Raw genomic sequence first — 51,270 nt, forward strand, 5'->3', positions numbered from 1 at the left:
ACGCACATAAGGAAATCGCCATGCGTCCACATCACTTAAAAACCAAGGCCCTGTCGGTGTTCGCGGCGCTCGCGCTCGCCACCACTGCGCATGCAGCCGACGTCCGCGTCGTCAGCTCCGGCGGCTTTGCCCAGGCCTACAAGGACCTCTCCGGCCCATACGAACACGCCAGCGGCGACCGCCTGCTCTCGGCATGGGGACCATCGATGGGCACGACGAAGAATGCCATCCCCGCGCGCCTCGCGCGTGGGGAAGCTATCGACGTGGTCATCATGGTGGGCGACGCGCTCGACAAACTGATGGCCGAAGGAAAACTCGAACCGGGCAGCAAGGTCGTTCTGGCCAATTCCCCGATCGCATGCGCCGTCAGGCATGGCGCGCCGAAACCGGACATCAGCACAATCGATGGATTGCGCCAGGCCTTCCTGCATGCGTCCCACGTGGCCTACTCCGACAGCGCGAGCGGTGAGTATATCAAGCGGCAACTTCTAGACAAGCTCGGCATCAAGCCGGCGATGGAAGGCAAGGCCGCGCAGATTCCCGCCACCCCGGTGGGGGAGATTATCGCGCAGGGCGAGGCGGATTTCGGATGCCAGCAGCGCAGCGAGCTGAAACCGGTGCACGGCATTGACATCGTCGGCCTGATCCCCGAGGAAGTTCAACTCAGAACGGAATTTTCCGGCGCCGTTGTGCGCGGCTCCAGCCACCCGGAGGCCGCCCGCGCGCTATTGCGTTTCCTGGCGTCGCCCGCCAACGCGGCGGCCATCGAGGCTACGGGCCTGGAACCGGTGGCCACGCGGCACTGAATCCCATTTTCAAGCCGGCGCGGCGCGCCGGTGCTTTTTTCCTGAGAGGTCGTTATGACAAGCTACTCCACCATCGACGCGGGCGTTGCGGCTCCCGCCGCAACCGTACCGGTGCGCCGCGCGTCCAGGCTAGGCACGGTCATCCGTGTCACCAGCGGCAACTTCATCGAAATGTATGATTTCTTCCTGTTCGGCTTTTATGCGCAGCAGATCGCTGCCGCATTCTTTCCCGCCACCAGCGAATATGCGGCGCTGATGATGACGTTCGCCACTTTCGGCGCCGGCTTCTTCATGCGTCCGCTGGGCGCTATCTTCCTGGGCAGCTACATCGACCGCATTGGCAGGCGCAAGGGTTTGGTGCTTACCCTCGGCATCATGGCCTCAGGGACCGCGCTGATCGCCTTCGTCCCTGGCTATGCCAGTATCGGCCTGCTGGCGCCGCTGCTGGTGCTGATAGGCCGCCTGCTGCAGGGTTTCTCGGCCGGTGTGGAGTTGGGCGGCGTTTCGGTCTACTTGTCGGAAATGGCAACGACGGGCAACAAGGGTTTCTACGTCAGCTGGCAGTCGGCCAGCCAGCAGGTGGCCATCATCTTTTCCGCCGCGCTGGGCTATGCGCTCAACCAAGCGTTCGCGAAGGAGATGATCGCCGACTGGGGCTGGCGCATCCCGTTCTTCATTGGCTGTTCGATCATTCCTGTGGTGTTCTACATCCGCCGCTCCTTGCAGGAAACCGAAGCCTACCTGGCGCAGAAGACGCATCCGACCTTCCGCCAGATGATGGGGACCATCGCCCGGAACTGGCCCCTGGTCACGGTCGGCGCCATGCTGGTCGTGCTGACAACCGTCGCGTTCTACATGATTACGGTGTACACGCCGACGTTCGGCAAAAACGTCCTCAAGTTGAGCACGGAGGACAGCTTGCTCGTGACCTTGTGCGTCGGACTGTCGAATTTTATCTGGCTGCCCATCATGGGCGCCCTCTCGGACCGGATTGGACGCTGGCCCATCATGGCCGCCTGTTCGGCGATGGTGGCATTGACGGCCTACCCTGTGCTGTCGTGGCTGATCGCCAATCCGAGCTTTGCCAATATGGTACTGGTTGAATTATGGCTGTCGTTCCTGTACGGCAGCTATAACGGCGCCACCATCGTCGCGCTGACGGAGATCATCCCGGTGCAGGTACGGACCACCGGCTTCTCACTGGCCTACAGCCTGGCAACTGCGATGTTCGGAGGATTGACGCCGCTGCTGTGCACCTGGCTGATCAATGTCAGCGGCGATAAGGCGGCCCCTGGCTATTGGCTGGCAGGCGCAGGCGCCATCAGCCTGGTGGCGACCTACCTCGTGTACCGCGGCATCGTCAGGGAACGCCACGCCTGAACTAGTTGCGGTCTGGCTCAGTTGATGCCGGTGGCGGCAACACGTAACCATACTGCAGTAAGTTCGGGGTGTAACTGCCGCCATGACGATACCGGATCCGGACGCCGCCACCATCATCGCGCGCTGCATAGTATAGAGATGGGGCGAACGCGGATAGCCTACCCGGCGCGCCATGTAGCGCAATAGATCGCACACCATGCCGCCGGTTCCGGCGGTATCCCCCCCGCCAGCCGGTGCGGCACAAGTGGCGTCCAGCAGCCCACAGGCAGCCGTTGCGATCACGGCTCGCCGCCATCCTTTCGGCAGTGCGCCGCAACCCGCTAGGGCACGATGTGCCACTCCTTGAGTATCGCCTTCAAAGTACCGTCTCGCCTCATGTCGCTCAGTGCCCGATCAAAGTCGCGCACGATGGCCTCGGCGTCGGGCAGGTCTTTGCGTATGCCCAGACGAATCGGCAATACCAGCACGTCGCTGTTTGACAGAATGACCGTGCGCAACTGCGGATGCTCGGCGCTATGGCGCACTATATTGTATTGAATGATCAACCGGTCCTCGATGGCCGCGTCGATGCGCCCCAGCGTCAGTTTTAGCAGGTTCTGCAGCGCATGGTCCACCGGCTGAGTAACAATACCCGTCTCGCTCAAAAACTCTTCGCTGTAATCGTAATCGCGCCCAATGCCGACTTTCAGGCCGCGCAGTTCGCCGAGCCTTTGGACACGAACGAAGCGCTGCGCCGTCCCGACAACCGCGATCCTGTTTTCAAGGTACTTTTCGCTGAACAGCAGGCGCTCCGAGCGCAACGATGTGCTCCACACCGCCACCAAGCCATCGACGCCACCTTGGTAGGTCGAGTGCAGCGCGCGCGGCCAGTTGGAAAAGCGGACTGTCACGGCGTAGCCGGCTCTTTGCAAAGCAGTGCGCACAATTTGGGTGGCCACGCCCTGCTTTGGCACGTCGCTGCCAGTGTAGGGCTGCCATTCATTCGCGGCCAGCTCGATCGGCCGCCCCGCCTGCGCGCCGCCACAGCCGACAGCGGCCCATACCGTCAACCATACGGCCAGCTGGCGGCCAGTCCCGCCCCTGCTGCGCTGCCGTTCGCTCCATTTGAACACAGCCCTCCCCTTTCCCATGTGATCTCTAAAAAATCAGTGCCTTGCACGGAGCGTGATGTTAGCACCACGCAATGTAACGTGCGGCAGCAAATGGGGGAATGGAGCAACCTTCCGCGATAACAAATCTTTATTGGCGGCATAACATTTTCTAATTGGATGACTGGATGGAGTTGCCATAGAATCCGCCGCGGGCAACCTGGCCCAACCAAGCACAATCGACACCCTCTGGCTCTTCGTGACAGTGATTCATATTCTCGGCATTCTTCTTTCAGTCGCGCTGCTTCCCCTGCGCGGCCTTACATGGCAACCTTGGCGCCAATGGCAGGCCACTATGCGCCAGCAAGAACGCCTGCGCGAGCGGCAGCGCATCGCACGCATTCTTCACGACAATTTTCTACAACAATGCCAGTGCGTCCAGCTGGCGCTGGAGCGACAGGTCGAGCAGTGCGACTTCGCGTCGCAAGACAAGGCCGCACTGCTGCGGCTGGCGAACCAGGCGAACGAGGCAATGGCGGAGGGTCGCGCGCTGATTCTGCAACTGCGACAGGACGGGCACACGGCGTGCCTGGGCCAGCGCGTTGACGCGCTCGGCGCAATGCTGCTGCGCCTGCGGCCCGCCAAGTTTTCATGCAGGCTGCGGCCCGCACTGTACTGCCTGCGGGATGCCTATTCCGACGAACTCTACATGCTACTTGCAGAAGCCATCCGCAACGCGTTCATGCATTCCGCCGCCACACACATTTGGGTCGCAGATTTTGGTTGCCAAGCGGACCTCTCGGTTGCCGTTGGCGACGATGGCGTCGGATTGGGCGGTGCGAGCATGGACAACGCCGATTCGGCGCGCCACTACGGCCTGCTTGGCATGCAAGAGCGGGCACGACTGCTTGGCGCCAGCCTGTCGCTCGACAGCCCGACGAGCGGCGGCACCACCGTGTCCCTGCACCTGAAACGAGCGGGATGGGCGTAGTGCGCGGCGAGCTGGCATCTTGCAAGACCGCACACCGCTTTGCCCACTAGGAGTATTATGCCAGCAGTAGCCACAGTGAACGGGTGGAAGCGCATGAGAATTGCAGAATTGCGGGTCTATCACCACTTCCTTATCCTTGCCCAAGAGTTGCATTTTGGCCGGGCCGCCGACATCGCCCACATCACCCAGCCAGCGCTGAGCCAACAAATCGCGAGGCTCGAGGACGGGCTCGGCGTCAAGCTGTTCGCTCGCGAGCAGCGGCAGTTGAGCCTGACCCCAGCCGGTGCCGTGTTCAGGGACGGCATCGCGCAGTTGATGAGCGACCTGGACCGCCTGACCGAGCGCACCCTGGCCGCCGCAGGTGGCGAGGACTACAGCATGGCGATAGGCATCGTCGAATACGCCAATTTGCCGCTGGTCTCCGCGACCATGTCGCTGCTTCAGCAAGCGTACCCTGCCGCCCGGCTGACCCGGCACAACATCCATTGCGTGCATCATGGCAGTGCGCTGATGCGTGGAGTGATCGATGTGGGGATCGGCATTGTGCTAGCGGAGCGGCAGCCACCGATGCCACTCGCCGCCGGCATCGACAGCCAGCGGGTGGCAAGCTCCCAGTGGCGACTGCTCATGCCCCAGACCCATCGCCTGGCGGGCGCCGGCAGGCTGCCGCTGCACTGCCTTGGCCATGAAAACGTCATCTTGCCTGCGCGCGAGGTCAATCCCTCGGTGTACGACGGCATTATGCATGCGTGCAACGCTGCCGGCATCGTCCCCAACGTCGTGTATGAAACCTCGCAGGCGCTGTTTGGCATCCAGCTTGCTCGCGACGGCCTCGGCCTCATGCTGGGCAGCGCCTTCTCGCTGGACGTGGCACCGCCGGGCATGGTGACCGTGCCGTTGGACGGCTTGCCGGCGCTGGAAATTATCGCCAACTGGCGCGCCGACGAGTGCCGCGCCATCGTCAAGCAGTTTCTCGAGCTTCTAGGCCTAGAGGGGTGCCGCCATGCGGAACTGGGCTCGATGTCGCCCGCTCGCACCAGGAAAGCCGCGACAAAGCCAGCGCCGCGACCTTCATGATCCCACGAAACCGGATCGATGACCCCTCGTGCTCGGAATGCGGGTTTACAGAACCAATATCCTTGCGTCCGGTCGATCCGGGCATCGTAAAGGCTGTCACGCTCAGATCAGGTTTCTATGCCTTCGGCGAGCACTCGTGCGTCGAGCGCGGCGCACATCGCCACAATGCTATCGACGATAGCCTGTTCCGGCGTGCTGGTATCGATTCTCGAATGTGCTACGGACACAAGCCGCCGGTAGGCAGACTGCGTCCGGCAGAGAATTAATCGACAATAGCCCGGTCAAACCTAGTTCTGCCGCCCCTTCGATTGCCTGCCCCCTGCACTTCGGTGCGGTAGCACTGGTCGAAGCCGCCGCCGCCGCGCTTCATGATGCGGCTGTCCGGGTCGGAGAAGTTCTCCTGAGCCAAGTCCTCCGGCACGCCGAAGTCGGGCTTGTAGCGGTTGCCGTTCTTGTTCTTCGGCTTGCCATCCTTGTCTCGGGGCATGCGCTCGTCATCGTCACTGCGCCCCTTGGCAAGGTCGGCCTCGCGCTGGCGCGCTTCGAGCCGTTCCCGCGGCGCCAGGATCACTTTGAGCCGTTCTTCGCGCCGCTCGATTTCGGCCGGCAGATCCAGTTCTGCTTCATCCCGCTCGGCCACATCGGTCTGCCGGGCACGTTCCATCAACTGCGCAATCTGCTCCTTCAACTCTGCTTCGGTATCGACCATGCGTCGATAACTCATGGCCTTGTGTCGCGATGCCGACGCTTTGACCTTGGTGCCGTCGATCGCCACGGTCCCAAGCTTGACCAGGCCGCACTCGCACTCCAGCTTCACAACCTGGATAAACAGGGCCGACAGCTCATCCAAATGAAACGCGCGAAAATCGCAGATCGTCCTGTGCTTGGGGAAGTTACCAGCGCCGAGCACCCGGAACGCGACGTCCCCGTGCAGCTTGCGTGCGATCTTCCGGGATGAGAACACGCCACTCGCGTATGCATACAACAATACCTTGCCCCATCATCGAAGGATGAAACGGCTGATTCCGAGGGCCGCCGCCCGCGTAACGCGTATGGAATGCACTCAGATCGAGTACATCGACGGTATCGTTGATGAAATACGCAAGATGCCCTTCAGGTGGCCATTCTTGCAGCGCGGGTGGCAGCAAAAACTGCTGCTGCGGATCATAGGGAAGGTAACTGGTCGCCATCCCTTGATTGTAATCCGGGCAGCACGTCAGTTCCAGTCTCTGCCGCGCAGACTCCTAGGCGAATTGGCGCCAGTGTCATCTCTGGTGTGCAACGGCACCGAGGCCTTGCACTGAATCGCCACGACCATGGTAGACATTCTGGAGTGAACCCCTCGGGCTGGATCAAGGTAATGAAACGGATGGCCTATGGCTACCGCAACTCCGACTTCTTTTTCCTGAAGATCAAACCCGCGTTTCCCGGAAATCCGTGAAAAACCAAAAATTTAGGCTGTCAACGGCCACTGATGGAGGTGTGAGCACTGAAAATCCCAATGCCTAATAGGAGAATGGGCGTATTGAGGACGCTGCCGGACGCCGAAATGGTGCTCCGAGCCGGAATCGAACCGGCACGCCTTGCGGCGGGAGATTTTAAGTCTCCAGTGTCTACCAATTTCACCATCGGAGCGGGGAAGCCTGACATTATGCCATGAGTGAAACATTACTACCAGACTAAAGTGCTGGTCCCGCCAGCTTGCCCAAGCTCAAAATGCACTTTGCACGCACCTTCTATAATGGGAAATGACGCATGACGGGAGCAAGCAATCATGGCGGACGTGTCGCGCGAGGAAATGGATGCCAAACTGGGGACCCAGCAAGCATGGGCCAACGGGCTCATCGCCGAAATGCGCGCGTCGCTGGAGGGGCACGTCCGGCTGGCCCAGGAGCGGGAAAAGGCCAGCCAGCTCCGCATGAAGCGCTTTGAGATGGTGATGGAAGCAAGGATGTCGCGCAGCGAGCAGCGTAGCGAGCGGCAGATCGAACAATTTGCCAAGCTGGTGGCGAGCGTCCGGGCTACAGTGATCGTCACTGGCATCACGGCCACCATCGCATTCGCCTCCCTCGTTGCCGGCTTCCAGGCCAATACGCTGGCCGCTTTAAGCACCGGAAAAGAAGCGGCGCAGATCCTCGCCGAGGCGCAAAAGCAGAACCAGCAAGCGATGCAAGAAATGCACCGTCAAGTGGCTATAATTATCGAAATCGCCGAGGAATTGAAGGCCCAAAAAACGGAAAAAAACAGGCCTCGGCAACCCCGCCCGTAACGTCAAAAAACCAGCCCGTAAGCCGTTTTCCGGGAGGCAAACGTATCCGGATTTGTCCTGTTCAATTTTCACATCAAGTTCTTCCCGGAAACCACTTCCCGTAGAGAAACCCCCTTCTGTGGTTTTTCCGCACTGACGAAATTTTTTCTCCAAATATGAGGCTGGCTGGGCTTTTCGACGCCCTCTTCTTGTCTGGTTTCGTTACCACCAGCTGGGCTTGTTACATTTTGTGAGATTTGTCCTACAATGTACAGAGATTATCAAATAGAAAACTTGCGATGTAGAAATTATAACGAAATTTTGTTGCGCGAATGCACCAAAAATTGTTACAGGACCATGAAATTTTTCTATCGATGATCCAAGTTGCTAGCTGATGTGTTAGACTTTTTCTACACTGCAACGGGTAGAGTCAAAATGAAAACATTTACTATCTCAGCGATTGCGTTTTACTTCTTTTACGTACTGAACGGCCTTATGGCCCCAGGACATGTCCAACGAAATGTTGGTTCGTGTAACGACGTTATTGCCGGCATCGATGCCGGTGCAAAGACCAGTATGCCTAAGCACTGCAAGCGCGACGCGCTGGTAGCGCAGCAAGTCGCTACGGCCGTCCCAAGCAACTAAGGCGGCCGCCATCTGCGCCGGCGCAAGCCGGCGCGTTTCCCCTCTTGATTATTTGTGCTCCACGCCAGTCTTGGCGTGGCTGCGCCTTTGCGCGTGGTAGATGCCGGTATGGCCTGAGAACAGGTAGCTGACCACGCACGCGAGGGCTGCATAGGGCGCAATTTCCGACCCGAACAGCTCTATCGCCATCACCGTGGAAGCGATGGGTGTATTGGCTGCGCCCGCGAACACGGCGACGAAGCCCAGGCCCGCCAGCAGCCCGAAAGGCAGGTGCAGCAGCGGCGCCAGCGCGTTGCCCAGCGTGGCGCCGATGTAGAACAGCGGCGTCACTTCCCCGCCTTTGAAGCCGCTGCCCAGCGAGGCGACAGTGAACAGGAATTTGCCCACGCTGTCCCACGGCGCCAGCGGCTGGCGGAACGCGTCCGCAATGACGGGGATGCCGAGGCCGATGTAGCGGTCTGTGCCGATGGCCCACACGGCCAGCGCAATCACCACACCGCCCGCCAGCGGCCGCAATGGCGCGTAGGCGAGGTGGCGCTTCATGAAGGCCGACGCGCCGTGCGCAGCCCTGGCGAACGCCATGCCGGCCAGCCCGAAGACCATGCCGGCGGCCATCACCGCCAGCAGCGGCAGTGCGCCGACGGGTACGTGGGCGCCGACGGCGTAGTGCATATGGTGCACGCCCCAGGCCATGCCTGCCAGGTCGGCGACTATCGCCGCCAGCATGCAGGGGAAGATGGCGTCGTAGCGCATGCGGCCTATGGCCAGCACTTCCAGGCCGAAGATGGCGCCTGCCAGCGGGGTGCCGAACACGGAGGCGAAACCGGCGCTGATGCCCGCCATGAGCAGGATGCGGCGGTCTTCGTGGCGCAGCCGGAACAGGTGCGTGAGCTGGTCCGCCAGCGCGCCGCCCATTTGCACCGCCGTGCCTTCGCGCCCCACCGAGGCGCCGAACAGGTGCGACACGATGGTCCCGCCCAGCACCAGCGGCGCAAGGCGCAGCGGCACCACTTGCTTGGGGTCGTGTATCTCGTCGATCAGCAGGTTGTTGCCGGCCTCAACCGAGCGGCCAAAGTGCAGATAGATCCAGCCCACAGCGAAGCCGGCCAGCGGCAGCAGCCAGATCATGGCGGGATGGGCTTGCCGCCAGTTGGTAGCGGCGTCCAGCGCGTACAGGAACAGCGCGGACGCGGAACCGGCCAGCGCCGCAACAACGCTGGCGATGACGGTCCATTTCAGGAGATAGGCGAGAGGTTTTATCAAAGTCGGGCCATCGTAGCAAAGGAACGATGGCCCGGCAAGGCGGCAGTGGCTTAGTGCTGGTGCGAGCCGCCGCGTTTGACTTCCATTACGTGGTTGTGATGCGGATTATCCGGCGCCGGCGACGGTGACGGCGCAGCGGCAGGAGCGCCGGGAGCGCGCGGCGCGGCGGGCAGTTCGCCTGTCCATTCGCGCGCCAGGGTGCCCGGCGGGTGCTTGTACCAGCCTGGATCCTTGTAGTCGTTGCGCGCCAGGCCTTCGCGCACTTTCACCGTGGTGAACATGCCGCCCATTTCAATGCCGCCGAACGGCCCCTCACCCGTCATCATGGGCAGCGTGTTTTCCGGCAGCGGCATCTGCATACCGCCCATGGAGCCGCCTTTGTCCCCCATCACCATATAGTCCGGCACCAGGCGGTTGATCTTCTCCGCCACGCCGCTATGGTCCACGCCGATCAGGTTGGGCACGTTGTGGCCCATGGCGTTCATGGTGTGGTGCGATTTATGGCAGTGGAAGGCCCAGTCGCCCGGATTGTCGGCGATGAATTCGATGGCGCGCATCTGGCCCACCGCGATATCGGTCGTCACCTCCGGCCAGCGCGCGGACGGACGTACCCAGCCGCCGTCCGTTCCGGTCACTTCAAACGTGTGGCCATGCAGGTGGATGGGATGGTTGGTCATGGTCAGATTGCCGGCGCGGATGCGCACGCGGTCGCCCTTGCGCGCCACCATGGGGTCGATGCCGGGGAAGGCGCGGCTGTTGAAGGTCCACAGGTTAAAGTCCAGCATGGTGTTGGTCTTGGGCTTGTAGCTGCCGGGTTCAATGTCGTAGGCGTTCAGCAGGAAAACGAAGTCGCGGTCCACCGCGTGCTGCGCAGGATCCTTGGGATGCGTCACCCAGAAGCCCATCATGCCCATCGCCATTTGCGTCATTTCGTCGGCGTGCGGGTGGTACATAAAGGTGCCGGCATGCTTGGCCACGAACTCGTAGACAAAGGTTTTGCCCGGCTGGATGCCGGGCTGGGTCAGCCCGGTCACGCCGTCCATGCCGCATGGGAGGATCTGGCCGTGCCAATGCATGCTGGTGTGTTCGGGCAGCTTGTTGGTGACGAAGATGCGCACGCGGTCGCCCTCCACCACTTCGATGGTCGGCCCCGGACTCTGGCCATTGTAGCCCCATAGCCGGGCCGTCATGCCGGGCGCAAGCTCGCGCTCCACCGGCTCGGCCACCAGGTGGAACTCCTTTACGCCGTCCTTCATGCGCCAGGGCAGAGACCAGCCGTTCAGCGTTACCACCGGGTTGTAGGGACGGCCGTTCGGCGGCAGCAGCGGCGGCGCGGTTGCCGCGCCCGACTGCTGCGGCGCTTCCGGCAGCGATGCGGCGCCTGCCCTGGTTGCCATACCCGCGCCTATCAGCGCGGCGCCAGTCAGGAATGATCTGCGGTTGGTCATTTGTTTGCTCCCTTGCCGCCCATCGCAGCTTCCAGATTGGTTTGCGCGACCCAGAACTCCTTGAGCGCGTTGATGTAGGCGCTTACGGCGGCAGCCTGTTCGCGCGAGTCGGCCAGCAGCTCGAAGGTGCTGGCCAGCATGCCGTTGTAGCGCAGCAGCGTCTCCTGCGACACCTGGCGGCGCAGCGGGATCACATTGTCGCGATAGTGCTTCGCCAGCTCGTAGGAGGCGCGGTAGTCGTGATAGCTCTCGCGGGCTTCGCTTTGCGCGTTGGCTGCAGTTTCGGCCAGCTTGTTCACGGCTTGCATATACACCGCCTCGGCGCGCGCCACGCGTGCCGAGCCCCAGTCGAACAAGGGGATTTCCAGCGTGATCTCGTAGCCGCGCTCGCGCGGCTGGCCGGTGGCGCTCTCGCGCACCGCAGCAAGTTCCAGCACGTTGATGAAGCGCGTGCTGCGCGTCAGGCCCAGCGTGGATGCGGTGTGGCCGGTCTCCAGTTTGGCGGCCTGGATGTCCAGGCGGTTGCGCATGGCAGCCTGCTCAACGTCGGCCACCTCCTGTACTGCGGAGGGCAGCTCCGGCAGATGCGGGGGCAGCTTGAACGCGGATTCGGCCCCGCTCAAACCCAGCAAGCGGGTGAGCTTTTCCCGGCTGGCATTCACCTGTTTGCCCGAGCGTAGCGCTTCGGCCAACGCGTCGCCGTGGAAGGCCTGCTCGCGCGCGGCATCCAGCTTGCTCCAGTTGCCCGCTTTTTGCATGCGCTGGCCCAGCTCAGCGCCCGCTTCCGCCGCGTCGCGCACTTGCAGCGCGTATTCGTGGGCCTGGGCCGCAGCCACCGCCTCGTAATAGGCGCGGCGCGTTTCAGCGGCCACTTTCAGCGCCTGCTCGGCCACGGCCAGCTTGGCCTGTTCGAAGCGCCGCCCTTCTATGCGGCTGGCCAATGGTGCGGTGATCAGGCTGACCAGATTGAAGCCCAGCGTGCGCTCGATGGAGGTGTCGCCGCCGCCCTGGGTGTGCTTGTAGCCAAAGGCCGGGTTTTGCAGGCGCCCGGCCTGCACCAAGTCCGCCTCGGCGATGCCGAGCGACCAGTAGGTGGCTTGCAGGCCACGGTTGTTCAGCAGCGCTATCTGCACGGCGCCGTCGGCCGTAAGCGGCTGTTTCAGCTGTTCTTGCAGCAGTCCGGCGAGCGCCTTGTGGTCTTCATCGCTGCGCAGCAGCTTGCCCTGCTGGCCGATGCGCTCTTGCGTGGCCTGGGCCACGGCGCTGAAACCCTGGTCGCCGGAGAACGAGGCGCAACCGCTCAGGACGACGGCCATGGCCACCGCGAGTGCGGGCGCGAGCCTGGCCGCAGGCCGTCCCGGCATAGGTGTGTGTTTACTCATTGCTAAGTCTTCCTTGTCTTGCATGGATGTGGAGCCGCGCGCGCGGGTGCGGAGCACATGCGCAGGCGCGGCAGCAGGCTTTAGACGCGGGCTTCCCGGGGTGGACGCTCGGGCAGCGCCAGATCGACCGCAGGAAGGCGGCCGGAATGGAAGGAAATGCATTGGGAGGATGCTGCTGGCAGCTGCGGCAGTACGGGAAGCGCGGGCGCCAGGGCGGCGCCTACGCAGCAGGCGCCGGTGCTGCCGCACTTGGATGGGCCGTGGGAGCCGTGCATGCCACGCTCATCCTGGCCGCCGTCATGGCTGGCATGCGCTGCGGCGGCCAGCATGGCGGCGTGGTCGTGGTCCGCCGTCATGGCGGGCATGCCGGACGGCGCCTGGGAAGGCGCCGCAGCCGTGGCCGGCCCGCACAGCAGCATGCTGGCCGAGGCGACACCCTGGAAGGGAATCGCCAGCAGCATGAGCCACAGCAGCAGGGATCGGAACACGGCTTTCATGCCCGGCATCCTATCACAACATGGCTTACTTCTCGACCACCGGGGCGCGGCCTAGCGGCTGCTCCATGTTCGCCAGATACCAGGACAGCGTGGACATCACCGCCACGTGGCGGCGCAGGTTTTCCGGGTCCACTTTGTCCAGCGTGTCGGCCGGGGTGTGGTGGTAGTGGAAGTAGGTCGACGTGTCCACCTGCGGCTGGAACAGCGGCACGCCGTCTTTTTCCAGCAGCGCCAGGTCGGCCGCGCCCACGTGGTCGCGGCGCGTGAACACGCCGGCGCCGATAGGCTGCAACGCCGCCATCACGGGCGCAAAGTGCTTCTCCGCCTTGGCTTCCACGCTGGCCAGGATGCCGAACGGACGGCCGCCGCCGCTGTCGCTTTCCATGGCGGCGAACTGTTTCAGGATGCTGTCCTTGTTGGCCGCGTGGTAGGCGGCGCCGCCGCGCGTGCCGTTCTCCTCGTTCATCCACGCGATCATGCGGATGGTGCGGCGCGGCTTCAGATTGAGCGCCTTCAGCGTTTGCAGCACACCCATGGCGCCCGCCACGCCGGTGCCGTCGTCGTTCGCGCCGGTGGCCAGGTCCCAGGAGTCCAGGTGGCCGGAGACGACCACGATCTCGTCCGCCTTGTCGGTGCCAGGCAGGTCGGCGATGACGTTGAAGCTGTCGGCGTCGGGCAGGTTTTGCGGGGTCAGCGTCAAATGCATCTTGACCGGGCCGCGCTTGGACAGGCGTGCGATCAGCATCGAGTCCTCCGCCGTCACGGCCGCAGCGGGAATGCGGTCCGCTTCGGACAGCGCGGTGGCGCCGGTGTGGGCGATGCGGAAGTCCGCGCCGCCGACCGAGCGCACCAGGAAGCCCGCCGCGCCCATTTGCGAGGCGATCTTCGGCCCCAGGGTGCGGTAGCGCGAACCGTTGCCGTAGGCTGGGCCGGCCAGGCCGCGGTCGGCCATTTCCTGGTCAAACTTCACGTCGAACAGCACGATGGCGCCCTTCACTTCGGCGGCGCGCGCTTTCAGTTCGTCGAAGTCGCGCACCACGATCACCGGCGCGGTCAGGCCCGCAGCGGGCGTGGCGCCCGAGCCGCCCAGGGCGGTCAGCACCACGCGCTGGCTCAAGCCGGCCGGACGGCCCGCGTAGTCCACCAGTTCCGCCGTTTCGGCGCCGCGTACCCAGTGCGGCACTTTCACCGGCTGCAGGGTCACCGTTGCGCCCAGCTTGCGCATGGCGGCGGCCACCTGCTCCACCGCCGCCGCCGCGCCGGGGGAGCCGGACAGGCGCGGACCGATCAGGTCCGTCATGTCGGCCAGGCGTTCGTAGGCATAGTCACTCTTCATCGCTGCGTCGCGGATCTGTCCCAGGGTGGCGGGGTCGTTGGCTGGGGCGGCGATCGCGCCGGCGCTCAGCATGCAGCTCATCAAAACGGTCAAAACGGTTTTCATGCAGGTCCTGGTTGGGTAGAACTGTAGGGAGGGAAACGATAACGTATTTAATAATGTTGCGCACTAGTTTTTGGATTTACACTGAAGCTTTTCCAACGGATGGAAGCGGCCATGCTTAAAGGACAACTGTGCACCGTGCGCCATTTGCTCACCGCCGACCTGAATACCTTCATCGCGCTGGCCAATGACCTGCCCTCGCGCGGCGACTATTTTTCGCAGCAGTTCAAGTCGCCGGAAGCCATGCGCCGGGAGTTCATGCAGAACGGCTTCGTCACCGAAGACAGCGAGCTGTTTGTGGTGGAGGACCGCGCCCACCATATTGTCGGCGTCATTACGCATTTCAAAAGCCGCACGCCAACCTCGCGCGAGATCGGCTACCGCCTGCTGGAACCGGCACTGGCCGGGCGCGGCTACATCAGCGAGGCGCTGCGGATGCTGGTCGACCACTTGTTCAAAGTGCATGCCTGGCACCGCATCGAGCTGCTGACGGCGCCGGAGAACACCGGCTCGGTGCGCATCGCGCAGAAATGCGGCTTTACCGAGGAAGGCAGGCTGCGCGGGGCGTTCTTCATCAACGGACGTTATCAGGATGTCAGCATCTACGGCCTGCTGCGGCCGGAATGGGAGCGCCGGCGGGCAGCTTTGTAAGAATGTGTATATTCGTTCCGTGCGCCCGATTTGCCGAGCTATAGTAATACTCATACGACGGCAACATGACCATTCCGGTCCTGGCCGAGCAAAGGGGAACACCATGCTGAACAAAAAATTCCTGGGCGCGGTAGCACTGCTGGCCACCGCTGCCGTCTCGTCTACCGCCATGGCTGCAGGCGACCGTGACTTCAATACCGCAGCCGGTGCCGTCATCGGCGCGGCCATCGGCAGCCAGAATGGCTCCGGCGGTGCCGTCGTGGGCGGCCTGGTTGGCGCGGCAGTCGGCAACAGCCTGGGCGGCGGTCGCCATCACGGCGGCGGCTACGTGTCCACCCGCGTGTACACCCAGCCTGCGCCGGTGTATTACGCACCAGCACCGCAGCCGGTCTACTACGCGCCAGCGCCGCGCTACTACGAGCCCGCCGTAGTTTATGTTGAACCGGCCCGCCCATACTACTACCGCGAGTCGCGCCGCGACTATTACTATGACCGTGGCTACCACGGTCATGGCCGCGGCCACGGTCACGGCCATCGCTGATACCCGATCCCTGTAAGACCCCTTAACGGCCTCCGCCCTCGGCGCAGGCCGTTTTTTTGCGCTTTTCCCTACCCTCCGCTAGGGCTCCCCGACGGCATGCCGCCGTATGGGGAGCACCATGACAGCAAGCGACAGCATCATCACCCTGGAACTGGGCCATTACCGCCTGCGCGAGCGCATCGGCGGCTCGGCCTATGGCGTAATCTGGCGCGCCGAGGGGCCGCGCGGCACGCGCGACGTGGCGCTCAAGCTGATCAACGAAGCCCAGATGGCCCGCGCCCTGCCTGCGCAGCGGGAGCGCTGGATCGCCAGCGCGGAAAACGAGATCACCTTTCTGCAACTGCTGGAGCCCTGGGACGAGCGCCATATCGTGCGCCTGCTCGACAGCGGCTGGCACAACGGCCTGCCCGTGCTGGCGCTGGAGCTGCTGGACTGCGACCTTGGGCGCCACATGAAGACCCTGCGCGGTCGCGGCGAGGCGCTGCCGCAGGAACGGCTGCTGGGCTGGATGTCGCAGTTGAACCAGGCGCTGGCCAAGGTGCATCAATACGGCTGGCGCTACCTGGACCTGAAACCCGCCAATGTGCTGGTCGATACCCTGCTGGGCAATGTGAAGCTGGCCGACTTCGGCACCAACCGGAGGCTGGATGCGCGCAGCGAGCACTCCTACGCAGGAACTGCCAACTGGCAAGCGCCCGAGCAGTTTTTCCCTGCAGCCGGGGGCGGCTATGCCACCGGCCGCCAGAGCGACTATTTCGCGCTCGGCGCCCTGTTCTACTTCCTGGCAACCGGCGGCACCCAGTTGCGCTATTGCGGCGAATGCGGCCAGGCTTACCGCGACCATCCGACCGGGGGCGCGGACATGCTGCTGCGCCAGCATGGCGGCCTGCCCCCCACCTTGCATGCGGACGAGGAGACGCTGTTCATGCGCGCCTTCGGATCCACCGGCCCCGCAGCAGACGCAGCGCTGCGCCTGCTGCGGCAGATGCTGGCTCCCGAGCCGGGCGCGCGCCCGCGCCACGCGATCGACATCAGCCGCCAACTGGCCGGCATCGCCGGCCCGGTCGCATTGCCCGCGCCGGACGCCAGTACGCAGCATTGGTGGAGCGCCCAAGCCGGACTGGCCCACACCAACTGGCATAGCGGCGCGGAGGCGTGATGCGCAACCGCCTGCTCGCCGCCACCGCCGCCGCGCTGCTGGTGCTGACGGCTCTGCAAGCCTGGTCGCTGCTGCGCGCTCCCGCCGCCTGGTCTCCCACCGCCATCGAGATCCGGCTCGCTCCGGGCGTGCAAACCATCCTCGGCGCCCGGGAACTGGCCGCTCCGCAGGCCGAACGCGCCCATATCCAGTTGCGCAGGGACGCGCAAGGCGCCTGGCTGCTGCGCAATCTGAGCGCATCGCGGCCCGTCGTTCTGCACGGCCCGGACGGCGACAAACGCATGGGCAGCGCGGCGCTGGCTGGTTTGGGAAGCTTTCAGATCGGCGGCACGGTGTTCGCGCTGGAGCAGGCTGGCGCTGGCCGCGAGGCCGCATTCCATTTTGGCGGCAGCGCCTGGCGCTACGACGGCGCCACGCTATACCGCGACGGCAGCGCCCAGCCCGCATGCCCGGACGCCTCCGCAGCGGCGCGCATAACGGCGCTGTGGAACCGCGTGGCGCCCGGTGTGCTCACACTGGCCCGTCCACTCGCTTTCGGCGGCAATATCCACTGCGGCAACAGGCTGGGACTCGGCGGCATTGCGCCCGGCGCAGCCATACTGGCCCGCAGCGGCGGCCAGCTCGTGCTCAACGCGGGGCCGCAGGATGACGGCCACACCGCCCTGCGCACCATACGCAACGCTGCAGCGAACGCGCACGCGCCGATGCAGGCCAGCCTGCGCCAGGAAGAACGTCCGCTCGCAGGCGTGAATTCATTCAGTATCGGCCGCACCCGCTTTTTGCTTGGACCGCAACCCGGCGCGGTTGACGGCGATGCGCTCAATCTTGAGCCGTCCCGGCATCTGGCCCTGTTCGCGAGTCCGGAGTCTCGGCTGCCGCCAGGCGTAAGCTGGCAATGGCGCCAGCGGACGCTTCTGGGCATTGCCGACTCCCCTGCCATCCTGGCGCTGCTGGCCATGGCGATAGCCGCGCAGCTGCTCGCCCACGCGGGGGGAAGCCGGAGGACGCCGGCCGCACGAGCTGTTCCTGCGCCCGGAGCGGCGGGGGCAGCGCGCCTCGCATCGGCAGAGCCATTGGCACGTGCCGTCGCCGCCGCGGCGCTGCTGGCGGCGGGGATTGCAGCCATCGTGGCGCAGCGGGCCGGGCATCCTGCCAGCGCGGCCTGCTCCCTGCTGCTCGGCGCAAGCGCGCTGGCTTGCTGGCTGCTCACGCCCAGGCGACTGCCGCTGCCCCTGGCCGCTGCCCTGGTATTGCTGGCGGCGGGCCTGCTGGCGCAACTCGAACTTGGCCTGGGCGCCAGCGTATCGTCCTGGCTGCGCTACTACCAAAAGAGCACCGCGCTGCTCGCGGCAGGCAGCGGCGCCAGCGCGCTGTGGCATCTGTCCCGTACCTGGCGCCGCAGCGCACTTGCCGTCACGCCCCAGCGCACCATGGAATGGCTGCTGGCCGTCCTTGCCGCCGTAGCGCTGGCCGCGCTGGCCGCGCAGGTACTGTGGGGCGACGAAACCGGCGTGTTCGACCTGCAGCCGGTGGAACTCGCCAAACTCGCCCTCACCGCCCTCACCGCCCACTGCCTTGCCCTGCGCATGAGCTGGAATGATGGAGGCCACCGCCAGCCCGGCCACGCCGCGCGCTGGCTGCAGCTGGCCGCCCCCGCCCTGCTCTTCCTGGCGCTGCTCGCCTTCGCGTTGGTCCAGGTGGACGACTTCTCGCCGCTGATCCTGCTGCTGGTGTGGACCCTGTCCATGGCCTTCGCCTACGCCCTGGCGGCCCGCCGGCCCGCGCTCGCTGCGGTAATGGCCTGCGGCGCGCTGTCGGCCATCGCCGTCATCGCCGTGGTGCGCGGCGCGGGCGCGGAAGGCGTGGCGCAATGGCCGCTGGCCAGCAGCTTCTATGCCGACCGCTTCCAGGTCTGGCTCGCACCCGCCGCCCACCCCCACACCGGCCAGCAACTGCTGCTCGGCGCGCACGCCATCGCCGAAGGGGGCTGGCTGGGTGCGGACAATATGCTGGGCCTGCGCTCCCTTGGCCTGCCAGTCGGCGCCGCCGTCAATATCCCCGCCGTACAGGACGACTTCGCGCCCGCCTTCTTCCTGAACCGCCACGGCCTGATCGGCGCTGTGCTGCTGTGGGCCGCCCAGGCCGCGCTGGTGGCGGGCCTGCTGCACGTGGCCGCCCGAACTTATGCCGCCGCCACATTGGCGCGCGACTTCCGCCAGGCCTGGCTGGGCCGCTTCCGCTACTTCGCTTTGTGCGGCGGGGCGGCGTTTGTGCTGGGCCATCTGCTGCTGTCCTGGGGCACCAACCTGGCCATCTTCCCCATCATGGGCCAGCCCATGAGCTTCCTGTCCGCCGGAGGCAGCCATCTGCTGTTTTTCCTGTGCCCCCTGCTAGCCTGCTGTGCGGTCAGCGCGCAATCTTTAGAGGAGAACGAACATGCCGATCTACGTCCAACATGAAGTCCTGGGTCGGATTCCCGACGTCTTCAACGCCGAGGCAATCTGGCAAGCACCCGGCCTGGCGCTGTTCTCGCGCCGCCCTCTGCTGCGCGACCTGCTGGAACGCAGCCCGCGCGAACATCGCGGCCGCGCCGCCACGCGCTGCTTCTCGCACGTGACGCTGATGCTGCCGCAAGAAGAAGTCGATGACGACTACCACCTGACGCGCGGCGCCCGCGCCCGCGAACTGGCGCAAACCCTGGCTGCCCTGCACCAGAAAGACTTCGGCGACCTGCTCGGCAGCGACCAGGTGCGCTACGACGTGCTGGGCAAGGATGAGCTGGCGCCGGGCGAGGTTGAGGTCCGCTTCGGCCATGCAGTCTATCTGCCAGCGCCCGACGAGAAAGCGCTGTTCAACGTGAGCGTGTCGCGCGACAGTGCGGTTTGGAAGCCCGTATGCGCGGTCTACCCCAGCCAGCGCCTGGCGCTGATAGGCGGCAGCGAGGGTGCGGCCAGCTATGTGGCAAGCGGCTGGCCTTTCGGCGGCGACAGCGCCATCCTGCTGCTGAACGACGGCCCGGATGCGCAGCCGGTCGTGCAGATGCGGCCAAAGGACGCCTTCGATTGCAACTTCGACGCCAGCCAGGGCCACTACGTTATCAAGGCCAAAGGCAGCAGCGCCAGCGCGCGCCTGCTGCTGAAGATTACCCGCAGCAGCTCCGCGCCGCCAGCGGCCCGCCCGGCGCCACAGCGCAGCGCATCCACCGCAGCGGCCGTCGCCGGCACCGCCTCGCCGTCGCGCGCCGCAGTCTGGCAGGCCCGCCCTCAGGCGCAAGCGGACAGCAGCGACCTGACCGCCGTTCCACAGCCAACCCGGCGGCCCGCCCCGCGCAGCGGAGAGACCGACGCAACGTATGCACCGATGCTGCAACGCCAGCGCGTGAGCCTGGTGGCGCTGGCGTTGCCGCGCCTGAGCCGCTACCGCGACACCGGCGCCACCGCACTGGAAGTCCCGTTCAGCCACACCCTCGGCCTGAATGCAGATCCGGCCGCAGGCAGGGCAATCAGCTTCCTCGTCAACGACAGCGACGAACTTTATGCCTGCACGGACAGTGGCCGCCAGCGCATCACCGCGCCCGCCAGCTTCACGCCGGTGGACGCGCGCGCCATCCGTGTGCTGCCCGCACCACCGGCCATGGCGGAGCGCTACTGCGCTACCGTAAGCTTGGTGCAGCCGCTCAGTACCGGCGTCGCTCCTGGCGCGCGCCTCGCCTTCGGCCGTGGCTCTCCCGCGCTGGCCGCGCTGCGCGTACTCGATTCGCCGCGATTCCTGGGCAGCGGCAACAACGCCAGCGCGGACCGCATCGGCCTGTCGCGCAACGCCTTCAGCTTCGAGGCGGCGCCGCAGGGCTTCAAGATCGGCCGCCAGTCCGCCTCGCAGGCGCTCTATCACCTGGACGAGCGCATGGAATTTGTGGCCAGCATAGGCGAAGCCAGTGCCGACGCGCCATACCTGCTACCGGCAGGCCACCATCTTGTCGCGGGCCACTACGTGCTGCGTTTCGACGTGTGAGCGGCGCCATGCGGATTGATTCTTTTCACGGTCTTGCCGCCTGGCTGGCGGGACTGGCCATCACGCTGGTGCTGGCGTCATGGCTTACGCCGCGCGAGTGGTGGCGCCGTCCCACAGTGCGCAATCTGTGCATTGCGGTGCTGGGCACATGGGCTTTTGGCAGCCTGATACTGCATTTCGCCAGTGCCCCGCTGCCGCAGATGCAGCTGGCTGGCCTGCCCGGCTCCTTCGCTCCGGCCAGCGCAATGCAAGCGCAGACACTGCCGCAAGCCCGCAGCATGCCGCCGCCCGCATCCCATCCGTTCCGCGTGCATCGCGACCTGAACCTGCGCGCCTCGGCCAGCGTGGATGCGGAGCGCCTGGCACTGGTGCCGGCCGGCGCCAGCGTCACGCCCACCGGCGTCCGCTACGGCGACTGGTGGGAAGTGCGCGCCCATGCGGACGGCAAGACCAGCACCGGCTGGGTGAGCAGTTTGTGGCTGCGGCGCGCGGCGGAATGAGCATGCCGTCATTATTCGAGACACTTGATTTCGGCCCCGGCCTCGACGTGGCAGCACGCAGCGCCTCCAGCAACAGCAGCAGCAGCCACGCGCTGGAAAACCAGGACAACCTGGTGCTCATAGACGCCAACGGACGCGCCATCGTCCTGCATGGCCAGATCGAGCGCGCGGTCCAGCTTCCAAACTGGCCGCGCGGCCATATGCGCATGGCGGTGCTGGACGGCATGGGCGGCCACGGCTACGGGCGCCAGGCGGCGGAAGCGGTAGCCGCAGGCCTGCTGCGCATGCCCGCCTGCGCCACGCTGGCAGAACTGGCCTCGCGCCTGGACGCCCTGCATGCGCAGCTCCAGCAGCAATTCAGCACACCGGGAGACGCGGGCCAGGCGCGCCGCCCCGGCACCACGCTCACGCTGCTGGAACTGCGCCCGCAGCAGGCGCCGCTGCTCTACCATGTGGGCGACTCGCGCCTGTACGAGATCACGCCCGACCGCGCGAGCGCGCTCACCATCGACCACGTGCCCGCAACGGCTTTCGCCATGCAAGGCATGCTGAACGCCGAGGAATGGTGGCGCCAGGTGCATGGCGAGCACCGGCCGCACATCGCGCAGGCTTTCATACTAGGCAACGCCTTCGCCGATCCGCAGCAGCTTAACGATGCGCTCTGCGCCCTCGACGGCGCGCGCCTGCCCGGCTTCCTGCGGCCGCTGGCGGACCGCCGCGCCATCACGGTGCGTAGCGGCGCGGTCTACCTGCTGGCCACGGACGGCTTCTGGGCCTGCCGCCGTCCGCAGGAATGGATAGCGCAATGGCCGGAATTGCTGGGCAGTTCGGCCAGCGCCGCCGAGGCGGTCGACACGCTGTTCGGCAGCTACCGCAGCGCGCCGCCGTCCGGCCTGAAACTGGACAATCTGACAGCCATCGCCTTGCGTTTCAACGCCAAGCAAGATGTCAGCAATGTTGACGAAACGGCACTACCACTACCCGGCGCGATGCCGTTTTGATCAGGGCATTGTTGCGCCCTTGCCCCGCTCTTTGGCGCTGGCGCAAATCAAATGCAATAAGCGGCGGGAACGGTTGCCATGCACAGGCAAAACCCGTAAGCTCTCGTTTATGCCGCCGGTCCTGAAGCCATGAAAAAATGCAGCAACACTGACCACCCGCACTGCACGTTCTGGGTACTCCCCGGGGAAGATGCATGCGCGGGCGGACATCAGCAGCCTGCAGCCGCGCCCACCAGTTACGATCTACTGAGTGCCATGCGCAGCGCCCGTGCCGCCTCCCCGGCCACGGCGGTCAGTCACGCCCCTGCAAACGCACCTTCAAACGCCAGCGCGCCCGCCTACCAGACGGCGCGGCCCCGCCCCCAGTTCCACATCAGCGGTTTCGACCCGCGCGCCGCAGGCGGCCGCCAAACACTGAAAATGGAATTGCGCGGCATGCCGGACGACTGCGCGCCGCAACTGGCTATCCAATTGCAATCCGAGCTGATACCGAACGGCGCCTCTCGCCAGCAGTTCGTGCGCGCGGCGGACGGCAGCTGGCGGCCTGCGTTTGTCGAATTCACATCACGGAACAAGGAGCACGGCCAGTACCAGATCAGCGCCGAAGTGCTCAGCCAGCACGCCGGCCTTGCCACGCGCCGCTGGGAATGCGTGTTTGTCATCCTGGTGCCGCGCCTGGACGCCACGCTCACTGAAATCCACCGCATCTTCCTCAGCACGCACAAGAATGTGCGCGTGGTGGCGGAAGACGCTTCGATTGCCCGCGTCAGCGCGCAAGGCGGCGAAAGCCTGGATATCGACGTCACCGCCCGCAACGCCGGCATCGCTCACGTCAACCTGGACGCGCCGCAAGGCAAAGTGGACATGGGCTTCTCCACCATCGCCTGGGACGAAGACCTGATCGAAATCGCCGTGCCACGCAGCGCGCCGGTGCACCCGCATCCATCCACTGCGGCAAGCTTCGTCAACGCCGCGCCGGAAGCGGGCTCGCAACGCCAGCTGCGCCTGTTCGCGCTGGACGAATGCGTGCTGGGACGATTTGAACTGGTGGACCCGGAAGCGGACGTGCTGCTGCAGCACTTTGGCGAAGGCAGCCCGGAAGCGAACGGCCTCACGCGCCGCCTGTCCGGCCGCCACGCCGTGATACGCCGCGCCGCGCAAGGCAGCGGTTTTGAAATTGAAGACGTGTCGCGCTACGGCATCCTGCTGGACGGTGTCTGGCCCGGCAAGAACAAGCCGGTGCGCCTGCGCCAGGGCATGCGCATTGAGATGAGCGCCAGCATCAAGGGCATCGTGGTGCTGCACGTGTCGGCCATCATGCCGCACGGCGTGATCCTGCACCGTCTGGACCAGGGCGCGCACGCCGAATGCCTGTTCCTGCTGGCGCCGAACTGCCACCCCGGCTACCCCATGCCGTCCTTCCCCGCCACGCCGCAAGCGGCCGCGCTGCCGCTGATACTGCACCACGACGGCGGTTTCTGGCATCTGGACCAGCTCACCGGCAAGGAGACCGCACTGGCTCCGGCCACCTCGCTGGAAAAACTGAGCCGCATGCCGCGCCTGATGCGCTTTGCCAGCGAACCGTATCCGGAAAGCTGGATCATCCGCACCGGCGCGCACGACCTGCACAGCACCATCGCCGCGCAGGACATGCACACCGCCTGATCAAAACGCTTACAGCGGCGTGGGCTCCTTGTCCACGGGACGCTTGGGCAGCGGAATGCGCTCGGTTTCTCCAGGCACCTGATCGAAACGCATCGCTTCCCAGTCCTCACCCGCCTGCACCACGCGCTCCTTGCGCGACGAGACAAAATTCCAGAACATGTAGCGGCGCCCGTCCAGTGGCTCGCCGCCTATCACCATGAACTGCGCGGCCGAGCGGGCGAGCACGCGCTGGGCGGTACTCGTATCCAGCAGCGCCATGGTGTGCAGCGCCAGCGGCACGCCGTCGATTTCCAGTTCGCCGCTGATGGGGTAGATCGCCGCTTCGGCCGGCAAGCCAGCCAGGCCTATCTCCTGCTCCGCCTTCAGCGCCACGTCCAGGTACAGCGTCTGGCTGTAGGTCTTCACCGGCGAGGTCTTGCCGAAAGCGGTGCCGATCAGCACGCGCACGCTGGCGCCGTCCACCTGGAAGGAAGGAATCTGGTCAGCCCGGGTGTGCTCGAAGCACGGCTCGCATTCCTCGTATTCCTTGGGCAGCGCTACCCACAGCTGCAGGCCGTGCGTGCGGTGCGGCTGGTCCACCAGGTCCTTGGGCGTGCGCTCGGAATGGACGATGCCCTTCCCGGAAGTCATCAGGTTGATCGCTCCCGGCTCGATACGCTGCACCGTGCCCAGGCTGTCGCGATGGTCCATCGCGCCTTCAAACAGATACGTCACCGTGGCCAGGCCGATATGCGGGTGCGGACGCACGTCATGGTCCGAACCCGGCGCCACGTCGATCGGGCCGAAATGGTCGAAGAAGATGAACGGGCCAACCGCCTGCTTCACCGCGGACGGCAGATAGCGGCGCACCACGAAGCCGCCGCCCAGGTCTTTCTCATGGCCTTTCAACACATTGGAAATTGTCATGATGCTTACCCCAGCACGGTGTTGATCTCGGTGGTCACAGCCGTCATCAGCTTGTGGACCGGGCATTTCTGCGCGGCCGACAGCAGTTCGGCGCGCTGCGTTTCGCTCAGGTCGCCGGTCAGGTGCACCGTGGCGGACAAGCGGTACACGCCCTTGCGCTCCTCGCTGTCGTCGCGTTCGGTGGTCACTTCCACGTTCTCCAGCGGATAGCCCTTGCGCTTGGCGTACCAGACCACGGTAAGCGCCTTGCAGGCGCTGATAGCCGCGTCGTACAGGTCGTGCGGCGAAGGGCCGGCGTCGCTGCCGCCTTCCTCCACCGTGCCGTCGACGGAAATGATGTGGTTGCGCACATGGGCGATATGCCGCATCGGCAGGGACTGGTCGCGGATTACTTTGATAGACATGGGCTCCTCGCATGCGTAAGTCTTGGAAGCCACAATGTACACCGTTTGCCCTTGGTTCGCCTATCCCATTCGCCCATCTACACAGAATGCATATCTCATGACCTAGCTCAAACACAGGCCGCATATGGCTGGCAATCGGCACTTGCGCTCCATAGAGTAAAAAGGTGCAGGGCCAACAATGGAGACCATCATGAGCGAAATTACAGGCGCCATAGACTTGAGCAAGATACCCGAGGAAGAATTCGATCCCGACCTGGACCTGCGCGCAGCGGTGGTGCGCGACGGCGCCGTGCTCGGCTCCACCGTGGTAAAGGCGGGCAACCGCCGCGAGCCGCTGCGCTTTGCCGTGCAGTTCGATGCGCCTCTGCTGCCCGGCGCCACGCTGCCATGCCCGGTGCGCCTGGTGATCGGCCCCAACGTGGGCGACCTGGAACTGCTGGGAATAGACACGCTGAACCACGTGGTGGACCTGGCCGGCCAGCGCTCCGATACGGACGACGGCGGCGACGCCACCCCGGGCGAGCCAGCCGGCGCCAGCGCCAGCTACGAAGTGAAGGTGGACGTGGGCGTTCTGGCGGTGGACATCGCCATCTACCACTGCTGGCTGTTCTGCTGCCGCACCTACACGCTGCGCGGGCGCGTGGTCTGCCGCCGCTGGCACTACAATCCGGCCACCGGCCACTGGAGTTTCTGCGACGAGCCGGTGCCCGGCGCCACCGTCGAAGCCTACGACGTGGACCGTTTCTTCTTCTGGTACCACCGCGACCTGATCAAATCCGCCGTCACCGACATCAACGGCAATTTCGTCATCACTTTCCGCTGGTGCTGCCTGCGCTGGCGCCCCTGGCTGCTGCAAAGCTGGGCCGTGGACCATGAGCTGATCAACCAGATCCAGAACCTGCTGACGCGCTACCGCATCCCGCTGCCGCCGGTGCCGCCCCCACCGTCGCCGGACCCGCTGTACCTTCAGCAGCTGGCCGCGCACGCCACGCGCAGCGGCGCCATGCCCAGCGCCCGCACGCAGGTCGGCCAGGGCGTTCCGGACAACGCCATGTCGGCCGAGGCGCTGCTGGCGGTGCTGCCGCCCTCGCCCGAGCTGGCGGCCCTGCACATCTGGCCCTGGTGGGACCGCAACGACTGCGCGCCGGACGTGGTGTTCCGCGTGACCCAGCCTTGCGGCGGCACCGTGCGCGTCATCCGCAATGAAAGCAATGCGCAGACGCGCTGGGACATTCCCGCCAATCTGCACGTTACGCTGCTGGCCAACGACCTGGCGTGCTGCCTGCCGGTGTGCTACGACCCCGATTGCCCCGAGTGCCTGCAAGTGACCTTCGTCGGCTGCGTCGACACCAGCCAGATCGGCGCCGCCGACCTGCCACCTGTGCCGCCGCTGCCGGACCTGCGCGGCTACGCCTACACCGCCATGCCGTCGCCGGACGACCGGCCCTTCTATGGCTCGCTGCGCATACGCGGCGGCGTGGGCAGCGACGTGGACTACGTCAAGGTGCAGATCTCGCGCGACGGCGGCGTCTGGACCGACCTGCCGCCGCCGGCCTTTGAAGGCTTCCAGCGCAACTACTGGGACGGCAGCGGACAAGCCGTGGAGCCGGCGCCCGCCTTCACACCCATCGTCAAGAACGGGCAGACCGTCATGATCACGCGCCAGCACTACGAGGCGCTGCACCCGGCCATTCCACGCTTCGGCGGCCAGGTCATCTGGTACGACCCTGACACGCTGTTCTATTTCGACACCACGGCCAATCCCGCCATCACGCCGGACGCGTTGTACCAGCTGCGCTTCATCGGCTACTCGGCCGACGCGGCGGACAACCTGATACTGGGGAGCGCACGCGTGCTGCCCGGCTGCGGCCAGCAGGAGGCGCAGAAAGTGTTCATCCGCGTGGACAACCAGGCCATGGTGCATCCGGCGCCCACCGCGCTGCATCCTTGCGGGCCGGGCACGGTGCATGACTGCACCAATGAGCCGGACTGCTATATCCGCCGCATCTGCGTCAACGAAGGCACGGCGGGCGAGTACTGCATCAGCGCCTGCGACATGGTGCGCCTGTCCGCCAGCGACACGCTCACCGTGCACTTCAGCGCCACCGTTCCGGCCACCGTGCAGGACGGCCACCTGGGCGGCTACACGCTGTTCGCGGAATACGGCGTGGCGCAGACCTTCCAGATCGGCACCGGCGTGCACGGCGCGTTCAGCGCAGACCCCACGTTTGAAGTCGGGCCGACCTATCTGGAAGCGCTGTCGCAAGGGGCGCCACGGCCGCACTGGTACGGCGGCCACTACAAGGTGACGCTGCGCGGCAGCGACTTTGACCGCTGCTGCGCCTACATTCTGCGGCTGAAGGCCTGGAAGCGCACGGCCAACTGCGGCGCACCCAGCCTGACGCACTTCAATGAGTTCGAGGTGGCGTTCACCATATTGCGGCCCGAGCTTTGCCCGGACGTGTGCCCGGAGCCGGACGAGAACAAGGGCTAGAGGCTGCAGATGGGCGGCGCATGGTACGAGCTGCTGCTGGCCGTCCTGGCGGTATGGCGGGTGACGCACCTGCTGCACGCCGAGGACGGCCCGTGGGACTTGACGGTGCGGCTGCGCGGCTGGGCGGGCGACGGTTTTCTGGGGCGCACGATGGACTGTTTCTACTGCGCCAGCCTGTGGGTGGCGCTGCCGGCCGCCGCCATGCTGGGCACAAGCTGGCAGCACTTTGTACTGCTGTGGCCCGCGCTGTCCGCCGCAGCGATCACGCTGGAGCGCGTGCGCGGCGCGCTACGGCAAGAGGAGCCTTAAATGGGATGCTGCGGAAGCAAGCGCCAGCAGGTGGTGCAGAAGATCTATGGCTCGCAGGGATACAGCGCCAGTGCGGGGCTGCGGGCGAGTGCGCAGGACAGCATGCGGGCCGCACAGCCGGCCGTGGCCGAAACGCCGGCAGGCATGCCGCATTTCGCCACGCCGGCGGGGGTGCCTTTTGTGTATGACGGCTTGGCGGCGCTGGTGGTGACCGGCAGCGCCACCGGCCGCCGCTACCGCTTCGCCGCACGCGGCGTCCGGCTGATGGTGGATCCGCTGGACGCGCCCACAATGCGCCAAACGCCGAAGCTGCGCTGCCTCGCGTGATGGCGGGTTACGGCTTCGCCTAACCCGCCCTACGAATGCAGCCGGCGATACCACTGCGTAGGGCGGGTTAGCGTAGCGTAACCCGCCATGTCCGCAGCCCGTCGGCTTACGCGAGCTTGCGCGCTACCCGGAAGCCGACGATGTCATTGGCCAGCACGGCCGAGTAGCCGTTGCGCAGCGCGGAACGCAGGTAGCGCGGCTGGTACAGCCAGGAGCCACCGCGCAGCACGCGCCGCGCAGCGTCGCCGCCCCGCTCCCAGGCGCTGCCGTCGCCCGGCGCGCCTTCGTAATTGTCATGCACCACGTCCTGCGTCCATTCCCACACATTGCCGTGCATATCGAACAGCCCCCAGGGATTCGGCTGGAACGCATCGACCTTGGTCGTCCCGTGCCGGAACTCTCCCTTGGCCCCGTTGTTGTAGGTGAAATTGCCGTCGTAGTTGGCCATCTCCGTGCTGATGTCATCGCCGAAGCTGAACGCCGTGTGCGTGCCGGCGCGGCAGGCGTATTCCCACTCCGTCTCGCTCGGCAGGCGGTACAGCTGCCCCGTCTTCTCCGACAGCCAGGCCAGATACTTCTGCACGTCGTTCCAGCTCACGCCCACCACCGGATGCTCGTCTCCCTGCTTGAATCCGGGCGAGGCCCAGTCCGTGTCCGACATGGACTCCCAACCCGTGGCGCGCGCAAACTGGCGCCACTGGCCCACCGTCACCGGGAAGCGTCCCAGGGCGAAGGGATATTCTATGCCCACCCAGTGCTGCGGCGTCTCCCGGTCCAGCCAGGACTTTTGCGATCCGGCCCGGATGGCGACAGCGCGCTCATGCTCGGACGAACCCATTTGAAAGCGCCCGGTCGGTATCAGCACCAGATCCGGCCCTACGCCGGTGCCGTCCAGGAAACGGTCGCGCAGCACGCCGCTGGCGTCCGCAACGGGGCTGCCGGGCGTGGGCATGAGCGCCGCCAGTTCGGCCGCGTTGCGCGCCGCCTGTTCCTTGCGGTGACGCTCCTGCTCGGCGCGATAGGCGGCTTCCGCCTTGAGCTGCGCCGCCTTGCGCTGCTGTTCCTCCTGCGCCTGGCGCGCCTTCAAGGCGTCCGCCTCGCGCCGCGCCAGCAACTGCTCGCGCAGGCGCGCCTTGCGTTCCTTGGCAGCCTGCTCCGCGTCCAGCCGCTGCTGGCGTTCCAGTTCGCGCCGCTGCTGATCCAGCTTTACCTTTTCCAGCGCGGCCGCCTGCGCCTCCGCCTTGCGGCGCTCGGCCAGCTCCGCCTGGCGTTTCAACTCCTCCGCCTTGGCCTGTTCGGCGCGCACCGCCTGCTCGCGCCGCTGCTCCTGCTCGCGCTGGCGCTCGCGCGCCAGCCGCTCGGCCGCCTGCGCCGCCAGTTCCTCCTCGCTGGGACCGGATGCGCCCAGCAAGGCGTCCAGCAGCGCGGTCACCGACTCGGGACGCTGGTCCTGCGCAAAGGCGAAGCCGCGCTGCAGCACCTGCCATTGCATCTCGTTGAGTGCGGCGGGTGCGGACGGCAGAAACTGTGCGCTGCGGTTTTCGTCGAAGGGCAGCCTACCCTCCAGCAGCTGGTAGATCATCACCGCCACCGCGTACACGTCCAGCTTGGGGCTGGGCTGACGCTGCGAAGCGCCCGCTTCCGGCGCGCGGTAGCCGGTGGTGCCTGCGTTCGGCGTCTGCATCCCAAGGCTGCTGCCCGCGTTGCGCGCACGCGAGGCGATGCCGAAGTCCAGCAGCTTGACCTCGCCTTTCTGGGTCAGGAAGACGTTGCCGGGCTTGATGTCGCGGTGCACCAGCTTGTACTTGTCCCAGGCATAGTCCAGCGCATGCGCCACGGGCCGCAGCAAGGTCTGGACCTGCTCCGGCGTGGCCGGGCCGGAGTGGGCCAGCCAGGCGTCCAGGTCCTGGCCGTCCAGGCATTCCATGATGATGAAGTAGCTGGCCGTGGCCGGGTCCTGCGCCCATTCGTAGATGCGCACGATGTTCTCGTGCGACAGGCGGCGCGCCTGCGTCGCTTCCTCGATCAGCAGCTTGGTGTGCGTGGCGCTCTGGGTCAGCTGCGGCGGCAATATCTTCAGCGCCACCTGCGCGCTGTGGCCCAGTTCCTCCTGCGTGGCCAAATCGGTGGCCTGCCACACCTGGCCCATGCCGCCCAGGCCTATCAGGCGCTCCAGCCGGTAGCGCCGGTTCTGCGGGCCGATCTCCTGGCCCGCCATCAGGCCCAGTTCCGTGCCCTGCCTGATCTGGATGGGCGATGCGGACGCGCCGGGCGCGGCGCTGCCTCCCAGCGGCGAATACTCGGCGTCCAGGATAGCGTTCTTGCGGCGGTCGAACTCTTGCAGGCTTAACAGGCCATCGTCATGCAAGGCGCGCAGTTCACGTATCTTGTCTCTTGCTGTTTGCATCTTCAACTTATAAAGGCACGCCGCATTCGGCGCAGAATTTTGCATTCGGACGGTCGGCGGGGACCGGGTGGCCGTTCACGCAAACATTAACGGCAGGCTGCCCAGGTCCATTAGCAGCCGCGTGATGGTGATGCACCGGCGCGCCCGCCTGGGCCACGCCCACGCCCAGCTGCATCTGCGCGCTCAGCGCATTGGCGTGGGTGGCGTTTTGCAGCTTGAGCAGGTCGAGCTGGTGCTGCTTGTCCTTCTGTTCCTGCGCATCGCGGTGGGCGCGTTCTTCATTCACGCGCTCCTGCAGCATGCGCATGGCCTCGGCCGGGCTCAGGCTATTCTCGGCGGCCACCACGGCCGCCATGGACTGGATTTGCGCAGGGCTCATGCCGGCGCGCACCTGTTCCTTCATCACCTGGGCCAGCGCAGCGGCGTTCTGCGCGGGAGCCATCGCCACCTTGCCGGTGTCGCTCAGGTTGCCGATGGTGGCGATGCGCTCGATATCGATGCGCGCCAGTTCCGCCGCGTGCGACTGCTGCGCCAGCAGCAGGTCGTATTCGCCTTTCCAGCGCGCGAAGTTCTGCTCGCGCTCATGCTCCATCTTCTTCAGGTCGCGCTGCCAGTCGGCTTCCTGTTCGCGCTGTTTCAGCGCCAGGCGCTGCTCGTCGACCGCCAGCTGGTCCAGCGCGGCGCGATGGATCACGGCCTGGGCCTGGCGCTGCTGCACGCCGTCCGCATCTATCGTGCGCAGCAGTTTTTCGTGCTGCGCCACCGCGTCGGCGCTGGCGCCGTCGCGCCGCATCTGGTCCAGCTTCTGGTTCACTTCAGCCACTTGCACAGCATTCTCGGCGTCCTTCACGGCTTCGCCGCGCAGCAGTTCGCGCTGGTGCGCCAGTTGCTGCTGGTCCTGCCATTCCTGCACGCGCTCCGCTTCGCGCTTGCGCGCCGCGTTGGCCAGCGCCACGCCGTGGAAGCGCGCCTTGTGGTGCTCCGCCTCCAGCTCGGCCTCGCGCTGCTGCGCATCCGTTTCACTCTTGCGCAAGCGGAGCAGCTGCGCGCGGCGGTGCGCCTCGTCTTCGATGGTCAGCGCCTGCGCCACCTGGTTCTGGATCTGCTGCATGTGCAGCTGGTGCGAGAAGCGCTGCTGTGCCAGTTGGCGCTGCTCCAGCGCGGCCTGCTGCGCCACTTCCAGCTCGGTGCGCATCTTGATCTGCGCCAGTTGGCGTACATGCTCCCATTCGGCCACGTCGCCGGCGCGGCCGGCCTTCTTCTTCGCCAGATCGTGTTCCAGTTCGATCAGCGTGGCGCCGGCGCCCCGCTCGAAGGCCTCGCGGCGCGTGCGCGATTCGATAATGCGGCCGTACAGGTCCACCTCGCGCGCGCGGATGGCCTGCACGCGTTCGGCCTCCTGCTGCGCCAGTTCGGCCTTGTCCACGTTGGCGTCCTGGCGCAGTTCGGCACGGCGGAAATCGCTGCGCAGCTTCTGCTCCTCGCGCCAGATGGCTTGCCATTCTTCTTCGTTGTAGAGTTCATCGAGCTGCTTGACGTGCTCCAGCTGCGCGTGGCGCTCGTCGGCCACCAGCCACAGGGAACCCACACGCTCGCGATTGTTGTCGAACTTGTCGTGCCGCAGGGACAGCGTGTCCACCTGCGCCACGGCCAGGCCGAATTCGGCCAGGCGCAGCTTGAGGGCGGCTTGCAGGCGCTCGTCCAGTTGCAAACGCAGGTCGGCATTGCCGCTCATGTCGCGCATGGAGCGTCCGCCGATGAATTCCGCCGCCACCTGGCGCACGGAGTCCGCCAGCAGCGCGTGCAGATGCAAGGTGGTGACGGCGCCGGGCACGGTCATGAAATGCTGGGCAAAGGCGGCGACGTTTTCCACCTTGATGCCAACCTTGAAACGCGCGGCCACTTTCAGGTGCTCGGCGGTGTGCAGGTCGCTGAAGGAGAACTCCACTGGCAGCGGCGTGGTGCGCGTGATCAGGATTTCGGCGTGCTGGTCGCGCAGCAGATGGTTCAGGCGCGTGAAGAAGCCTTCGATCTCGTATTCGCCTTGCGGCACTTCGGTGGCCTTGTCTGCCTGCAGGATGTAGGCGCGGGTGGTGGCCGGCACGCGCAGTGTCTTGTTGAAGACGCCCGATAGTTGGCGTACACCGAAATAGACGGCCAGTTCGTCGTTGGCCGGTATCCAGCGGTTATCGCGCAGCACGGGCTCATTGTGCGGCGCACCCAATATCACTCCGCAGTTCGCGCAGTAGCCGGTGCCGGCGCCATTTTTATGCTCGCAGCGCGGGCATTTTACGCCGCCAAAACCAAACATTCGGAACATGTCGAACTCCTTGTAAACCTGCTTACCGCATACCCATTCCAGCCGCCCCGTCCGGTCCTGATTTTAGCAGGGGCGCGCCGCTTTTATCTTGCGCACGATTCAAGCCCTGGCTTAGATCATGCCTATCCGTTCTATGCACGCCAGCGAGGCGCCACGGGCGCGCAGGGCGCCGACGTAGGCTGGCGGGATGTCGTTTTGCCAATCCCGGGGCAGCAGCACGCGGTCGCCCTGGACGGCTTGTTTTAGTATCAACTCCATCTTGGCTTCGCGGCCTTCCACGGTGTCCACGCGGCCGGCATGCCAAGCGCTGGAGCAGCCGCTGGCGATGATGCGGCCGCGCGGCACGAACTCGCGGCCACGCGCGAGGCGGTCGGCCATGACCAGCGCCAGTTCGTAGGAGGCGCCCTGGAAGCGCGGCTGGCCGAAGCGCACCACGGTGCGCCAGCGGCCCAGGCCACGGCCGTCGAAGTGGCGCGCGCCGGCCAGCGTCTGGCGGATGGCCAGTTGCGCGGTCAGGCCCAGACCAGGGACGGCGATGGTGTCTTCCTCGTCGGCGCCGCCCTGCTCCACGGGGTGGACGCTGACTTCCACCCAGTTCAGGCTATCGTTGATGCCGCCGCTGTGCAGCGGGAACCAGGCGCGCGCGCTGGACACGGAGGCCGATGGATCGGTGTGTCCGGTCAGGGCGCCAAGGTGGGACAGGGTCAGGCTGCCGGGGATGGTTTGTGCCGCTTCGGCGCCTGGGGCGTTCGCCGCGCCCAGCACGGCTAGCGCCGGCACGGGGCTGGCGGAGATCAGCGCTTGCAGGTGCGCGGAGGCTTCGGCCTTGCCGCTCACGCTGCCGCAATGCCAGTTGTCGGACCAGCCGTCAGCGTAGACCAGCGGGCAGGCGGGCTGCCAGGCGCCGCGCACCATGCGGTCCGCCAGCACGGCAGCCAGTTCCCAGCCACGTTCGCCGGCCGATGGAGCGAGGTCCATGCTGAGCACAACCTGGTCGCGGCTGTCGAAGCGGTGTTCGGTGTGGCGCGCCAGGCGCACGACTTCCTGCATACGCTCGCTCAGGGCGGGCGCACCGGACACGGCGCATTTGACGTCGGCGCGGTTGGCGCGCGGGCGGCGGCTGGCGGTGATGGTCAGCACGCGGCCGTCGGCCAGCACGCAGCGGCACTCTGCGTTGGCAGGGAGTTTCGGGCTTGTGCAGGTCATAGCGATGGCTCCCGGCGCTGTTCAGGCCCCGCATAGGCCTCTACTGCGTGTTCGCCGGCGGCGGCGCGGCGCTGTGCAAGGTGGTGGTCAAGGTTGGCGACGATGCGCTCGGCTTCGTCCATCAGGGCGGCGAGCGCCGGTTCAGGGTCGGCAGTGCCGCAGGCCGCGCCGAATTGCAGTGGGTTGGCGGCCAGTTGCAGGCGCGCGAGCAAGGCCCAGGCCTGGTCAAGTTCGCGCGCCGCCAGAATGCTGTGGCCCGAACGGCGCTCTTGTTGTGCGCGCGGAGACGGCAGGTCGGGGGCGGACCAGGCCAGGGCGGGCATGGTGTTGACGTCGAGCGCGAGCAGCGCGACACGCTGCAACAGGCTGCGGTGCGCCAGGAACAAGGCCTGGCCCGGTGGCAGCGCCACCTGCCGGAAGCCGCTCGACAGCGCGGGCAGCTCAAGGAACAGGCGGCGCAGCGCATGCGCGTCGTCGCGGGCCGTAGCAGCAACAGCGGCGTTCGTGGCGCCGGCTGCGGCGATGACGGCTGCAGCAGCACCTGCGCCAGCGTGCACGGATGCTGGCGTTGCTTCGTCCAGCAGGATTTCAGCAGTTGCGGGGGCGTCTGGCATGCTGGCAGACGCGTTGCTGGCGGCGGACGCGTCCGGGGCGGCGGCGGCAGGCGTAGTCTGCGCACGGGCACGCAGCTGGGCGGCGTAGTCGGTTTGCTCGCCCAGATCTACCGGCAGGCAGTCTTCCACCGTCACGCCGAAGCGCGTGTAGAGCAACTGGTTCAAGCCTGCGCGGAAGCCGTTCCACTCGTCCAGCGAGGTGCATGGCGGCAGGTCCAGCATGCCTTGCGACAGCGCTTCCTGCACCGCCGCTTCCACGGCCGCCTGCAAGTCCGCCAGGGCCAGCGCTTCCGCCACTTCGCTGAACAGGTACAAATCAAAGCGCTGCTGCGCCACGCGCGGATCCGCCGCATCGATCAGCACACGGGTGCGCAGGCCGATTTCCGGCGCGGCGGCATAGGGCGTCACATCCACGCTATATGGCCCCGGATGGAAGGCATACGCCACCTCCCCTTCCTTTGCACTACCGGCGCTTGCCCGCCGAGACTGACCGCTCTCGCTGAATATCACCTGCACGCAACCGGCGGGTGCCTGCGCGCCGCGCAAGCGCACCGCCACCAGGCTGCGTCCCAGTGCAGCGCAGGACGCATCCTGTGCGGCATCCTGCGCTGCGCTGCGGCTGCGGACGAAGGAAAAGAGGCCCATGATTACCGCGCCACCGGCTCAACGGCAAAGCTCGCGCCGTACAGCTGGAAATGCGCCACCGGTGCTGTGTCGAACGGCCACGCGTGCTCGCATTCGCCGTCCGCGTCCAGCCGGCCCTGCAGCAATATGGCGCCGCCCCCGTCCACCACGCGCAGCATGGGCTGCTCGCGCAGCAGGCGCGCAGCGAATGGCGCACCGGCGTCAAGTTTGAGAATGAGCTGCCAGCCCTCCCGGTCATCTTCCCCGTTTTGCACAAAATGCAACTGCCAGTGGCCGTCGTCCGTCATCAGTTCGTCCAGCACGGCGCTGGTCGAAGCGGCGCGCAGCATACCTGCGCTGCGCTGCCACACCGCGTCATTGGCCGCACCAGCCTCCGCTACCGCGCGGCGCTCCAGCGACAACTGGCGAAAGCGCCGCAGCGTCAATGGCGAAGCCTGGAGCGCGGCGCGCTCGTTCGGCGTAAGCGCGCGGCTGCCGTCCAGCGCCGCCAGCAGCACCGCGTCCGACAGCATCAGGCGGTCTCCCGGCACCGCCCGGGACAGCAGCAGGCGCTCTTGCAATTTCCGGTCCGGCGTGGTCATTTTTGCATCCTTCCATTCATTGCGTACAGCTTGTCGATGGCCTCGTTGCGGCGCTTGCGCAGCGTCGGCATCGAAATCCGGTCCAGCGCCGCCAGTTGCTGCAAGGTCGGCAGTTCGCCGGTGGCCGGGTCCAGCCAGGCGTCCGGATAGCTTTCGTCTTCCGCGCCGAGCAGTTTCTGGTACACCGCCAGCCGGATCGGCAGCGATTCCTCGTCCAGCACCTGCAGCATGCGGCTGCCGCCATCCTGGGCGGCGGTAGCCAGCTCCATAAAGCGGAGGGGCAAGGAAAGGCTGGCAGCGAGGGCCTGGTCGGCTGCGGCAAGCGCGGGGTCGCGGATGGGCTGGGGCACGTCCGCATCCGCATCGGAGTCCGCATCAGGCGGGACATCGACGCCATCCTCTTCTCCGGGCGCGGGCAGGATCTGGTCCTCCACATGCTGCCGGGCGTCATCCTCCGACTCGCTCACCACGCGCAAATAGTCATCCAGCCAGGCGGTGGCTTCGCCATCGTCGCCGCGCCAATCGTCGGCGCCGCCCATATTGGCAGACAGCGCCTCGTACTCGCCGATTTCCGCCATCAGCGCGGCAATCTTGCCGGGGCTGTTCTTCAGGCTGGAGAAGCGCTTGGACTTGGTGTGCAGCGGCCCGGGCGAGCCGGCGAAGCGCTCCTGCGACTCGCTCCAGCGTATCACCCACTCGGCCTTGCACCCGCCTATGGACTTCATCTGGCGGGCTTCGATGGGAATGCCCTCCGCCGCGCGGCCCAGAATGGCGGCAATCTGCTGCTCGTGCTGCTGCCAGTTGGCGAACAGCTGCTCAATTTCGCGGTAGGCGGTATCGAGCATGCGGTAGGTGTACATTTTATTGGGACTGCAATCGCGCCCGGTGGCTACCTGGTAATTGTCCGAGTCCACCTTGTCGCGCAGGCCGGCGTACATATCGTTGAATTTCTTGCGCAGCATGGCGTCGCTGCCGGGGTTCAGCCAGAATGCGCCGTGCCGGGCGTGCTCGCTGGCCAAGGCCGAGGCCAACCCGCTCCAGTACGAGGGCTGCGCCTGGAGTTCGAACGCGAGGCTGGTGGCCAGTTCGGAGACGCTTTCGCCGTAGCTGTTGCCCGGCGCTTCACCGCGCGCGCTGCGCTGCGCCTGCCGCAGCTCGGACGCCAGCGCGTCCGTGTAGATGTCGAGCTGCTCGGCTTCGCATCCGCCGCCAGCCAGCAGCAGCAAATCCATGCGCTGCACGGCCAGCAGCGAGCAGTGGCCCAGCAGCTTGCGCACCTGTTCCCATCCGTGTTCCTGATAACGCGTTCCCGGCAGCCGCATGTGATCCCGTAGTTCAAAAAAGGTGCCGCCGGACCATAGGGATCGTATGGTCTTCGACGGACACTTCAAAATCATGCCACATCCTTGACTCAGCCATTCCTCTTGTTACACGCCTATTTACCCCTCTGTTCCGCGTTCTGCCCAGGCCAGCCCGCCAGCAGCGCGGCCACCATGGGCGCGGCATGCTCGCCGCCGCTGGCGCCGGAATGGCTGACAAAGGCCGCCACCGCAAGCCGGTGCGGCTGCTGCGGCAGGCTGCGCGGCTCCAGCCAGCCGGTGAACCAGACCGTGGCCGCCCCGTCGCTCACAGGCGCGGTGCCGGTCTTGCCGTACAAGCCAAGGCGCAGCGGTGCCAGCCCAGGCGCGCTGAAAGCGGCGGCGGCGGTGCCGGAGTCCACCACGCCCTTCATGCCGGCGCGGATGCGGTCCAGCCGCGCGCCCAGCGGCGCGGCTTGCGCGTCGCTAGCCGCTTTGCCGTTCAGCTCCAGCAGCAGCCGAGGCGTGACCGTGGCGCCCTGGCCGATGGCGGCGGACACCATCGCCATTTGCAGCGGCGTCGCCTGCATACGGAGGCCGATGGCCATTTGCCGCAGCTCGTGGCGGGTGTGGATTTCGTCCACGTGGGCAGGCGTGGCTTGCAGCGCGTCGTAGGCCTGCCAGGGAAAGTCGCCGGGCAGCAGGCCGCCGTCCAGCCGCAGGCGCTGCTCGAATCCCAGCCGGTGCGCGGCGGCCGCGATGGGCCGCACCGGGTCGAGCGCGCCCGCTTCCAGCGCCTGCACGCCGGGCACACCGCCGTCGGGGCGGCCGAACAGGCTGCGGTCGCTCAGCTCGGAGGACCAGGCGAACCAGGTGTTCAGGCTATAGGTCAGCGCTTGCGCCAGTCCCAGCTTGCCTTCCTGCGCGCGCCGATCCAGCCCCTGCTCCTTGTAGTTGGTGATGTGGGCGCCGCCCGGGCTGGCCGGATAGGTCGCGGCGCCGGTCTGGAAGGCGTAGCCGCGCTGCCGGGCGATGGCGTTGATGGCCGGGAGCGGCATGCCGCTCAGGAGCGCGTCCAGGCGCGGATCGGTCTGGGCGGCCAGTTCGAGGCCGAGCGCGCTGACGATCTTGAACGTGGAGCCGGGGCTGCGGTGCGCGCCGCCGTCGTGCTGGAGCGCGGGCAGGCGCAGGGGGCTGCGGGCGGGGTTGGCGCGGTCAAAGTCGCGCACTTCCGGCCAGTTGGCGGAAGTCGCGGGGGCGTTGCCGGCGCCTGCGGCGGCGAGGATGTCGCCGGTTTCGGCATCGAGCACGATAAAGCCGGCATGGCGCCCTTGCGGCGCGGGCTGGCCGCCGGTGCAGGCCTTGCCGTCCCAATGGCCCTGGCGCATGCCGATGCAGTCGAGGATGCGCTGGCTGAGCGCTTGCAGCGGCAGGTCGAGCGACAGCTTTGCAGTGGCGCCCGCAGCGCCGCCGCCCATGGCCGATGCGCGGGCCAGCATGCCGGCAATGCTGCTGGCGTGTTCAGGACCGACTCCCAGCATGGGCGCCAGGCCGGCGTCCAGTGCGGTGGGCGTGCCGCTGCCGTCCGCCCACAGCAGCGCGCCGTTGCGGTCCTGGAGCTGCACGCCCGCTGCGGCTTTGCCTGCGGCTGGTGCAGCGGGCGCCGCGCCGGGCAAGGCTGTTTCCAGGGGCTGCCAGACGATGCGCCCTGCTCCCTTGATCACGCGCAGGTGGCGGTAGCCCTGGTCTCCGGCTGCGGCGACACTCGTCATGTCCAGTGGCTGCACCTCGACGCTGATGGCGCGCGCGCCGGGCAGCGGGTCCAGGGTGAGCTGCACCGCATCGCTCGCGCTACCGCAGCCGCGCCCTGTGCAGGCGGGAAGCAGCTTTGCATGCGCGCCGCTGACCGAGAGCACGCGTCCGGCCACCAGCAATTGCAGCGCGCCACCGGAGGGCGCAGGCAATGTCAGTTGCACGGCTTGTGCGGCGCTGGATTGCGGCCAGTAGGCGGCGCGCGTCCAAGGCTGCCAGCCTTGCGGCAGCTCGGCGAACAGACGCGCGGCGGCGGGCGGCATCTGCGAGGTAGAAGCCAGAGGACTGCCGCCGGCGCTGGCTTCCCAGGCTGGTCCGGACTTCACGCGCCACGCCAGCAGGCGCCGTTCGCTGTTGTAGATGTCGATCTGCTGCCGCACGTAGGCGCCATCGGCCTGCTGGTACAGGCGCTTGAGCAGCTTGACTGTGGCCTCGCCGGGCTGCACGTGCCGCCACTCGGCAAGTTCGGTGGCGCGGGACGACGGTGGGCTGGCCAGCCATTGCGGCAGGTCGCGCGGCGCGACGGCGATCATGCCGCTGGCGTCCAGGCGTACCAGTCCGGCGTCTTGCAGGGCGGTGAAGAGAATCTGGTCTTCCAGCTGGGCCGTGGCGCGCGCCGGAACCTTGTAGACGCCGGGCTGCAGATAGCCGGTAGCCGGGCTGCCTTCGGCGGGAAATGCGGCCAGCAGCACTTTGTCGCCCGAAGCTATCATGCTGCCAGCGGCCAGGCTGGCACCGCGGACGCCCGTGCCGGCGGAAGCGCCATCTGGCTGACGCAACTGATACAGCTGCACAAGCAACTCGCCAGCCTGTGGGCAGCCCACGCTGGCGCGCCGCTCCACGCGCATGGCGGCGCCGGCGGCCCACGACAGCCAGCCTTGCCGGCGGAATCCCGCAGCGCCGCTGCCGCCCTCCACCACCCGCCCTTCGCTCGCATCGCTCAGCCAGCGCGCCGATGCGCCTGGCGCGCTGCGCCAGCTCAGCTCCAACGGTTCGCCGCCGAAGTCCGCGCGCGCGTCGCCGCTGATGCGCACCTCGGGCATTGCCGCCGTGACGGCGGACTCGCCGCCAACCAGCAGCACGTTGCGCAGTGCGCCGGCAGCAAGGCCGGAGCGCTGCACGTCGTCGAAGCGATAGCCCAGCCGCAGCGGCACCAGTTTTGCGCTGCCAGGTTCGCGCAGCTGGCTGCACAGGTCCACGCGCACCGTACCGATGCCCTGCATGCCCGCCAGCGCGAGCACTGCGCCGCCCGCCACGGGGCTGAAGCGCACGCCAGCCTGCAGCGTCACTTCCAGCGTGGCGCCCGGCAGTGCGGCTTGATATACGGTTGCCGCATGGCGCTCGCTGGCGGCATCGGCGGTGGTGATGGTAGCGGCACCAAGCGCGCGCGCATGGCCGATGATGAGCACTGCGCCAGCCAGCGCAGCCAGCGTGCCCAGCCCGGCCATCCACACCGCGAGCGGAGACATGCCGGCGGCGCGGCGCCGCAGCGAGCTTGCGCCAGCGCTTGCACTAGCCGCGCCTGTCCGCGCCCCTGCGCCAGGCCCTACGCCAGCGCCGCGCTGCGGACGCGCCCCGGCGCGCAGGTTCCGGCTGCGGCGCCATGTGCGCAGCAAGTGACTGATTTTGGCCCGCATATGCTCCCCGCCCCGGTGGTGTCTGTATGGCCGGGCTTAGCGGAGGGATGGGGAAAGCGTGGTTCGAAAGCTATCGTTTTATCGCGGGATTTTGCATTTCGCGCCGCAAAAACCGCCACTCGTCGCAATCCCTTGGAAGCTTGAGGGCGGATTGAATACAGTGCAGTCATCGGAACACAAAACACCACTCACCCACCACCTGAAGGAAGACTAAAATGAACGTCCTGAAAAACTTCGAAGCCCTGTTTGTCGTGACCCTGGGCCTGGCCTGCGCCGCCAACTACGTGCTCGATAGCGGCACCGCAACGGCCACCGAAGCACAGCTCATCGTCGCCCGTGCCAACGCACCCGCCATCGCTGCCGCCAAGGACATGCAAGTGGTTGTGGTCAGCGCCAAACGCCCAAGCGCCGAACAGAAACTGCAACTGCTGAACGAAGAACGCAAAGCCAACGCTTCGGCCAAGATCTGATGCCGGCCCAGAACATTCGCCTGCACGCCATGCGCCCCTCTACAGCGCCCGCGTGGCAGGCGAATCCTGCTTCTGTGTGCTAGCGCACACACCATTCCAAAGCTGTGTCAGTTGTAAGAAGTTGCATCTTCCTTTCTCCGTATCCCTGCCGCTTGATATAGTGAATTCAGCGTCACACATCAACGGAGAACAAAATGATCAAGCCTACCTTTTACGCAGCAGCCTTGCTGGCTGTAAGCTCTGCCGCTTTCGCGCCGATGCCTGCTTCGGCACAGGTGGACGTCAACCTGGTCATCGGCACCGCGCCGCCTCCGCTCCGCTATGAAAGCATGCCGCCGCCGCGCCATGGCTACGTCTGGGCGCCCGGCTACTGGAACTGGAACGGCCATCGCCACGTGTGGGTTGCCGGCCAATGGATGCGCGAACGTCCGGGCTACTACTACATCCAGCCGCAATGGGTGCAGTCAAACGGCCACTGGATACGCCACGAAGGCCGCTGGGACCGCCGAGGCCGGGGCGATATGGACCATGACGGCATCCCGAACCGCTATGACCGCGACCGCGATGGTGACGGTATCCCCAACCGCTACGACAACCACAACAACCGTGGCCATGACCGGGGCCGTGGCCACGACAATGACCGCGACGGCGTGCCTAACCGCTATGACCGCGACCGCGACGGCGACGGTGTGCCCAACCGCTATGACAGCCGGCCGGACAACCCGCGCCGCAACTAAGCCATCAACTAAGTCCGCTTGACCGGGCTGGCGCTCCAGTACTGCGCCAGCCCGAGGTTCTTCAGGGCCGCGTTCACAAAGCGCGGCTCCAGCAATTCCTCCGATGGCAGGTCCTGCCGTATCAGCTTCTGGCTGCGCGCAAAAGCAACTACGCGCCGGTAGTGGCGATGCACCACTTCATCATACAAGGGCGTCCAGCGGTCTTTCCAAGGCAGCGACGGATCGTCGTAGGTACGCCGTATCACGCTTTCCGGCGTGCCGTTGCGCGTGCCGTCGCGGATAACCGCATCCCTGTTCTCATCCTGCGCTGCCCAGTACTGCGCCTTGATCCAGGCAGTGGCCACCAGCTCGGCCAGCTCCGGGTTGGCGCGCGTGTAATCGCGCCGTCCCCACAGCTCGGCGCGCATCTTGCGGTCCGGCTGGCCCTTGCTGCTCCAGATGATGCGGCCGATGCCCTTGTCTTCCAAGGGATAGCCGTTCAGCTGGAACAAGCCGTCCACCGCCCCTGTCGCCAGCGCCGAAGCCCCCGGCTTGATGTCCATGTTCACCAGCTTGAAGTCGCGCGGCGTCAGCCGGTTGTCCTCGATCAGGTGCAGCAGCCCCAGCTCCCACGGCCGTCCGCGATGGACGCTGATGCGTTTTCCCTTCAGGTCCAGCAGCGAACGCGCGCTGGAACTGGTGGGCACCAGCAGGAACAGGTCCGCGCCGCGTCCAGCAGGCACCACCACCTGCGTGCGCACGCCGCCGGCGTTCAATATCACCGACGGCAAGTCCCCATAGGCGGCGAACTCGATGCGGCCGCTGGCAAAAGCCTCGTTCATGGTCGCGCCGGTGTCGCCCGTCACCGGGAACCACTCCAGCTGCACGCCGCGCTTGGCCAGCTCGCCGGCCAGCCAGCCCTCCTGCTGCACGCGGTAGGGCGTACCGCTCAAGCTGGCCTTGCCGTTTTCAGCGAAGGCGGTGCTGGCGATGCGCAGCACCTTGGGCTGGCCCTGCGCATGCACAAGGCCGGGCAGCGCCAGGGTTGACGCCGCCGCCGCCGGGGCCAGCTTCAATAAAGATCGTCTGTCCATGCCGCCTCCCGGTATGCGTCAGGCCGCGCGCTGCTGCAGCAGCGACTGCGCCGTTTCAAACGGACGCGGGTCGATCCAGCTGCGCACGTCCACCGGATTGGGCAGGAACTGCCAACGGAACAGGAAGTCGCTGAAGTCCTGCAGGCCGGCGATGGAGGTCTCGGACAGGTCTGTATCCAGGCGCAGATGCGCGTCTTCGCCGTAGGCCACCGTCACCCAGTACTCGCTGCTGTTCGATTCGCGCGCCAGGAAGCGGAGCGTTTCGTCCGGGTTGCGGCGCGCCCAGTCCTCCGCGCGCAGCACCTGCTCCACAATGCGGACCGCCGAATCGAAATGGTTTTCCAGCAGGTTCTGGTCCACCGTCAGCGTGCGGGGCGTGCCGTTGTTGGCGCGTATCAGCGGGTCAGGATGGGCGCCGGTGTCGATCACCGTGTGCAGGCCGAACTGGCTGGCCGTATGGGCCGCGCTGGCGCCTTTCAGGAAAATCGCGTCCACCTGGCCGCGCAGCAGGCCAAGCAGCTCGGCGCTCTGGCCGCCGCTGCGGCGGCCGCTGAACACATTGCTTCCCGCCGCGCGCACGGCCGGCGCATCGCTCTGCCCCGCTTCGATAATATAGTCGACCAGCTCCACGTCGTTCACCGCCAGGCCTTCCAGCTTGAGGGCGTTTTCCAGGCCGCGTATGGCCTGCGCGCGCGAAAAGTCGATCTGCGCCGAAGTCCAGCGCGGCAGGCCGAAACGGCGGCCCTTCAGGTCGCGCACGGTCTTGATGCCGCTGTCCGGCAGCGTCAGGATCAGCTGCGTTTCGTCGGACCAGGACAAGCCCAGCACGCGCGTGTCGCGGCCTGCTGCGCGCGCCCACAGCGCCGGGATATTGCCCCCGTGGCGCACGGAGTTCTGCAGCGTATGGTCGAAGTGCGACTCACGCACCGCTTTGTCGTCCGACTCGCGCAGCGACTGCACATTGGTGCATTGCGAGCGGAAGGACTCCTCCAGCCAGCCTTTTTGCAGCGCGATGCCGAGACCGGTCGGCACCGGGCAGCGGGTGTACCACAGCGTATCGAGTTTATTGCTCATGCCAGCTCCTTGATTGGGTTGAAGTGTGGGTTAAAACGAAAAATCCGCGTGCAGGCTGTCGCGAATGGCGACAAAGCCCGCCTGGCCGCGCTGGCGCGGATGCGGCAGCGCCACTTCCTGCACGCGGCGTATGCGGCCGGGCCGTGCGTCCAGCACCACAATGCGGTCCGCCAGATACACCGCCTCGTCGATATCGTGCGTGACCATCAGCATGGTGATGCCTTCCTCCTGCCACAAGCGGCGCAACTCCTGCTGCAGGCGCAAGCGGGTGAGCGCGTCCAGCGCGCCCAGCGGTTCGTCCAGCAGCAGCACGTCCGGCTTGCCCACCAGCGCACGCGCGATCGCGGCCCGCTGCGACATGCCGCCGGAAAGCTGGTGCGGGAAAGCGTCGGCGAAACCGTCCAGCCCCACACGGGCAATCTCCGCCGCCACGCGCTCGCGGCGCTCGGCCGCAGGCACGCGGGTGTTGGTAAAGGAGAGCGCAATGTTCTGCTCCACCGTCAGCCAGGGGAACAGGCGGTGGTCCTGGAACACCAGGCCGCGATTCAGGTCGGTGCCCTGGATGTCCTTGCCGTCATGCTGCAGGCGGCCTTCGTATTCGGTGTCCAGGCCGGCCAGCAGGCGCAGCAAAGTGGACTTTCCGCAGCCGGAAGCGCCCACGATGGCGACAAACTCGCCCGGCTCCACACGGAAGGAGATATCGTCCAGCACGGGCAGGCGCTCGCCTTTCAGCGCGAAGGATTTGCTGACATGCTCGATCAGCAGGCCGCCGCTGCGGCTGCGGGGGCGCGCGCCAGGCAGCGCGTGCAGCAGTGCCTTGGAAATAGGTGCGTTCATGGTTTCCTCAAGATTCAAATCGATGGATGCGGCGCGCCACGCGGTTCAGGATGGCGTTCATGGCCTGCGCCACCAGCGCGATCACCAGCACGGCCAGCAGCACCACGTCCATGCGGCCCGCCACCTCGCCGTTCAGCAGCAGCGAGCCGATGCCGGGACCGGCCGCGAACAGCAGTTCGCCGCCCATGCAGGCCAGCCAGGAGAAGGCCAGCGCGTGCGTCAGGCCGGTAACAATGGCCGGCGCGGCGGCAGGCAGCAGCACGCGGCGGAAGGTCTGCCACTGCGTGAGCGTCAGCACCTGGCCCACTTCGCGCAGCCGCACCTCCACGTTGCGTATGCCTTCGCAGGTGTTGAGCGTGGTGGGATAGAAGGCGGCGATGGCCACCACCAGCAGCTTGGCCGCGTCGCCGCTGCCCACCCACAGGCCAAGCAGCGGTATCAGGCCAAGCAGCGGCACCTGGCGGATGCTGTGGTACAGAGGCCCGATCAGGCGCTCGGCCACGCGTGATTGCGCCATCAGCGTGCCGGCGGCGATGCCCACGGTCCCGCCAAGGGCAATGCCGGTGAGCGTGCGGCCCAGGCTTACCTTCACGTGCAGCCAGAGTTCGCCGGAGGCCAGCAGCTGCAGCAGGCTGTCCCACAGCAGCGGCAGCGGCACGAAGATATAGGCGGCGCTGGCGCCCTGCCCGGATGCCCACTGCCAGGTGGCCAGCAGGGCTGCCGGCAGCAGCGAGCCTTTGATTATGGTGATGGCTTTCGCTTGCATGGTCAGCCTTTCTTCCAGCGGGTCAGGCGCTGCTCGATCAGGCGGAAGCTGCGGTCCAGTCCAAAACCGATCACGCCGGTCAGCACCACGCCCACCATCACCACGTCCAGGCGGAACATCTGGCGTCCCATTTCCATCATTTGCCCCAGGCCGCTGTCGGCGGCCAGCAGCTCCGCGCCAACCAGCACCATCCAGGAGCGGGACAGCGCAATGCGCACGCCGGCCAGTACGTCCGGAACAATGGCAGGCAGCGCAACGCGGCGGATAACGTTCCAGCGCGAGAAGCGGTAGACGGAGGCCACCTCGAAATAGCGCGCGGAGATGTTGCGGATTGCGTCATGCGCCGCCAGCGCGACGATAAAGAAGGTGGCTTTTGCGACGATGAAGACCTTGAAACTCTCGCCTATGCCCAGTACCAGGATGAACAGCGGAATCAGCGCCACGGTGGGCAACTGGCGCAGCACGTTGAAGGTGGGTTCGACAAAGGCGCGCAGCGGCTTGGACAGGCCTAGCAGCACGCCTGCCGCCAGGCCCGCTGCACCGCCCAGCGCGAAGCCGGCGAACAGGCGGTACAGGCTCACGCTCAGGTGGTCCGTCAGTTCACCGGACTGCACCAGTTCGGCGGCCGTCAGCGCCACCTGCCAGGGGGAGACCAGGATCTGCGGCGGCGCCCATTCCAGCGCCGTGGCGGCGGACCACAGCAGCAACACCAGCACGGGCGCCGTCCAGGCGGACCAGCGCGCCGCCAGCCAGCGGTCAGCCAAGCTATCCGGCAGGCGGCCCGGATGCACGGCCGGCGCGGGCCTGGTTTGCAGAGACAACGCTACCTTTGGCGTGCCCGCTGGCGCAGCGCTCGGCGCGCCGGAGGCCGGGGCGGCCGCCGTTCCGCTTGTCGTGGCGGCCGATGCAGCGCCCGGCTTGGCGGCAAATGCGGCGGCTGCCAGCGGATCTTCCTCATGCAACGCCCGCGAGGGCCTGTATGCAGCGGCGATGGTCATTGCTATTCCTTCCTCAGCGGGTCCAGTAGTCTTGCAGCTGAAGCTGGGCCAGGCCCTGCTTCACGAACTGCGGCGCGAACAATGCGTCCACAGGAAGCGGCTTGGCGATCAGGCCTGCCTGCTTTGCGTACTCCGCCTCGGCCGCGTAGTGGGCGCGCACGGCGGGCGTGAACAATGGAGACCAGCGGTCCTTCCACTGCGTGCTGTCGCCCTCCAGCTCACGGCGCACCACTTCCTCGCTCTGGCCGCCCAGCGCTTCGGACTTGATGTAGCTGTCGCGGCCCGCGTCCGCCGCAGCGGCGGCCTTGTGGTGCTCGCGCAGATAGGCCGACACCACCAGCTGCGCCACCTGCGGATAGCGCTGCAGGAAGGCCCCGTCGCCCCACAATTCGGCACGCATCTTCCAGTCCTCCGGCGCCTTCTTGCTGGCCCAGATAATCTTGCCCACCTTCTTATCCTCAAGAACAAAGGCGTCGCTCAAGGTGAAGAAAGCATCCACCCCGCCGGTCGCCAGCGCGGCTGCGCCAGCCTGCGGATTCAGGTTCAGTATCTTCACGTCGCTCAGCTTCAGGCCGTGCGCCTGCAGCAGCCGCGCAAACGGATACTCCCAGGGACGGCCGCGATGCAGCGCAATACGCTTGCCCTTCAAGTCGGCGATGGAGCGCGCCGTGGAATTCGGCGGCACCACCAGATAAGTGTTATTCAAGCTCCCGCCGGGCAGCACCAGCCTGGTTTGCAGGCCGGATGCATTGGCGATGATGGACGGCAGGTCGCCGTAGTGCGCGAAGTCGATGCTCTTGCTGGCAAAGCCCTCGTTCACTTGCGCGGCCACGGCGTTGGTGGTCACCGGCACCCATTCCAGGCGCACGCCCAGCTTGCCCAGCTCCGTTTCCAGCCACCGGTCCTGCGCCACCTGCGCCGAAGCGCCTGCAAAGACCGTCTTGCCGGCCGGCGCGGAGCGCGCCACCGCCGCGATGCGCACCGTTTCCGGCAGCTTGGCACTGGCCGGCGCACTGGCAGCGGCAGAAGCAGCCGAGGCCACCTGGGACGCACCGGCCGCCCAGGCCAGTCCGGCCTGCGCAGCGCCCGGCATCACCGCCGTGGCAACGCAAGCCGCGCACGCCAAAGCAGCAGCCAGAAGACGCGCACCGCGCGGACGTTTGAAAGAAGTGGGGGACAGTGCCGTCTTCATCGCAGCTCCTTACAGATCGCTGCCGGGCAGCAGGGACAGCTCGCGCGCGGTTTCGATCAGATTACTCATCTTCCATTGCTGCAGCAGCACGCCAGGACCGAAGTCGCGCGAGCCGCCGATGGCCTCCGCCTGGATCTGGATCTTGGCGCCCTCCTCCAGCAGCAGAATGAACTCGGCCAGCTTGATCAAGCCCTGCTTGCCCCATACTGTGGCGCCGCCGTTGGCTTCCAGGATGGCGGTGGAATAAGTGTTCTTGGCGATGAGGCCGAGGATGAAGTCCACTTCCGGCTGGCGGCGGTCGATATAGATCGGGATCTCGCGTATCAGCTGGAAGCGCTGGACCGGCACGTAGCGGATAGGCAGCGTGCGATGGGTTTGCGCCCAGGCGCCCAGCGCCGGCGAATGCACATGCGAGATCGACGTGACTTCCGGACGCTCGCGGAACAGCTTCAGATAGCGCCCGCCGCCGCCGGCATTGCCCGCATAGACCGTGCCGTCCAGGCCAACCACGGACGCCACCAGCGGCTCGCCCTTGCGGAACGGACCCGGATCATTCACCACCACCACCTTGTCCTCGCCCGGAATCCGCTCAACGAATCCCACGGTGCCGTTGGCGGTCAGGCTGCCGGTTTCGCGCAGCGCGTTGAACGCCAGCTGCGCGTCCTTGCGAACCTGCTCCACGAAATCCTGTACATGCCGGCTCAGTTGCGCTTGTGCTACCAGTGCTTCAGTCATTGCATTTCTCCCTGCGGGTTGGTCATGCCTCTACTTTCGCAAGACGCGTGCCAGCCGAAACCGGCCCCTGCGCAAGGCTCAATGCGCGTGGCGTAGCAGCCGGTGTTGATATCGCAGCAGCCCGCCGCTGCACTGTCGCAGCCGCAGCATGCGCGCCATGCCGCAGGCGGGCATGCTTCCTGCAATCCCCTTGTGCGGCCGCATTCCGAAATCATCAGCGGACCGATACAACCACTAACCACAAGGACAGACATGAGCACTATTGAAAAGCAAGCCAAACCGGTGGAAACGGTTTGGTTCACACGTTGTCCCGTCCCCACGGCCACCGGGCTGGCATATAAGCTCGGATGGCTGGACCAGGAGTTCGCGCGCGACGGCATCAAGCTGCAAACGCTGCAGGAAGTCGGCGGCGAGCTGGCGCGCCACCATTACGACCACCAACTGGAAACGCTGGTGCGCGAAGGCGGCAACCTGCTGGCACTGCCCGCGCGCGCGCAAGGCGCACCGACCCGGCTGATAGGCCTGACTTGGATCGACGAGTGGCAATCCATCCTGGTCCGCCCCGGCTCGGGCATCACCAAGCCGGCAGACCTGAAAGGCAAACGCCTGGCGCTGCCCGCCTTCCGCAACGACGACCTGCAAAACAACCGGCGCGGCCGCAGCATCGCGCGCGGCATGAGCCTGGCGGGCTACAAGGGCGCGCTCGCATCCGCAGGCTTGACGCTGGACGACGTGGAGCTGGTGGAACTGGGCCAGAACGCCCCTGCCGAGTACCGCAACCTGGGCACCAATCTGTGGGAAGGCATTTCACCGCTGCTGCTGGGCGAAGTGGACGCCGTGTATGTAAAAGGCGCAGCGGCTGCGGATGCGGCGCGGGACGCAGGCGTGGTGGTGGGCATCGATCTGGACAAGCTGGAACGCCGCTACCGCGTCAACAACGGCACGCCGCGTCCCATCACCGTGCATGAAGACTTCCTGCGCGACCATTTCGAGCTGGTGGTGCGCTTCCTTACGCAGACCCTGCGCGCGGCCGAATGGGCCAGGAGCCACAAGGACGAAGTGCTGGAGATACTGCAAGGGGAAACCCGCGCCGGCGGCAAAGGCGTGGCGGAAGCCTACCGCGATGGGTTCCACCTGGCGCTGGCGCCGGACCTGTCGGACGAAAAGGTGGAGCTGTTCAAGCAGCAGAAGCACTTCCAGCTGGTGCACGGCTTCCTGGACCGGGATGTGGATGTGGATGCGTGGATAGATCGCAGGCCGCTAGAAGAAGCCCAGCGCCGCGTGAGCGAAAGCCTGCGCGCCGCAGCTTAAAGCAGATGGCCACCGAAGCGGTGGCCATTTTTTGGACCCAGCCTTTGTCCGCATCGTTCCACGGCCCAGCGACACAGTGCCGTGCCCGATTTTTTGGTCTTTACTAAAACGTCTAGGAAGACCCTCAACTACCGGACACCGGCACAACGATTTGACCAATGTGTTGCGTTTACCGATTGAATCCTCAGCCGGTTGCAATCGCAAGAAACAGAGCTTCGATAGCACTATTCGTCTGGTGCTTAACTTGCTGCCTGTCTACTACATTCGCCAGTCCAAGAAGGAAAAACCGAGAAGCGCGATGAGCGAAAACACTAGCGTTGGCGCTAGCACAGACGCGACAGCAACACGGAACCATCGGACAATCTTAGTTGATGAATCGTCCTCTGCGGCTAACACATAAACTAGACCGCAAAGAAAAAATGGGGCTAATGTAAGCAAAGCATGGCCTATCGGGCTCAAAATTAGGTGAGCGCTTTGAGCAAAAAATACTAACGCAAACGAAGTAAATGCCCGCAAAAATTACCGTAAGTGCAAATGCGCCCATCGGTCGAAAACGTGGTCTACACAAGTACATCCTCGAAGCCTCAGTTTTAACTCAACGTCTGCTTAATCACTCGGCCCCATAAATCAACTTCTGAAATAGGTGGCCAATTCAATACTTCATTCTTTGTATGGTTGCGTCTGCTTCTGGCCGGGATTAAACATCGCGGGGCAATTTCGTCAGCCAACTCTGGACCCGGCCCAGAATTGGCGTAATCTCTGGCGCAAATCCGTCTTCATCGTACCACTGGGCGATATCGAGATCCATGGCGATGCTGTCAATTTCTTTAATCAGGGCGTATGGCATGCCTTCAAGAGCTCTGCCGTTTCCTCGAATCGATTCAGCAAGCTCCCGCGCATGGCCTTGATATTCCTGAAGTAGAGCCAAACTTGCTTCGATGCGAGCGATTAGGGAAGCACTGATTAATTCATCGGACGCCGTTCCCTGCGGCAGTCCAACCTGAGACAATAACGGCACCCCCACTGTCCGCCATCGACCATGCAAAAGAGCTTTTCCGACCTTGAATATGCTGCCAAGAAGAAGCTGACGCGGCGCGACCGCTTCCTGGCAGAGATCGACAGCGTGACCCCTTGGGGCAAGTTGCATAAAGCGGTCGAGCCGTTCTATCCGAGGGTCGAAGGTGCCGGCCGTCCGCCAGTCGGACTGGCCCGCATGCTGCGCATGTACGTGGCCCAGCAATGCTTTGGTTTGTCTGATGAAGGCATCGAAGACGCGATCTACGACAGCCAGTCCATTCGTGCTTTCGTCGGTATCGACTTGGGCCG

General features: G+C 65.9%; 44 protein-coding genes, 1 tRNA gene and 1 pseudogene (1 of these 46 only partly in view). 21 read left to right on the forward strand and 25 right to left on the reverse strand.

The features are described from left to right. The 3 genes in view from GTP77_RS11495 to GTP77_RS11505 are tightly spaced (at most 54 nt apart) and all read left to right on the forward strand, a layout consistent with a single transcriptional unit that may run on beyond the window. Window position 1: a 1-nt sliver of a porin gene (locus GTP77_RS11495; protein WP_161072303.1), read on the forward strand. It extends 1,091 nt beyond the left edge of the window; a 1-nt sliver of its 1,092-nt coding sequence is all that appears in the window; the start codon falls outside the window, past its left edge; the stop codon is cut by the window's left edge — 1 of its three bases falls inside, at window position 1. Between the two features lie 19 nt (window positions 2-20). Continuing rightward, complete coding sequence (locus tag GTP77_RS11500) at window positions 21-806, forward strand: substrate-binding domain-containing protein (RefSeq protein ID WP_161072304.1); 786 nt, start codon at window positions 21-23, stop codon at window positions 804-806. Window positions 807-860: 54 nt separating this feature from the next. After that, window positions 861-2,186 carry an MFS transporter gene (locus GTP77_RS11505; RefSeq protein ID WP_161072305.1) on the forward strand — a complete coding sequence of 442 codons (1,326 nt, stop codon included), beginning with the start codon at window positions 861-863 and terminating at the stop codon, window positions 2,184-2,186. 320 nt (window positions 2,187-2,506) lie between these two features. Here the strand turns inward: GTP77_RS11505 and GTP77_RS11510 are convergent, their stop codons facing one another. Further along, entirely contained in the window at window positions 2,507-3,298 is a 792-nt protein-coding gene (locus tag GTP77_RS11510) for a substrate-binding periplasmic protein (RefSeq protein WP_161072306.1), read from the reverse strand. Window positions 3,299-3,629: 331 nt separating this feature from the next. On the opposite strand from GTP77_RS11510, the gene GTP77_RS11515 reads away from it, so the two are divergent. Next, a complete protein-coding gene (locus GTP77_RS11515) occupies window positions 3,630-4,265 on the forward strand; it encodes a sensor histidine kinase (RefSeq protein WP_161072307.1) in 636 nt (211 codons plus the stop codon). Window positions 4,266-4,358: 93 nt separating this feature from the next. After that, window positions 4,359-5,342, forward strand: a complete 984-nt coding sequence (locus GTP77_RS11520; protein ID WP_161072308.1) for a LysR substrate-binding domain-containing protein — start codon at window positions 4,359-4,361, stop codon at window positions 5,340-5,342. Between the two features lie 325 nt (window positions 5,343-5,667). Here GTP77_RS11520 and GTP77_RS11530 read toward each other — a convergent pair. After that, a pseudogene (locus tag GTP77_RS11530) lies at window positions 5,668-6,532 on the reverse strand (transposase); the annotation flags it as partial. A 360-nt stretch (window positions 6,533-6,892) separates the two neighbouring features. Further along, a tRNA-Leu gene (locus tag GTP77_RS11540) sits at window positions 6,893-6,977 on the reverse strand. Between the two features lie 139 nt (window positions 6,978-7,116). On the opposite strand from GTP77_RS11540, the gene GTP77_RS11545 reads away from it, so the two are divergent. Beyond that, complete coding sequence (locus tag GTP77_RS11545; RefSeq protein WP_161072309.1) at window positions 7,117-7,611, forward strand: hypothetical protein; 495 nt, start codon at window positions 7,117-7,119, stop codon at window positions 7,609-7,611. Between the two features lie 672 nt (window positions 7,612-8,283). Here the strand turns inward: GTP77_RS11545 and GTP77_RS11550 are convergent. The 5 genes from GTP77_RS11550 to GTP77_RS11570 form a co-directional block, all read right to left on the reverse strand. After that, window positions 8,284-9,498, reverse strand: a complete 1,215-nt coding sequence (locus GTP77_RS11550; protein ID WP_161072310.1) for a voltage-gated chloride channel family protein — start codon at window positions 9,496-9,498, stop codon at window positions 8,284-8,286. Between the two features lie 50 nt (window positions 9,499-9,548). Then, window positions 9,549-10,946, reverse strand: coding sequence for a multicopper oxidase family protein (locus tag GTP77_RS11555; protein WP_161072311.1), 1,398 nt, complete (start codon window positions 10,944-10,946; stop codon window positions 9,549-9,551). Then, window positions 10,943-12,328, reverse strand: a complete 1,386-nt coding sequence (locus GTP77_RS11560) for a TolC family protein (protein WP_229202156.1) — start codon at window positions 12,326-12,328, stop codon at window positions 10,943-10,945. The genes GTP77_RS11555 and GTP77_RS11560 overlap by 4 nt, the downstream gene beginning before the upstream one ends. Before the next feature lie 80 nt (window positions 12,329-12,408). Continuing rightward, a complete protein-coding gene (locus tag GTP77_RS11565; RefSeq protein WP_161072312.1) occupies window positions 12,409-12,825 on the reverse strand; it encodes a hypothetical protein in 417 nt (138 codons plus the stop codon). A 25-nt stretch (window positions 12,826-12,850) separates the two neighbouring features. Then, window positions 12,851-14,266 carry a M20/M25/M40 family metallo-hydrolase gene (locus GTP77_RS11570; RefSeq protein WP_161072313.1) on the reverse strand — a complete coding sequence of 472 codons (1,416 nt, stop codon included), beginning with the start codon at window positions 14,264-14,266 and terminating at the stop codon, window positions 12,851-12,853. Window positions 14,267-14,377: 111 nt separating this feature from the next. Between GTP77_RS11570 and GTP77_RS11575 the strand changes: the two genes are divergently transcribed. The 8 genes from GTP77_RS11575 (at window position 14,378) to GTP77_RS11610 (ending at window position 23,791) form a co-directional block, all read left to right on the forward strand. After that, complete coding sequence (locus GTP77_RS11575; protein WP_161072314.1) at window positions 14,378-14,914, forward strand: GNAT family N-acetyltransferase; 537 nt, start codon at window positions 14,378-14,380, stop codon at window positions 14,912-14,914. Between the two features lie 103 nt (window positions 14,915-15,017). Then, on the forward strand, window positions 15,018-15,455 hold the full coding sequence (locus tag GTP77_RS11580; protein WP_161072315.1) for a hypothetical protein: 438 nt from the start codon (window positions 15,018-15,020) through the stop codon (window positions 15,453-15,455). Window positions 15,456-15,573: 118 nt separating this feature from the next. After that, a complete protein-coding gene (locus GTP77_RS11585) occupies window positions 15,574-16,614 on the forward strand; it encodes a serine/threonine-protein kinase (protein WP_161072316.1) in 1,041 nt (346 codons plus the stop codon). Further along, window positions 16,614-19,073: an FtsW/RodA/SpoVE family cell cycle protein gene (locus tag GTP77_RS11590; protein WP_161072317.1), complete on the forward strand. Its 2,460-nt coding sequence runs from the start codon at window positions 16,614-16,616 to the stop codon at window positions 19,071-19,073. The genes GTP77_RS11585 and GTP77_RS11590 overlap by 1 nt, the downstream gene beginning before the upstream one ends. Then, a complete protein-coding gene (locus GTP77_RS11595) occupies window positions 19,051-20,625 on the forward strand; it encodes a hypothetical protein (protein WP_161072318.1) in 1,575 nt (524 codons plus the stop codon). The genes GTP77_RS11590 and GTP77_RS11595 overlap by 23 nt, the downstream gene beginning before the upstream one ends. Window positions 20,626-20,633: 8 nt before the next feature. Then, complete coding sequence (locus GTP77_RS11600) at window positions 20,634-21,125, forward strand: SH3 domain-containing protein (RefSeq protein WP_161072319.1); 492 nt, start codon at window positions 20,634-20,636, stop codon at window positions 21,123-21,125. A 2-nt stretch (window positions 21,126-21,127) separates the two neighbouring features. Further along, on the forward strand, window positions 21,128-22,126 hold the full coding sequence (locus GTP77_RS11605) for a PP2C family protein-serine/threonine phosphatase (protein WP_161072320.1): 999 nt from the start codon (window positions 21,128-21,130) through the stop codon (window positions 22,124-22,126). Between the two features lie 255 nt (window positions 22,127-22,381). Beyond that, complete coding sequence (locus tag GTP77_RS11610; RefSeq protein ID WP_229202157.1) at window positions 22,382-23,791, forward strand: FHA domain-containing protein; 1,410 nt, start codon at window positions 22,382-22,384, stop codon at window positions 23,789-23,791. Window positions 23,792-23,800: 9 nt separating this feature from the next. Here the strand turns inward: GTP77_RS11610 and GTP77_RS11615 are convergent, their stop codons facing one another. Together GTP77_RS11615 and GTP77_RS11620 are read right to left on the reverse strand one after the other, a co-directional pair. Continuing rightward, window positions 23,801-24,697, reverse strand: coding sequence for a pirin family protein (locus GTP77_RS11615; protein WP_161072322.1), 897 nt, complete (start codon window positions 24,695-24,697; stop codon window positions 23,801-23,803). A gap of 5 nt (window positions 24,698-24,702) precedes the next feature. Then, window positions 24,703-25,101, reverse strand: coding sequence for an OsmC family protein (locus GTP77_RS11620; RefSeq protein ID WP_161072323.1), 399 nt, complete (start codon window positions 25,099-25,101; stop codon window positions 24,703-24,705). A 190-nt stretch (window positions 25,102-25,291) separates the two neighbouring features. On the opposite strand from GTP77_RS11620, the gene GTP77_RS11625 reads away from it, so the two are divergent. The 3 genes from GTP77_RS11625 to GTP77_RS11635 are packed head-to-tail and all read left to right on the forward strand — an operon-like array spanning window position 25,292 to window position 28,231. Next, window positions 25,292-27,595, forward strand: coding sequence for a hypothetical protein (locus tag GTP77_RS11625; RefSeq protein ID WP_161072324.1), 2,304 nt, complete (start codon window positions 25,292-25,294; stop codon window positions 27,593-27,595). A 9-nt stretch (window positions 27,596-27,604) separates the two neighbouring features. Further along, entirely contained in the window at window positions 27,605-27,904 is a 300-nt protein-coding gene (locus tag GTP77_RS11630) for a hypothetical protein (protein ID WP_161072325.1), read from the forward strand. After that, window positions 27,905-28,231 (forward strand): hypothetical protein, encoded by a 327-nt coding sequence (locus GTP77_RS11635; RefSeq protein ID WP_161072326.1) that lies wholly within the window; start codon window positions 27,905-27,907, stop codon window positions 28,229-28,231. A gap of 106 nt (window positions 28,232-28,337) precedes the next feature. Here the strand turns inward: GTP77_RS11635 and GTP77_RS11640 are convergent, their stop codons facing one another. The 7 genes from GTP77_RS11640 to GTP77_RS11670 form a co-directional block, all read right to left on the reverse strand. Further along, complete coding sequence (locus GTP77_RS11640) at window positions 28,338-30,638, reverse strand: SUMF1/EgtB/PvdO family nonheme iron enzyme (protein ID WP_161072327.1); 2,301 nt, start codon at window positions 30,636-30,638, stop codon at window positions 28,338-28,340. Window positions 30,639-30,645: 7 nt separating this feature from the next. Then, on the reverse strand, window positions 30,646-32,958 hold the full coding sequence (locus GTP77_RS11645) for a coiled-coil domain-containing protein (RefSeq protein ID WP_161072328.1): 2,313 nt from the start codon (window positions 32,956-32,958) through the stop codon (window positions 30,646-30,648). A gap of 111 nt (window positions 32,959-33,069) precedes the next feature. Next, window positions 33,070-34,164, reverse strand: coding sequence for a hypothetical protein (locus tag GTP77_RS11650; RefSeq protein WP_161072329.1), 1,095 nt, complete (start codon window positions 34,162-34,164; stop codon window positions 33,070-33,072). Further along, window positions 34,161-35,423, reverse strand: a complete 1,263-nt coding sequence (locus GTP77_RS11655; RefSeq protein WP_187358688.1) for a hypothetical protein — start codon at window positions 35,421-35,423, stop codon at window positions 34,161-34,163. The genes GTP77_RS11650 and GTP77_RS11655 overlap by 4 nt, the downstream gene beginning before the upstream one ends. Before the next feature lie 2 nt (window positions 35,424-35,425). Next, the gene (locus GTP77_RS11660) at window positions 35,426-36,004 is read right to left on the reverse strand and encodes a hypothetical protein (RefSeq protein WP_161072330.1); all 579 of its coding nucleotides are present in this window, start codon (window positions 36,002-36,004) and stop codon (window positions 35,426-35,428) included. Beyond that, complete coding sequence (locus GTP77_RS11665; protein ID WP_161072331.1) at window positions 36,001-37,326, reverse strand: hypothetical protein; 1,326 nt, start codon at window positions 37,324-37,326, stop codon at window positions 36,001-36,003. Before GTP77_RS11665 ends, GTP77_RS11660 begins: the two co-directional genes overlap by 4 nt. Before the next feature lie 113 nt (window positions 37,327-37,439). Then, the gene (locus tag GTP77_RS11670; protein ID WP_229202158.1) at window positions 37,440-40,583 is read right to left on the reverse strand and encodes a penicillin-binding transpeptidase domain-containing protein; all 3,144 of its coding nucleotides are present in this window, start codon (window positions 40,581-40,583) and stop codon (window positions 37,440-37,442) included. A gap of 383 nt (window positions 40,584-40,966) precedes the next feature. On the opposite strand from GTP77_RS11670, the gene GTP77_RS11675 reads away from it, so the two are divergent. Together GTP77_RS11675 and GTP77_RS11680 are read left to right on the forward strand one after the other, a co-directional pair. Further along, the gene (locus GTP77_RS11675; RefSeq protein ID WP_161072333.1) at window positions 40,967-41,221 is read left to right on the forward strand and encodes a hypothetical protein; all 255 of its coding nucleotides are present in this window, start codon (window positions 40,967-40,969) and stop codon (window positions 41,219-41,221) included. Window positions 41,222-41,415: 194 nt separating this feature from the next. After that, a complete protein-coding gene (locus GTP77_RS11680; protein ID WP_161072334.1) occupies window positions 41,416-41,958 on the forward strand; it encodes a YXWGXW repeat-containing protein in 543 nt (180 codons plus the stop codon). 8 nt (window positions 41,959-41,966) lie between these two features. On the opposite strand, the gene GTP77_RS11685 is transcribed toward GTP77_RS11680, so the two are convergent. Genes GTP77_RS11685 through GTP77_RS11715 form a run of 7 tightly spaced genes read right to left on the reverse strand, consistent with a single transcriptional unit; the run spans window position 41,967 to window position 48,633 of the window. Beyond that, a complete protein-coding gene (locus GTP77_RS11685; protein ID WP_161072335.1) occupies window positions 41,967-43,031 on the reverse strand; it encodes an ABC transporter substrate-binding protein in 1,065 nt (354 codons plus the stop codon). Between the two features lie 18 nt (window positions 43,032-43,049). Then, on the reverse strand, window positions 43,050-44,105 hold the full coding sequence (locus tag GTP77_RS11690; protein WP_161072336.1) for an ABC transporter substrate-binding protein: 1,056 nt from the start codon (window positions 44,103-44,105) through the stop codon (window positions 43,050-43,052). 30 nt (window positions 44,106-44,135) lie between these two features. Then, entirely contained in the window at window positions 44,136-44,942 is an 807-nt protein-coding gene (locus GTP77_RS11695) for an ABC transporter ATP-binding protein (protein ID WP_161072337.1), read from the reverse strand. Window positions 44,943-44,949: 7 nt separating this feature from the next. After that, on the reverse strand, window positions 44,950-45,708 hold the full coding sequence (locus tag GTP77_RS11700) for an ABC transporter permease (protein WP_161072338.1): 759 nt from the start codon (window positions 45,706-45,708) through the stop codon (window positions 44,950-44,952). 2 nt (window positions 45,709-45,710) lie between these two features. Then, window positions 45,711-46,706 (reverse strand): ABC transporter permease, encoded by a 996-nt coding sequence (locus GTP77_RS11705; protein WP_161072339.1) that lies wholly within the window; start codon window positions 46,704-46,706, stop codon window positions 45,711-45,713. A 13-nt stretch (window positions 46,707-46,719) separates the two neighbouring features. After that, a complete protein-coding gene (locus GTP77_RS11710; protein WP_229202159.1) occupies window positions 46,720-47,898 on the reverse strand; it encodes a PhnD/SsuA/transferrin family substrate-binding protein in 1,179 nt (392 codons plus the stop codon). A gap of 9 nt (window positions 47,899-47,907) precedes the next feature. Then, entirely contained in the window at window positions 47,908-48,633 is a 726-nt protein-coding gene (locus GTP77_RS11715) for a class II aldolase/adducin family protein (RefSeq protein WP_161072340.1), read from the reverse strand. A gap of 252 nt (window positions 48,634-48,885) precedes the next feature. On the opposite strand from GTP77_RS11715, the gene GTP77_RS11720 reads away from it, so the two are divergent. Then, window positions 48,886-49,944 (forward strand): ABC transporter substrate-binding protein, encoded by a 1,059-nt coding sequence (locus GTP77_RS11720; protein WP_161072341.1) that lies wholly within the window; start codon window positions 48,886-48,888, stop codon window positions 49,942-49,944. A 697-nt stretch (window positions 49,945-50,641) separates the two neighbouring features. On the opposite strand, the gene GTP77_RS11725 is transcribed toward GTP77_RS11720, so the two are convergent. After that, a complete protein-coding gene (locus tag GTP77_RS11725; RefSeq protein ID WP_161072342.1) occupies window positions 50,642-50,962 on the reverse strand; it encodes a hypothetical protein in 321 nt (106 codons plus the stop codon). Window positions 50,963-50,983: 21 nt separating this feature from the next. Between GTP77_RS11725 and GTP77_RS11730 the strand changes: the two genes are divergently transcribed. After that, window positions 50,984-51,270: transposase (locus tag GTP77_RS11730; protein WP_161072343.1), on the forward strand; the 287-nt coding region annotated here is incomplete at its 3' end.

This window comes from Pseudoduganella aquatica, from assembly GCF_009857595.1.
GTDB lineage: Bacteria > Pseudomonadota > Gammaproteobacteria > Burkholderiales > Burkholderiaceae_D > Rugamonas > Rugamonas aquatica_A.

Coding starts and splice junctions, on each gene's coding strand:
- GTP77_RS11555 (WP_161072311.1), bottom strand. CDS start 10,946: ATGACCAACCGCAGATCATTCCTGACTGGCGCCGCGCTGATAGGCGCG.
- GTP77_RS11715 (WP_161072340.1), bottom strand. CDS start 48,633: ATGACTGAAGCACTGGTAGCACAAGCGCAACTGAGCCGGCATGTACAG.
- GTP77_RS11695 (WP_161072337.1), bottom strand. CDS start 44,942: ATGAACGCACCTATTTCCAAGGCACTGCTGCACGCGCTGCCTGGCGCG.
- GTP77_RS11635 (WP_161072326.1), top strand. CDS start 27,905: ATGGGATGCTGCGGAAGCAAGCGCCAGCAGGTGGTGCAGAAGATCTAT.
- GTP77_RS11585 (WP_161072316.1), top strand. CDS start 15,574: ATGACAGCAAGCGACAGCATCATCACCCTGGAACTGGGCCATTACCGC.
- GTP77_RS11660 (WP_161072330.1), bottom strand. CDS start 36,004: ATGACCACGCCGGACCGGAAATTGCAAGAGCGCCTGCTGCTGTCCCGG.
- GTP77_RS11570 (WP_161072313.1), bottom strand. CDS start 14,266: ATGAAAACCGTTTTGACCGTTTTGATGAGCTGCATGCTGAGCGCCGGC.
- GTP77_RS11650 (WP_161072329.1), bottom strand. CDS start 34,164: ATGACCTGCACAAGCCCGAAACTCCCTGCCAACGCAGAGTGCCGCTGC.
- GTP77_RS11625 (WP_161072324.1), top strand. CDS start 25,292: ATGAGCGAAATTACAGGCGCCATAGACTTGAGCAAGATACCCGAGGAA.
- GTP77_RS11680 (WP_161072334.1), top strand. CDS start 41,416: ATGATCAAGCCTACCTTTTACGCAGCAGCCTTGCTGGCTGTAAGCTCT.
- GTP77_RS11545 (WP_161072309.1), top strand. CDS start 7,117: ATGGCGGACGTGTCGCGCGAGGAAATGGATGCCAAACTGGGGACCCAG.
- GTP77_RS11700 (WP_161072338.1), bottom strand. CDS start 45,708: ATGCAAGCGAAAGCCATCACCATAATCAAAGGCTCGCTGCTGCCGGCA.
- GTP77_RS11600 (WP_161072319.1), top strand. CDS start 20,634: ATGCGGATTGATTCTTTTCACGGTCTTGCCGCCTGGCTGGCGGGACTG.
- GTP77_RS11655 (WP_187358688.1), bottom strand. CDS start 35,423: ATGGGCCTCTTTTCCTTCGTCCGCAGCCGCAGCGCAGCGCAGGATGCC.
- GTP77_RS11515 (WP_161072307.1), top strand. CDS start 3,630: ATGCGCCAGCAAGAACGCCTGCGCGAGCGGCAGCGCATCGCACGCATT.
- GTP77_RS11610 (WP_229202157.1), top strand. CDS start 22,382: ATGCGCAGCGCCCGTGCCGCCTCCCCGGCCACGGCGGTCAGTCACGCC.
- GTP77_RS11720 (WP_161072341.1), top strand. CDS start 48,886: ATGAGCACTATTGAAAAGCAAGCCAAACCGGTGGAAACGGTTTGGTTC.
- GTP77_RS11605 (WP_161072320.1), top strand. CDS start 21,128: ATGCCGTCATTATTCGAGACACTTGATTTCGGCCCCGGCCTCGACGTG.
- GTP77_RS11565 (WP_161072312.1), bottom strand. CDS start 12,825: ATGAAAGCCGTGTTCCGATCCCTGCTGCTGTGGCTCATGCTGCTGGCG.
- GTP77_RS11630 (WP_161072325.1), top strand. CDS start 27,605: ATGGGCGGCGCATGGTACGAGCTGCTGCTGGCCGTCCTGGCGGTATGG.
- GTP77_RS11590 (WP_161072317.1), top strand. CDS start 16,614: ATGCGCAACCGCCTGCTCGCCGCCACCGCCGCCGCGCTGCTGGTGCTG.
- GTP77_RS11620 (WP_161072323.1), bottom strand. CDS start 25,101: ATGTCTATCAAAGTAATCCGCGACCAGTCCCTGCCGATGCGGCATATC.
- GTP77_RS11705 (WP_161072339.1), bottom strand. CDS start 46,706: ATGACCATCGCCGCTGCATACAGGCCCTCGCGGGCGTTGCATGAGGAA.
- GTP77_RS11665 (WP_161072331.1), bottom strand. CDS start 37,326: ATGCGGCTGCCGGGAACGCGTTATCAGGAACACGGATGGGAACAGGTG.
- GTP77_RS11640 (WP_161072327.1), bottom strand. CDS start 30,638: ATGCAAACAGCAAGAGACAAGATACGTGAACTGCGCGCCTTGCATGAC.
- GTP77_RS11595 (WP_161072318.1), top strand. CDS start 19,051: ATGCCGATCTACGTCCAACATGAAGTCCTGGGTCGGATTCCCGACGTC.
- GTP77_RS11505 (WP_161072305.1), top strand. CDS start 861: ATGACAAGCTACTCCACCATCGACGCGGGCGTTGCGGCTCCCGCCGCA.
- GTP77_RS11580 (WP_161072315.1), top strand. CDS start 15,018: ATGCTGAACAAAAAATTCCTGGGCGCGGTAGCACTGCTGGCCACCGCT.
- GTP77_RS11670 (WP_229202158.1), bottom strand. CDS start 40,583: ATGTCTCCGCTCGCGGTGTGGATGGCCGGGCTGGGCACGCTGGCTGCG.
- GTP77_RS11645 (WP_161072328.1), bottom strand. CDS start 32,958: ATGTTCCGAATGTTTGGTTTTGGCGGCGTAAAATGCCCGCGCTGCGAG.
- GTP77_RS11520 (WP_161072308.1), top strand. CDS start 4,359: ATGAGAATTGCAGAATTGCGGGTCTATCACCACTTCCTTATCCTTGCC.
- GTP77_RS11710 (WP_229202159.1), bottom strand. CDS start 47,898: ATGAAGACGGCACTGTCCCCCACTTCTTTCAAACGTCCGCGCGGTGCG.
- GTP77_RS11690 (WP_161072336.1), bottom strand. CDS start 44,105: ATGAGCAATAAACTCGATACGCTGTGGTACACCCGCTGCCCGGTGCCG.
- GTP77_RS11500 (WP_161072304.1), top strand. CDS start 21: ATGCGTCCACATCACTTAAAAACCAAGGCCCTGTCGGTGTTCGCGGCG.
- GTP77_RS11560 (WP_229202156.1), bottom strand. CDS start 12,328: ATGAGTAAACACACACCTATGCCGGGACGGCCTGCGGCCAGGCTCGCG.
- GTP77_RS11575 (WP_161072314.1), top strand. CDS start 14,378: ATGCTTAAAGGACAACTGTGCACCGTGCGCCATTTGCTCACCGCCGAC.
- GTP77_RS11685 (WP_161072335.1), bottom strand. CDS start 43,031: ATGGACAGACGATCTTTATTGAAGCTGGCCCCGGCGGCGGCGGCGTCA.
- GTP77_RS11615 (WP_161072322.1), bottom strand. CDS start 24,697: ATGACAATTTCCAATGTGTTGAAAGGCCATGAGAAAGACCTGGGCGGC.
- GTP77_RS11675 (WP_161072333.1), top strand. CDS start 40,967: ATGAACGTCCTGAAAAACTTCGAAGCCCTGTTTGTCGTGACCCTGGGC.